Source organism: Peptoniphilus equinus, assembly GCF_027921445.1.
GTDB classification, from domain to species: Bacteria; Bacillota; Clostridia; order Tissierellales; family Peptoniphilaceae; genus Peptoniphilus; species Peptoniphilus equinus.
This window is the reverse complement of sequence record NZ_CP115667.1, coordinates 346,029-403,699: the sequence shown is the minus strand read 5'-3', so window position 1 is coordinate 403,699 and position 57,671 is coordinate 346,029. Positions and strand designations below refer to the sequence as shown.

Genomic DNA, 57,671 nt, shown 5'->3' with positions numbered 1-57,671 from the left:
CTTCTTTTTATACATGACAAAGTACAGGAAGAGAAAGATGCCGATGTCCACCACAGATTCATAGAGGAAGGTCGGGTGGACACTCACGCCGTCCACGGTAATGGCCCATGGCACGTCGGTGGGTGTGCCGTAAGCTTCCTGATTGATAAAGTTGCCCCATCGCCCTATCCCCTGTGCCAGAGCGAGGCCGGGAACGATGGTGTCGGCGAGGCGCAGCGGTGAGATGCCCTTGTGTTTTGCGAAGAACAAAAGATACAGCGCCCCGGCAATGATGCCGCCGTAGATGGCAAGGCCGCCGTTTCGAATGGCGAGGATCTCCGTCGGATGGGCGGCATAGTACTCCCACTCGAATAGCACATAGTAGGTCCGGGCCCCGACCACGCCCACGAGGAGCGCCACGGTGGCATAGTTGAAGACGGTGTCTTTTTCAAAGCCTTCCACATCACCCAGTCGATTGCCGAAGTAGATGGCGAGGCCTGCCCCCAGCGCAATGAGGATGCCATACCACATCACATCCACGCCGAAGAGACTAAATGCGACACGGCTCATTCTGCTTGTCCTTCTTTGACGATGGCAACTCCGGCGCTACAGCCGAGTCGATCGGCACCGGCCTCAATCATAGCAAGGGCGGTTTTCAGATCTCGAATGCCCCCTGAAGCTTTGACTTTCAGATGCGTCACCGACGCTTTCATCAGTTTTACATCTTCGACGGTTGCGCCGCCCCGGTTAAATCCTGTGGAAGTTTTGACGAAATCGGCACCGGCCTCTTCTGCCAACTCGCACGCCCGTCGGATTTGTTCCGAGGTGAGCAGACAGGTCTCTAAGATGACTTTGACTATCGCATCGCCGCTGGCATCCACCACGGCTTTGATGTCGTCTCTCACAGCATCCTCCTCGCCGCTTAAGAACCGTCCGACGTTGAGAACCATGTCCACTTCATCAGCGCCGTTCGCCACAGCTTCTTTCGCTTCAAAGGCCTTGGCTGCGGATGTGGTAGCTCCCAGGTCGAAACCGATGACGGTGCAGACGTTCACGTCCGTATCTTTGAGTGCTTCATGAGCCATGGCCACCCAGGTGGGATTGATACACACGGAGGCAAAATGGTATGCCTTGGCTTCATCGATGAGCTGTTGTACCTGAGCCTTGGTGGCTTCGGGTTTTAGAAGGGTGTGGTCAATATATCGGTTTATAGTCATAGATTCCATCTCCTGTCACACGATACGTGCCGGGTTTGCACCGGGTCTGTATCATCTCTTTATACTTATCGCTGTCTCGAACGGCTTCGTCGTCGGTGTTTGCCACTTCAAAGGTGTAGTTGGTCTTGAAACTCGACACTTTAAAATAGTGATTTAACACCGCTTCCGTGCCAACAAATTGATTGACTTCCTTCTCGGCGCCGCCGCAGATGATGGCCACTCCAATTCTTGGCGCAATGGGTTCAAGCTTGAGGATAAACTTCCGAGACCAGTAGACTTGCAGACGATCCACAAACAGCTTGGCTACGCCGGCTATAGAATTGAAATAGATCGGCGCGGCAAAGATGACCAGATCCGCTGCCTCAAACTTGGGATATAACGCTGTCATATCGTCCTGTACCACGCACCGTGGTGCTTTTTGACAGCCGTTACAGGACAGACAATCCACAATATTCAAGTCCTTTAAGATGACTTTTTCCACCTCATCGCCTCGGCAATGGGTCTCAAGAAAAATATCCAAGGCGTCTTCGGTGTTGTGATGACGCCGCATGGCTCCCATTAGCGCAAGAACTTTCATAGTGCCCCCTATTCGTCGTCCTCAGGCTGATTCCAATTGTGGTAGACTTCTTGAACGTCGTCGTTATCTTCCAACATATCAATGAGCTTTTGCATATTCTTAATGTCATCGGCGTCAGTGAGGGTGGTGTAGTTTTGAGGGATGTTGGTGATGTCGGACTGAACGAAAGTATAGCCTTGCGCATCTAAAGCCTGACGAACGGCGTGGTAATCTTCCGGCGCCGTAGTAATTTCAAAGACTTCGCCTTCGTCTGAGACGTCTTCCGCCCCGGCATCCAGTGCGGTGAGCATGAGCTCGTCCCCGTCCACGCCTTCCGCTTCGATGACCATCAGACCTTTTTTGTCAAACATAAACGATACGGAACCCGGCGTGCCCATATTGCCGCCGAACTTGTCAAAGGCATGACGCACATCCGGCGCGGTGCGGTTGCGGTTATCGGTTAAACACTCCACCATCACGGCAATGCCGCTCGGACCGTAACCTTCATAGACCACTTCTTCATAGTTGGCACCGCTGTCGGCACCTGCTCCCTTTTTAATGGCCCGTTCGATGTTATCATTGGGCATGTTTTCAGCTTTGGCCTTATCGATGGCCACTTTTAAGCTGGGATTGTACTCCGGATCGGCGCCGCCTTCTTTGACAGCTACCATAATATATTTCGCAATCTTCGTGAACATCCGTCCACGCTTAGCGTCTTCTTTGCCTTTTTTCTGTTTGATGTTATGCCACTTTGAATGTCCTGACATAAGTACCTCCTTCAGTTCTATTGTCTTATTTTATCACAGTTCAAACATTAAAAAAACTTCCCCTCAGGGAAGCTTTGTTCGTCAGTTTCAGTCAACGGCGACAACTTCTTTTCCGTTGTAGTATCCACAGCTAGGGCACACTCTATGTGGTTGCATAGCTTCGTGACAGTTTGGACACTCGATAACCGTAGTCTTATTTAATCTATAAGAAGATGCTCTTCTCTTGTTCTTTCTTTGTTTGGATGTTTTGCGTTTAGGTACTGCCATTATTACACCTCCTCATCGTTAAATAAATTTTTGAGCTTTTCAAATCGTAAATCGATAACCGCTTCGTGATCACATCCACAGGGACCTAAATTTAAGTCCGCACCACATTGTGGACACAATCCCTGACACGTGTCACTGCACACCGTCTTCAAAGGCTGGGAGGTTATCACCAGCGCCATGACTTGATCGTCCACATCAATGGTCTCATCCTCTATCTCAAAGGTATCCAAGTCACTGTCTTCAAAGGCGTCATCGAAACGCGAGTCCAGCGCATAGGCTTCCATATGCCCTTGGACGTCAGTGGTCATCGGTTTCAGGCAGAGGTCACAGTGCGTCGCTAAAGAGTAACGGACATCCAAGTCCAGCTTCAGTGAGTTGCCGAGCTTGGTCAGCACGCCATCGTAGTGCACAGGATAGACTATTTCCAGTCCCCGGGTGTCATATTGTGTCGTGTTTGCCTCCAACTGCCCTTCAAAGTGTAAATTTTGATCGGGAGCAGCCAGAAATTCTTTAATCGTAAGCCTCATAACCACCTCAAAATTTCATACACGTTATTATATCTTAAAAATGCCTTGATTTCAAGGAAATTTTACTGAGAAACCCCTTTTATCAAGAGTTTTTTACACAGCTCGCTTAGTATATCACGTTTCGGCTGAAAATTCAAATTAGTGGGCGTTCTGCAGATTTGTCGCCTGATCACTTTCGATCAGCGCGTCGATAATCTCATCCAGCTCACCGTCGACAATGGTATCAATTTTATGGAGTGTCAGACCGATTCTGTGATCAGTGACTCGCCCCTGAGGATAATTGTACGTACGAATCCGCTCTGAGCGGTCTCCGGATCCAATTTGGGAACTGCGTGCTTCCGAAAGCTCACCCTGCTGTTCCTGGAGCTTCAGGTCGTAAAGTTTAGACTTTAAGACCTTGAGTGCCTTTTCCTTATTTTTAAGCTGAGATTTTTCATCCTGGCAACTGATGACAATGCCTGTGGGAATATGCGTCAGCCGGACGGCGGAGTCCGTCGTGTTGACGCTTTGTCCGCCGTTGCCTGACGAGCGGAACACATCAAACTTGCAGTCGTTTAAGTCAATTTCAACTTCTACATCTTCGGCTTCAGGCAATACTGCCACAGTGGCTGTGGAGGTATGAATGCGGCCTCCGGATTCCGTCTCCGGCACACGTTGGACACGGTGCACCCCCGACTCATATTTCAGTCGTGAGTAGGCGCCTTTTCCCAGAATCATAAAGATAACTTCCTTGTAGCCGCCGATACCGATTTCGTTGGTGTTCATAATGTCCACACGCCAACCATGACGCTCCGCATAGCGTACATACTGCCGGAAAAGCACCCCTGCAAACAGCGCCGCCTCGTCACCGCCTGCGCCGGCACGAATTTCCACAATGACGTTTTTGTTATCGTTAGGGTCTTTGGGAATCAGCAGAACTTTGAGTTCGTTATCCACGCCGTCGAGACGGTTCTCCGCCTCTTTCAAATCTTCTTTAATCAGCTCTTTCAACTCATCGTCGGCATCTTTGAGCAGACTTTTGTTTTCTTCAATCCGTGCAGTCAGCTCTTTATACTCTCTATATTTCATGACAATAGGCTCAATCTCGGCGTGTTCGATAGCCGTCTCCTGATACTTTTTCGAGTCGTTAATGACTTCCACATCACAGAGGGCATCGGTAAGAGCCTGATACTTATCTTCAAACACACTTAAATTTTCATACATGAGTTTCACCTCTTTTCCCCAAAATCACCCGAGGGCGATCTTCCATATCTAAAAACACGCTCGTCGTATACCCCTGAGCCGCCAAAATATCGGATACCGCCTCAGCCTGCCCCGACCCGATTTCAAAGATGAGCACGCCGTCAGAAACAAGATAGGGCGCTGCATCAGCGGCAATACGCCGATAAAAATCCAAGCCGTCAGCACCGCCGTCTAAAGCCAGCGCCGGCTCGTGCTTCACTTCGTCCTGTAAGGCGGCCATGTCCTTTGTGGGAATATACGGCGGATTGGAATAAATCACATCAAAAGTGCCTGTCACGCCACAAAATAAATCGCTTCGAATGACCGTCACGTCTGCCCCTAACCGTGTAGCGTTACGCTTGGTCATCTCCAGCGCCGCCTCAGATATGTCCGCCGCCGCAACGTTGGCCCCGGTTTCCAGCTGAACTGTCACTGCCACGGCGCCGCTGCCGCATCCCAACTCCAAAAACCGAGCTGTACTCTTAAGATTGCGAAGGATGACCTCCACGCTTTTTTCAGTGTCAAATCGGGGAATAAGCACTTCCGGCCCGACAAGAAAATCTCTGCCGTAGAAGTTTTGAACGCCTAAGATATATTGAAGCGGCTCGCGGTTCAGACGCCGACGCACCATAGCCATGACAGTTTGTACCTGCGCCTCAGTCAACTCCACCCGATTTAACAAAATATCCGTGCGACTATAACCAAAACACGTCATGAGCATACGTTCCAGTTCACTTTGTGCCGTGGTATACTCCAGCTCCTCGTAGAAAGGTTTGAGCTTCAGCAGCAGTTTACTTACTTCCATGTGTCGCTCTCTCCTGCCTCCGGCAGCACGGCATTAAGACTTGCAATGGCCACTTCAATCATATCGTCGGAAGGTTCCCGAACTGTGGCAAAACGTTGAATCAACAAACCAGGTTTGCGCACGACCCTGGCAATCCAACTGTCGGATTTACCCATCCATCGATTCACTTCATAAGCCAGTCCTGCAATCAACGGCATGGCTACGATGCGAGACAGCACCCGGATAATAAAGTTGGGCCATCCGAAAAGAGAAAGCACCAGGATGCTTATGATCATCACCATAAAGAGAAAACTGGTTCCGCAACGCGGGTGCTCAATGGGATACTTCTTGACATTCGCCACGGTGAGTTCCTCACGGGCTTCATAACAGGCAATGGATTTATGCTCACTCCCGTGGTATTGAAACACACGCTTAATGTCTTCCATTTTGGAAATGGCCATGAGATAGATGAAAAAGATGATAAGACGCAGTCCGCCCTCCAACAAGTTCAACCCTACATGATTTAAACGGCTTTTAAAAAAACCGGCCACGACAGAAGGCAGAACCATAAACATAAGGATGGCAAGAAGCATGGAAATGGCCACTGTCACTCCGGCTCCCGCAGTGTCTTCTTCGTCATCGTAAAAGGACGCGGAGTACATCAGGGCATCGACGCCTTTTAACATGGAGTCAATGAGTTTGTACGCGCCGCGGATAATGGGCCACGTCAGGACAGGATACTTGCCCGAAAGATCGTCGTCCGAATGAATTTGTACTTCAATATTGCCGTCAGGTTTTCTCACAGCATAAGCAATCTTCGAGGGCCCCCGCATCATCACACCTTCGATCAGAGCTTGGCCGCCGATGGTTGTCTTAAATTTTTCCTTCGCCATAGTCACTCCATAGTAAAAATGGTTAGCTTATGCTAACCACTTTCTTACTTGTCTCTATTATACTTTCTGTTAAACTTGTCAATACGTCCGCCACGGTCATTGGTCTTTTGTTTACCGGTGAAGAACGGATGGCAAGCTGAGCAAATTTCAACTTTGAGATCTTCTTTAACAGAACCGGTTTTGAATGTGTTGCCACATGCACAGGTTACTGTTGCTTCTTTATATTCGGGTTGAATGGATTTTTGCATAGTTCCTCCTCCATTATTTCTTTTTCTTTTTCAATATATAATCTTTAATGTCGATTTCTTCTTTGTCCGCTGTGATAACTTTAAAGTCATAGTCCGCCACCAAACCGACGCCCATACCGATTAAGGTTGCAACAGGTGCCAGGATAATCCCCACAGACGCTGCTGTCAAAGGCAAATTGAACACGACGTTTCCGGCTTTAGTGACGACCACTTTCGTGGCATTGGTGGATTTCCAAATATCGTGCAGTGCAGATTTGATCTCATCAAAGGTGATGTCATCAAAATTCAGACCGCCAAAATCAAAATCCCCAAAACTGCGTCCCTGTCCCGTTGTATTCTTGCTTTCAGTGAACGGTGTGACGGAAGATCGAATGGTATCAATTGCCGCTTCGACATCACCATCGTTGTCCAGTAAAGCATTTCTGACAACGGCATACTCCGCGCCGGTCACATTCATCACATAATCTATCTTTTCCATTGAAATCATAAGCAACCTCCTCAAACTTCTTCAATCGACTTTACATCCTTATCCTTACCCACAATGATTAAAACATCATCAGCTTCAAGAATGCGGTCCGGACGGGGGTTAACTTCCACGTCGCCATCCCGTTCAATAGCAAGAATATTGACCTGGAACTTTTTGCGCAGCTCGAGAAATTCAATTGTTTGATTTTCCCACTGAGGCAACACTTTAATTTCAGCAATGGAAATCTCTTGAGATATCTGAATGTAGTCCAAGAGATTGTTGGATGTTAAGTTATAGGCCACACGAAGTCCCATATCCCGTTCGGGATAGACTACTTCGTCCAAACCCAGACGCTTTAGAATGGACCCTTGCCGCAAAGTTTTGGCCTTGCCGATAATAAGGGGAATGCCGGCTTCCTTGGCCACAATAGTACTCATGACAGCCGCTTCAAAGTTCTCACCGATGGCAATGACTGCGCCGTCAAAGTTACTCAGACCCAGAGCGTTGATGGCGTTCTCATCCATCATGTCCACTTGAAGTGCCGTCGTCACCTGATCCGCTACACTTTGTACCCGTTCATAATTGTTATCCACGGCAAGAACGTCGTAGTGCAGTTCAGACAGCTTCGTCGCCACAGTTGAACCGAAGCGACCCAATCCAAAAACTACAAATGATTTCATTTATCCTACCATAATATCGCCACTGGCATAGCGAATGGCAGCCGTTTTGCGGCGACGCATGAAGGCTACAGCCAATGTCGTGGGACCGATACGCCCCAAATACATACTGATTGCAATAATAAGCTTCGACGGATCACTGAGCGCTGAGGTAATCCCTCGGCTCATCCCTACAGTGCCGAAGCCTGAGACTGTCTCAAAGAGCACATCTAAAAGAGAAAAGCGATCCACTTCGATGATGGTGATCAACAGCACCGCAACCATGACCGCAACCATGTAAATCATGGTGATAGCCACAGCCTTAAGTACCACATCTCTGGGAATAGCCCGACGAAAGAAAACAACATCACGTTCCCCTTTGATGACGGAAATCATCGTGGCCAAAATCACGCCGAAGGTGGTAGTCTTAAGACCGCCTGCCGTCGATGCCGGCGACCCTCCGATAAACATGAGCACAATCATAACGACGGCTGAAGCGAAGTGAACCTCGCCGATGGGAATACTGTTGAACCCTGCTGTACGTGTAATGGTGGACTGAAACAGTGCCGCAAGAAGCTTGCCCGGTGCACTGAGGCCTTTTAAGGTGTTGGCGTACTCCATAATGTAGATGAGCACCGTGCCCGCCGCTAAAAGCAGGGCCGACATCCACAACACCATTTTTGAATGTAGGGACAGTTTTTTTAAAGAGCGTTTTTTATAGATGTCGCTATAGACCCCAAATCCTAATCCGCCTAAGATGACCAGAATAATGATGGTGCCGTTTAAAATAAGGTCTTCCGGATAGGGTTCAAGGGACGAACCCAAGATGTCGAATCCGGCGTTGCAAAATGCCGAGATGGAATGAAAGACGCTGTATGCGAGCCCCCGCATCATTCCGAACTCGGGCACAAACCGAAGTGCCAGCACGACAGCGCCGATGCCTTCTATCACCAGTGTGGTCACCAAGACATTCTTGGTGAGTTTCACAAGACCTGTCAAAGTATCTTGATTGAGCTGTTCTTTGATGAGAAGTCGCTCTTTTAATCCCATTTTCACGTTAAACAACATGGCAATAAGTGAAAACATGACCATGGTGCCCACGCCGCCTATTTGAATCAAGGTGAGAATCACTGTCTTGCCGAAAGCACTGAAGTACTCTGCGGTATTCACCACAATCAAGCCCGTAACACACGTGGCGGAAGTGGAGGTGAAGAGTGCATTGACAAAGCCTAACGATTTGCCCTCTGCACTGCTGATGGGTAAATTCAAAAGGGCCGCTCCAATAAAGATCACCAACAAAAAGCTCACGCCAACCACCATGGGTGGATTGACAAAAAACTGATTCAGGCCGTTTTTCAGTTGATCTTTAAACCCTTTCACAATCTATTTAGTTTCCTTTAGCTACAGAAACTAATTCTGCAAATCCCTTTGGATCGTTGATTGCCATTTCTGAAAGCATTTTTCTGTTCACTTCGATGCCGGATTTTTTCAAGCCTGAGATGAACTTGGAGTAGCTCATGCCGTTCATACGTGCCGCAGCATTGATACGCGCGATCCAAAGCTTTCTGAAATCTCTTTTTCTTTGCTTTCTTCCGAAGTAAGCGTAGCTTAAAGACTTCATAACAGCTTGGTTAGCCGTTCTGAAAAGTTTGGACTTAGCTCCGAAATAACCTTTTGCTTGTTTTAAAACTTTCTTGTGTTTTTTCTTTGCATTAACTGCTCTTTTAATTCTAGCCATTGTTGCCCTCCTTACGGAATCATACGATCGATACGACGTTGATCGCCTTTAGATACCATTTGTGATTGTCTTAAATTACGAATACGCTTTGCGCTCTTCTTACCGGTTAAATGGCCTTTGAAAGCAGTAAATCTCTTAATTTTACCTGAACCTGTTCTCTTAAAGCGCTTTGCTGATGCTCTATGCGTTTTCATTTTTCCCATAGTCGTTCCTCCTTAATTTTCTTCGGCGTCTTTGAGAGGCGCTAGAAACATAACCATGCTGCGTCCTTCCATTTTAGGACGTTTATCAACGGTTCCGAACTCTGAAATCATCTCGGTGAATGTATCCAACACTTCGCGGCCGATATTGGTATGTCCCATTTCCCGTCCTCTAAAACGGACAGAGACTTTGACACGGTCGCCATTTTGTAAGAATTTCTTGGCGTGTTTCGCCTTGGTTTCCAAGTCGTGGATTTCAATACTTGGTGAAAGACGAACTTCCTTGATATTGATGACCCGTTGTTTCTTCTTAGAATCTTTTTCTTTTTTGATCAGTTCATAGCGATACTTGCCATAATCCATGATCCGACAAACAGGGGGTTTAGCTTGCGGTGCAATCTTGACCAGGTCAAGTTTCTTCTCAAAAGCTAAATCCAATGCATGATTGAGAGCTACGACGCCGATTTGGTTGCCCTGGTCGTCAATAAGCCGTACCTCTTTGTCTCTGATTGCTTCATTGATTTGAAGTTCCTTAATAATAGCACCTCCGGTTTAAGCCCACAAAAAAATGCGGGCACACAAAAGCCCGCACTAAAGAATTATAATTCTCAAGTAACCTTACAAGATCCTCGCAAGGTGAGAAGCGGACTTCTACTTAACAATGAAGCTATTTTACATGTTATGACAAACTTTGTCAACTATTCAGCGACAAAGTTCTGGATTTTTAGACCCAACAAATCAATAGCCACTTGATTATATCCGCCTTCAGGAATAATAAGGTCGGCATAGCGTTTGGACGGTTCGATAAACTGCAGATGCGCCGGACGTACTGTCTCCATATACTGGACGATGACTGAATCTAATGAGCGTCCCCGCTCTTTTAAGTCTCTGAGAATACGACGGATAATACGCACGTCGGAATCCGTGTCTACAAAGACTTTAATATCCAACAAGTCACGAATTTCTTCGTCGTAAAGAATGAGGATACCCTCCAGGATAATGACATCTGAAGGCTCAACGTGCTCCGTCTCGGCACGTCGATTGTGAATCTCATAGTTGTAGAGAGGTTTCTCCACGGCCTGTCCTGATTTTAAAGCCTTTAAGTGCGCCTTGAGCAAATCGTGATCAAAGGCAAAAGGATGGTCATAGTTTGTTTTAATTCGCTCTTCAAAAGGCACGTCGCTTTGGTCTTTGTAATAACTGTCCTCTTGAATGACGGTGACTTTCTGCGTGTCGATACTCTTTACAAGCTCTGCGGTTACAGTACTCTTTCCGGAGCCGGATCCGCCGGCAATACCTATAATAATGCGATCAGTCATGGCGTTCTTTCCTCAGATAAAATCCCGGCCGTACCGGTTGGTCCACGGCCATAGTGAAAACTTGCTTGGCTTTATTGGCCACCTCAATAGGCTCTCCTTTGTCATCCTGCATCTCTCGAACGACTTGGTTGAAAAAGGGTACGCCGGGTCCGAAGATTTCTACCGTCTCCCCTTCAAAAATTCGATTGCGCTGTTCAATGGTGGCTCGCTTGAGCTTCTCATCATAATCCAGCACCACGCCGATAAAATCATAGCCTCGAATATAGGAGTTGTCCGTATAGACCTGTGCATCTTCTGTGGCCTGACCGTAAAAGAAGCCTGTGGTGAAGTCTCTGTGACTCACTTTTTTGATCTCTTCAAGCAGACTCGGATCGTAGCGGTAATGTGCCGGATCGGCGTAGTACATGTCGATAGCTCGACGATAAGCCCCGATAACCGTTGCGAGGTAGTAATCACTCTTGACCCGGCCCTCGATTTTAAGCGAGCTGATCCCCGCTTCAATCATCTCGTCCAAATGCTCAATCATACAAAGATCTTTAGAGTTTAAAATAAATGAGCCTTCATCATGTTCTTCAATAGGAAAGTACTCTCCGGGACGTTTTTCTTCCACCAGATAGTACTTATATCGGCAAGCCTGAGCACAGTCCCCCATGTTGGCATCTCTTCCGGTCATGTAGTTGGAAAGCAGACACCGTCCGGAATAGGACATACACATGGCGCCGTGGGCGAAGGTTTCAATTTCAATGCCTTCCACCTGTTCCACAATGCGTTGAATGTCAGCCAGCGATACTTCCCGGGCCATTACGCATCGTGTTGCGCCGAGCTCTTTCCAAAAATTCACCGTAGCGGCATTAGTCACCGAACCTTGTGTGGAAATGTGAATGTCGACGTCGGTCACCTTTTTAACACGGCTGAACATCCCCGGATCGGAGATAATAAAGGCGTCCACACCAGCCGCTTCTAAGGCTTTGGCATAGTCTTCAATCCCTTCAATATCTTTCTCATGAGGGATGATATTCAGTGTGACGTGGACTTTTTTGCCCCGGGCATGAGCATAGGCCACGCCCTTTTTAATATTCTCAATGGTGAAGTTCTTCGAGGCCTTGCGAAGGCCGAAACTCTCACCGCCAAGGTAGACCGCATCGGCGCCGTAGTCAATGGCGGTGTACAGTTTATCCAAATCCCCTGCCGGGGCCAAAAGTTCAATTTTTTTCATGTTGTCTCCTAACTAATAACACGCCGTCACCGATGGGAATGAGCGTGGCAACCACCGTGTCGTCGTGAAGGACGGCATCCAAAAAGCGCCGCAGACGCTGCACCATAGTCTTAGTGCGCTTGAGCATCAACGCGTCATTTGTCACCTGTCCTCTAAAGAGTACATTGTCGCAGATCAGCACGCCCTCAGGCTTTAACAGGGGCATGGCAAGGTCATAGTACTTTTGATACTGTCCTTTCGCCGCATCCATAAAAATCACATCAAAGGTTTCGTCGATGTCTTGTAGTGTGTCAAGCGCGTCCCCCTGTCGGACTTCAATGACCGCCTCGAGGCCGTAGCTCGCAATATTTTGTCTTGCAATGTGTGTATAGTCGTCTCGCAGTTCCAGCGTGAGCAGACGCTTTAATGAAGCTTCCCTTGCAAAGCTTATAGCGGAATACCCGATGGCGGTGCCGATTTCCAAAAGGGATTCGGCTTTGAGTGTCGCCAGGAGAAAGTGAATCATCCGTTCCGTCTCGTACTCCACAATAGGCACAGCTTGTGCGGCCGCATAATCTTTTAAGTCGGCCAACCGCGCAGGGTCGTCAAAGGACTCCAAGTACGCGACGACATGGTCGTAATTTATCTGTCGATCGTCTCGCATAGTTCCTCACAAAAAAGGGAATCTTTCGATTCCCCTGTCTCTTTATATTTCCATAATAATTGGAAGAATCATCGGATTGCGCTTAGTCTGATCAAACAAGAAGCGCTTTAAGTCGTCACGAATGGCCGACTTTAAGGTCACCCAATCGCCCAGCTTTTGATTTTCCATACGGCTCAATGTCTTCTTGACCACATCTCTGGCATCGTCCATCAAGTCTCCGGACTCCCGTACATAGACAAAGCCGCGGGAAATGATATCCGGTCCAGAAATAACCCTGCCTTCCTTCTTGGAAAGAGTGAGGACGACGGCAATCAGCCCGTCTTCAGACAGATGCTTGCGATCTCTCAAGACAATATTGCCCACATCACCGATCCCCAAACCGTCGACAAAGATGTCTCCGGATGGCACATCCGCTACAAGCTTGGCACCACTTTGAGAAATTTCAAGGACATTGCCGTTTTCCATAATATAGATATTTTCACGAGGTGTCCCCATGCTCTCCGCAATTTCCGCATGATGGAGCAAATGGCGATATTCACCGTGATTCGGCACAAAGTACTTTGGACGAACCAGTGCATGAAGGAGCTTGTGTTCTTCTTCACAGGCGTGTCCGGATACGTGAATTTCTCCCAAGGACTCATAAATAACTTTTGCCCCAGACTCCAGAAGTTTATTGATGACGCTGGAAACCGCCTTTTCATTGCCGGGAATTGGATGGGCCGAGAGAATGACTAAATCATTCGGCGTCAACTGAATCTTGCGATGCTCGTTGTATGCAATACGAGTGAGGGCACTCATCGGTTCGCCCTGAGATCCTGTGGTGATAAGGACCAGATCACCGTCATCATACTTATTCATGTCCTTGACATCGATGATGGTGTCTTTTTTTACCTTCATGTAGCCCAGCTTCATTGCCGTCTCGGTGACGTTAAGCATGGAGCGCCCTGAAAGAACGACTTTTCGATTGTATTTTTCCGCCGCATTAATAATTTGCTGTACACGGTGTACGTTGGAGGCAAAGGTTGCAATGATAATACGCTGCTCTCCGGCTTGGGCAAAGATGCGGTTGAAGGTTTCGCCCACTTTGCTTTCACTCATGGTGAAGCCTTCGCGGATAATATTGGTGGATTCGCTGATCATACACAGCACTCCGGCATTGCCAATTTCCGCAATGCGATTTAAGTCAATGACTTCACCGCTGATTGGCGTGTAGTCCACCTTGAAGTCCCCGGAGTGGAAAATATACCCCAGAGGCGTCTTTACAGCAAGGCAACAGGCGCCCGGAATAGAGTGGTTGACATGAATCCATTCCACTTCCATCTTGCCCAGCTTCACATTGTCGCCGGCTTGCACGTCGTGTAAATCCACCTTGCCGACATTGTGTTCTTTGAGTTTGTTCTTCAAAAGCCCAATGGTCAGCGGCGTGCCGTAAATCGGCATTTTAATACGTTTCAACACATAAGGGATGGCCCCGATGTGGTCCTCGTGACCGTGGGTCAGCACCATGGCACGAATGCGATCTTTGTTCTGAATTAAATACGTGATATCCGGAATGACTGAGTCGATCCCCAAAAGTTCGTGATCGGGAAAAGTCATACCGCAGTCTACAATGATGATATCATCCTTGTATTCTATGAGAGTGAGGTTCTTTCCGATTTCCAGCATCCCGCCTAAAGGGATAATTCTCACTCTTTGATTATTTTTCATCTAGTCTCCTTGTTCTATGTCGTGATAGCAGTCTTTACAATATCCATAGAATTTAAGGCTGTGGTCGGTGATTTTAAAATCTTCCTCTTCTTCTATTTCTCGTTCTAAATTTTCCAGTAAATCCAATTTAAATTCCGTGACATGGCCGCACTGGATGCAGATTAAGTGATGATGGCGATGGGCCTCAGCATCTTTAAGTTCATAGCGCACAATGCCGTCATCAAATGTTATGGTGTTTAATATCCCCAGCTGTTCAAAGAGCTGCGTGGTACGATAGATGGTGGCAATACCCACGGAGCGATCCATTTTATGAACAATCCGGAAGGCTTCTTCCGTGGTCAAATGCTCCCCTTGGTGCTTGGCAAAGGCGCGATATACCAATTCCCGCTGTTTGGTAAGCTTGTAGCCGCCATCTTTTAAAAGTCGTATAAGGTCTTGTTTCTCAATAATAATATCACCTCAATTGAGGAATTCATCGCGATGTTTCAGATAGGCCAGATAGGCACGGTGGAGCTCGTCGGATTCCAAAAAACTGAGAGTCCGCTGACCATAGTCATCCTGATCGAGTTTTAATATGGTCGGAAAAGCTTTGGGATCTTGTGCTTCCACAAGGGCGACAAAGTGCTCTCCGTCTATGCTGAACCGTGCTGAGACATCATAGGCAACGACAGTATTGAATTCGTCCATAAAGAGTTGCCTCATATGTCCCTCCTTTGATCTAAGTGAGTTTGCAAAATATAAGTAGCTGCTATCTTATCTACGTATTTTTTGCGATCTTCACGTCGCACATCGCCTTCGATTAACACTCTTTCAGCAGATATCGTGGTCATTCGCTCGTCGATATAGGTAATCTCGACGCGAAATTTATTTTTTAACTTCTCAGCGAAAACCATCACTTTTTCTGCCTGAGGACCCAGAGTGTTGTTCATGTTTTTCGGCAGTCCCACCACAATGTTATGGATGTCGTATTCATGAATCAGGTGTTCAATGTCCTCATATGCTTTTTTGTTGGAAGTCCTTTCAATGGTTGTAAGGGGTTGGGCCGTTAAGTTCAATCCGTCACTGACGGCAACGCCAATCCACTTGTCTCCCACATCCAGTCCTAAAATCCTATTCATAACCACAACCTCAAAAGCACATATCGTCCCGTCGGGACTTTATGTAGAGGCCTAAGCCTCTTATTTTAAATAATTGCGCAGAAGTTCCCCCAACAGCTCGTCCCGTTCCACTTCCTGAATGATGGCACGAGCATTTTTAAAGCTTGTGATATACGTGGGATCCCCTGACAGGATATAGCCGATGATCTGATCTACGGGATTATACCCCTTTTCCTCCAATGCATCGTATACCGTCTTTAAAATATTTTGAAAGATTTCACTTTCCAAGGCTTCTTTTTCAAAAACTTGAGTTTGATGCTTATCAGTCATGACTCCTCCTCTTATGTGTTAAATCAATGCTTCGACATGAGCTAACGCCGCGTCCACTTTGCTGATATCTTTGCCGCCGGCGGTTGCCATGTCCGGACGACCGCCACCACCGCCACCGGTAACAGCTGCAACTTCTTTTATTATCTTACCCGCTTGATAGCCTTTTTCCGTCAGATCTTTGGAAACTGCCGTGACAAAATTTAATTTATCCTCATTGACTGTAGCAAAGACCACAATGACAGAGCCTACTTTCTCCCGAACGTCGTCAGCCATGTTTCTTAAGGTGTTCACATCCACGCCGCTAAATTTATAGGTCACGAAGTTCACACCGTCTTTGGATTGTACTTGGTTTATTATATCAGAAATTTCGTCTTTCGCCGATTTTAGTTTCATAGCTTCCATCGCCTTCTCCGTAGCGCGCACCTGTTCGGCGAGAGCTTGGACACGAGAGACAATGTCTTTAGGCTGTGTCTTTAAAGCTTCCGCCACAGCACCTTGTAAGTCAAGGGCGTTATTTAGATAACTATAGACGGCAGGGCCTGTGATGGATTCAATGCGTCGAACCCCTGAGGCAACGCCGCTTTCGGACAGAATTTTAAACATGCCGATTTCCGATGTGTTGGCCACATGGGTGCCGCCGCAAAGTTCCATGGAATAGTCTCCCATCGACAGTACACGGACGTCATCGGAATATTTTTCTTCAAAGAGACCGATGGCTCCCATCTTGTACGCACCTTCAGGATCGGTAAGCGTGGTGATAACCGGCAGATGGGCGAAGATTTTGTCATTCACAATCGTCTCAACACGGCTGAGGTCTTCCTTAGAAATGGCTTCAAAATGTGTAAAGTCAAATCGCATACCTCGATCGGTGACTTCCGACCCGGCTTGAGATACATGATCGCCCAGAACATCTTTTAATGCCTGATGCAGAAGATGGGTCACAGAGTGATTGCGGCGAATGTTGTCTCTGCGTGAGGTGTCAATCGCCCCATGAATCGACTCCGCCTTGGCAAGTCCTTCTCTGACTTTGACATGGTGGAGGTGCAGACCCGTCTTGGTTTTTTTCGTATCCAAAACGTCCAGGACAAAGCCTTCCCCTTCCATCGTTCCGGTATCCCCGATTTGTCCTCCGGACATGCCGTAAAACGGTGTGCATTCCAGCACGACAATACCTTCATCGCCTTCGTGAAGTGACGTAACCTTCGCACCATCTTTAAAAAGCGCCATGATGCGGCTGTCGGCTTCAGTCTGATCATAACCTACAAAAGTGTTCGTCAGTCCGTCAAAGACGTGCTCGCTTTCTTCCGTATTCCAACCCATTTCATCGGTATCACGAGCGGCACGGGCACGGTTCTTTTGCGCTTCCATGTGCGCATTAAACCCTTCAATGTCACACTTGAATCCAGCATCTTTGAGGATGTCTTCCGTAAGATCCACAGGAAAACCATAAGTGTCATACAGTTTGAAGGCATCGGCGCCGTCCAAAGTATCTTTGCCCGCCGCTTTCAGCTCTTCAATTTTTCTCATCAAAAGTTCATTGCCTTTGTCGATGGTCTCGGCAAACTTTTCTTCTTCCCGTCGGATGGTATCTACAATAGCATCCCGATTGGCAGTGAGGTCTTGGTAGTGCGCCCCCCAGGACTTGATGACTTCATCGGTGAGTTCATAGAGAAAAGATCCGCTCAACCCCAAATTTTTGCCATGTTTTGCCGCACGGCGAATCAGACGTCGCAGCACATAGCCTCGACCTTCGTTGGAAGGACGGATAGAGTCGGAGATCATAAACGTCATGGCACGAATGTGATCGGTAATAACGCGAATGGACTCGTCAAATTTCGGGTCATCGCCATAATGAATGCCCGCTTTTTTTGCCAAAGCTTGAATAATATTTTGCAGTGCGTCCACTTCGAAGATATTATCAGTCCCCTGAAGTACTGTCGCAATCCGCTCCAGCCCCATCCCGGTATCAATATTTGGGTGAGAGAGGGGATGATAGACTCCGGACTCATCTTTGTCAAATTGGGTGAAAACTAAATTCCACACCTCAATAAATCGGTCGCAGTCACAACCCGGTTTACAGTCCGGATCGCCACAGCCGTACGCTTCCCCGCGATCCACATAAATTTCAGAGCAAGGACCTGACGGACCCACTTCCAGTTCCCAGAAGTTGTCATCTTTTCCCAGACGAACAATCCGCTCTTCCGCAATACCTATCTCGTCACGCCAAATGTCGTGAGCTTCGTCATCATCTAAAAAGACCGTAACCCACAATTTTTCCGGTTCAATCTCAAGACGTGTCGTCAAGAACTCCCACGCCCAGCTGATGGCTTCTTTTTTAAAGTAATCGCCGAAAGAGAAGTTGCCCAACATTTCAAAGAAGGTGGCGTGGCGATCCGTTTTGCCTACATTTTCAATATCTCCGGTACGGATGCATTTTTGACAGGTTGTCACACGGCTGCTCGGCGGCGTGAGTTCCTTGGTGAAATACTTTTTCATCGGTGCCATCCCCGCGCCAATGAGAAGCAGGGATTTGTCCCCTTTTGGAATCAGAGAAAAACTGTCCAACACCAAGTGATTTTTACTTTCGAAAAAAGATAGAAATTCGCTGCGAATATCTTGAAGGTTTAAATGCTTCAAATCGTTACACCTCATTTAAAATCCTCCCGAAAGGGGAGGTTTATAATACTTTGCTATTCATTTCATTGTACTTGATTTTGAAGTAGTCAACAAGTATAAGAATCACGGCCAGAACCGGTACGGACAAAATCATCCCCATAACACCGAAGACGCCGCCGCCGATTAAAATGGCAATGAGAACCAGAATCGGACTGAGCCCCGTCTTGTCTCCAATGAGCTTCGGTGCGAGGAGGTTGTTTTCCGCCCATTGTACCAGCACAAAGAGAATAGCCACCCACATTGCTTTGAACGGCGACTCCATCAGTGCGAAAAGCACCGCCGGCAAAAAGCCCATAAACGGTCCAATATATGGGATGATGTCCGCAATCATGGTGATAAAACCGATGACGACGGCAAAATCCACTTGCAGTACCAGCAGATACAGCATAGTTAAAAACCCGACAAAGACAGCAAGAAGCAGACGCCCTTTGACAAAATTCAACAGCGCCTGGTTGATATGAGTTGCCAAATAGAGCGCATCGTCTTTGTAATGCTCCGGCAACCCGGCTACGAAGCGTCGTTTAAATTTATTCTTATCTACAGTGAAGTAGAAAGAAAAAATGAACATGAGGACGATGCGAAGCAGCTTCGAGAAAACCACCCCTACACCGCTGCCTACATTTTTTAGGGAATCGATAAGGGAATCCTGAATCTCTAAGACACTTTGAGATATAGCGTTGTTCGCCTGACGGATGATCTGATTTAAATCCAAGCCCAAATTGTTATTTTGAGCGACCTGCCCGATGAGCTTGTTAAACCAGACGTTGGAACTCTCCAAAAGACTTGGAAGGGTCATAAGTAAATTTGTCAGTTCATTGATGGTCTTCGGTATGACAATGACAAGTAAGATACCTAAGATCAATGCCATACTCACATAGACGATCACCACCCCCCAGTTTCGGGGAATAGAGTTGGTCTCTAAGTAAGTGACTACCGGATTGATGACAAAGGAAAGAATCACTCCGAAAAAGATGGCCCACAAGGTGTCCGCCACCACGGAATATTTTCCAAGAATCAAACGGAACACATAGAGTACCACCAGGGCGATAAAAACCTTCATGACCGCTTTTAAATCCACACGAATGCGCTTATCCGCCGCAATGAACCCATTGCCGATATTGATCAGATAATAAATTGACAAAAAAAGCAAAATGGAAACCAGCGCCGCCGTCCCTACTACGAAGAACTCCGGCGTGAGATTGCCCACATTAATTTGATCCAATTTCAGTTGTTCCACAGCCTTCACCTCAGTTCTTTGATACTCTCTATGATTATATCAGAAGCTTGCTGAATTTGCTGTGGCGTATTCATGTGATTGATGGAAATTCTCAAGGAATTTTTGGCAAGCTCATCACTGAGGCCGATAGCTTTTAACACATGAGACGGATAAATGGAACCGGAGGTACAGGCAGACCCTGAAGAGGCCCATACGCCTTTCATGTCCAGCTTCATCAGAAGCATCGTACTGTCCACGCCCTCAATGGATACATTGATAATTCCCGGCAGGTGATGAGATACACTGCCATTGAAATGCACGCCAGGTATCTTCAACAGACGCGTGAGCATCATCTCCCGCATAGCCGCCACCTTCTTGACATTGTCTTCCATATGAGCTCGCGCCTCATCAAAAGCCTTGGCAAAACCTACAATAGACGCCACATTTTCCGTGCCTGCACGGCGTTCTCTCTCCTGCTGTCCTCCGTGAATGAGGGGATTTATGCCCACCCCGTCACGAATGAAGAGGGCGCCGATCCCCTTCGGACCGTGAATTTTGTGAGCAGAAAAACTCATCATGTCCACCGGAAGCTTCGACAGGTCAATTACCATACTTCCAAGAGCCTGCACGGCGTCCACATGAAAGTAACAATCCCGGTCTTTAAGTATCGTGCCGATGGCTTCGATCGGCTCCACAGTGCCGAGTTCATTGTTGGCATACATCACACTCACAAGTGCCGTGTCGTCCCGAAGCTTTGCCTTGAAGTCTTCCACATCCACAACGCCGTCGCCATCCACACGGATGACGTCCACTTCCACACCCTGCATGCGGAGAAATTCCGCTGTCTTGAGCACCGCTTCGTGCTCAATCGGTGTGGTCAGGACGTGACGCCGCGTCCCGGTGAGGACGGACTTCAGTGCCCAGTTGTCCGCTTCCGACCCGCCGGAAGTGAAATAAATTTCATGGCTTTTGACACCCAGATGACCTGCAATGGTATCTCTTGCTCTTGTAATGGCCGCCTTAGCCGCTTTCGCTCCGCTGTACACTGACGAAGGATTAAAAAAATTCTCCGTGAGATACGGCATCATCGCTTCCAAAACCGTTGGTGAAAGAGCGGTCGTTGCAGCATTATCTAAATAAATTCCCATAGCTACTCCATGTCTGCCAACGTCACCGAGTCCAATACGCCGTCAAGCTTCGCTTGGAGATTGTCCAAAATGGATTTGGTCGCACAGCTGCCCATACAGTCCTCACCGCGGCATTCACTGCTTTTGCTAGAACAACTCAGCGCAATGTCTCCTTCCAGTGCATTTAAAATACTGCCGATTTTAATTTCTTCCGGGGATTTAGTCAGCGTGTATCCACCTTTTGCCCCGCGAATACTGGTCACCAATTTGGCTTTTTTAAGAAGGGAAAAGAGCTGTTCCAAATAGGCTTCCGAGAGGTTTTCGTCTCGTGCAATCTCCCGAACGGCTAAAGGCCCTTTCCCATAATTCTGTGCCAAGCGGTGCATGGCCATAAGTCCATAACGACCTTTGGTGGAAAGTTTCATACGATCACCTAACTTTCAAAACTTTGCGTGCTGATATCTTTCTCGATCATTTCCTTCAAGGTGTACCATGGCAGCACGGCGCATTTCACTCGAGCAGGCAGATTTTTGATAGACTCAAAAGCCACGGCATCGTCCAATTCGTCCAATTCATCAGGGTCGTCAATCTCACCCTTGACCATGGCAATAAACTTCACCGCCAATTCGTGAGCTTTATCTGCATCCAGGCCTTTAATCGTGTCAATCATAATGGATGTGGACGCCTGAGAAATGGCACAGCCTACGCCGGTATACGACGCGTCGACAATATTCTGTGCATCGACTTTCACCTCCAGGGTGATTTCATCGCCGCAGGACGGATTATGCCCCAGCTCGACAAAATCCGGATTGTCTAAATGGCGACGATTGCGTTTGTTTCGGCTCTGTTCCAAGATGAGCTCGGTATAGATGTCATTGAGATTCAAGACCTAACAGCCTCCTTACTTCCTGTAACTTATCTACGAAATAGTCCACTTCTTCAAAGGTATTATAAAACGCTAAGCTGGCACGACAGGAGAAGTTGTTTCCCAATGCCCGATGCAGAGGTTGTGTGCAGTGATGTCCGCTTCGTACGGCGATGTGGTAACTGTCCAGAATGCTTGCCACATCGTGGGGATGAGCCCCTTTGATATTAAAGCTGAGAACCGGACTGCGCCGCGCATTGTCCGTAGTATAAACCTCCACGTAGTCCAGAGCTTTGAGCTTATCATACGCATAGGTTGTCAGTGCACTTTCGTATTCGAAAATCTCCTCCATGCCAATGGCATTCAGATAGTCAATAGCCTTAGCCAGCGAGACTGCGCCGCCGACATTGACTGTACCGGCTTCAAAACGCTGTGGCGACGGCGCAAACGTCGCGTGATCTTCATAGACATATTCGATCATTTCTCCGCCGTACATAAAAGGCTTCATAGTATTTAACAGTTCGAGTTTGCCATAAAGCACACCAATACCCATAGCTGATACCATCTTGTGGCCTGAGAACACAAAGAAGTCACAGCCTATATCCTGCACATCCACTGCGTGGTGCGGCACGTACTGAGCGCCGTCCACAATGCAAACCGCGCCGCAGACTCTCTTGACCTTTTCAATCATAGCCTTGACATCGGGCATGGTCCCCACCACGTTGGACGCGGCAGTAATAGAAAAGAGTTTGGTGTTCGGTGTAAGTTTGGACGCCAACTCCTCATCGGTGATTTGCATATGCTCATCAAGACGCAGAATTTTTAAGACAGCGCCGGTTTTTTCCGCAACATATTGCCATGTGACAAAGTTGGAATGATGTTCCATAATGCTGATGAGAATTTCGTCGCCCTCAGTGAGATGCTCAAGGGCCCAACTGTAGGCAATAAGGTTCAAGCCTTCCGTGGCATTGCGCACAAAGACGCAGCTTTCCGCCTCCGGTGCATTTAAAAATTCGGCCACCCGCGCTCTTGCCCCTTCATAGGCATCGGTGGCGGCGATGGCAAAGTGATGCGCTCCGCGGTGAGGGTTGCCGTTACTGTGCTGATAGTAGTCGGCAATACTGTCGATCACGGCTTCAGGCTTTTGCGTCGTAGCGCCGTTGTCAAAGTAGACATACGACGTAGCAGCTAAATACGGAAAGTCCTTACGAATGGTTTCGATTTGTGTTTTTGTTAACATGACATCCTCACAATTCCTTGTACTGTGGCCATCAACTCATCGCGAAGCGCCTCATCTTCCACAGCGTCAATGGCGCTTTGAAATTTGGAGAGGACGATGAGGGACCGTGCCTGAGCTTCGTCCAAACCGCGGCTCATCAGATAAAATAACAGCTCGCCGTCAATTTTCCCGGCACTGGCGGCATGGTTGCCTTCCACGTCATCCTCATGGGTGAGCAACACCGGCACGGACAGACACCGCACGGCGTCATCCAAAAGAATGGCATACTCTTCTTCCGAACCTTTGGAACCGGCGGAACCTTCAATAAAGTCCAAGGTGGACTTGAGATTTTTGTACGCCCGATCCTTTAGCGCACCGTGAATTTGCACATCGGAGACGCTTGCTTTCCCTTCGTGACGGACATCATAGAGCATATTGAGACTGTGATCGCCAAAACCGAAATATATGCTGTCCACCTTCAGCTGTGCCGCTTCGCCTCGGAGCGCCACCTTCAAGTTGGCGTAGAGATCCACAGAACCCACTTCATATTGGTAGATGTTTAACTGTCCGCATTCCTCCACCTCTCCGCCAATGCTTTCGATGACGGTACTGTCCGCTTCCAATTGCACCACATAGAGATTGAGCGTTGCTCCCTTGCCCACGTGGACACGCACAAAGGTGTTGCGATAGTCGGATTTGCCCCGATAGTTGAGAATCACACTGACAGACTCGCCGTCTTTTGCCACGATGTCTATGAGCTCTGCACCTTGTGCGCCGTCTCGATCCAGACGAGTACCGGCTTCAATTTTTGTATAGCTGCTGTACTGAGTCTCGGCTTGATTGACCGCAACCTCAGAAAAACCGAATCCGGACCCGATAGGGCTCGGCATTCTTTCTTTTATGTGTTCTGTCAGTTCCGGCACGTCCAGTGTGATCCCGTTCACATTGGACGATGCAAAGGTGGGAAAAGACAGTTTATTTCCATAATCCTTCATAGCGCTCCTATCCAATACTTCCTTCCAGCTCCAAGCTGATTAAGTTGTTCATTTCCACAGCGTATTCCATCGGCAGTTCTTTGGCAATCGGCTCGGCAAAACCTCGAACGACCATGGCCTTCGCTTCATTTTCCGAAATACCTCGGCTCATTAAATAGAAGATAACTTCGTCGGAAATGCGGCCGATCTTCGCCTCGTGCCCCAAATCCACATCCCGGTTGTGAATGTCAATCACAGGAATGGTATCGGATCGCGACTCAGCATCCAACATCAATGACTCGCAGGAGACGGCACTCTTCACATGCTTAGCCTGAGGTGCCACACTCACCAGTCCCCGATAGACGGCAATACCGCCGCTCTTTGAAATGGACTTGGAATTGACAGTGGAGGTGGTGTGAGATGCCGTATGAATAGCCTGAGCACCGGTGTCGATGTACTGTCCCGCGCCAGCAAAAGAGATGCCGGTATACTCGCTGTTGGCATATTCCCCTTTGAGCACCGACGTAGGGTAGAGCATGGACACTTTGGAGCCGAATGACCCGGATACCCATTCAATCTTGCCTCGCTCATCCACAATGGCCCGCTTGGTATTTAAGTTGTACATATTTCGGGACCAGTTTTCAATGGTGGAATAGCGAAGGGTGGCATTTTTACCCACAAAGAGCTCCACCGCTCCGGCGTGAAGATTCAACACGTTATACTTCGGCGCTGAACAGCCCTCAATAAAATGGCAGTAAGCATTGTCTTCAATAATAATAAGCGTGTGTTCAAACTGTCCCGCCCCCGGCGCGTTGAGTCGAAAATAGGACTGGAGCGGCACGTCCACTTTCACCCCTTCCGGCACGTAGACAAAAGACCCGCCGCTCCACACCGCATAGTGGAGTGCGGCATACTTATGCAGGTTCGGCGTGATACACTTTTGGAAATATTTTTTCACAACCTCAGGATACTCCCGAAGTCCGGTTTCAAAGTCGGTGTAGACCACCCCCTGATCCAGAAGGTACCTTTGAATGTTGTGATAGACGACTTCCGAATCGTACTGAGCGCCGACTCCGGAGAGCATAAATTCTTTTTCCGCTTCGGGAATTCCCAGCGCATCAAAGGTGCTTCGAATATCCTCGGGAACATTCTTCCAGTCGTCAGTCAACTCGGCATCGGGACGAATGTAAGTGGTGACTTTTTCAATATCCACTTCACTGAGATCTGGACCCCAAGAAGGATTGTCTTTTTTGTTGAAGATCTCCAGCGCTTTTAAACGAAGCTCAAGCATCCACTCCGGCTCGCCTTTTTCTTCGGAGATTTGTCGAATAATACTTTCCGAAAGTCCTTTTTCCGTCTTGGAACGATACTTCACCGCGTTCTTAAGGTCATAGATGCCCCGATCCATTTCCTCAACGTGAGTGCGTTGCTTTGCCATTATTTCACCTCTTCTCGAATCCAGTTAAATCCTTTGGTTTCGATAGCATCAACAAGACTTGCGTCGCCTTCTTTGACAAACTCGCCATCGATAATGACATGGACAAAATCCGGTACAACGCTGCGAATAAGCTCTTTGTGGTGGGTGATAATGACAACAGCATTGTCATCAGATTTATAGCGGCCAATACCTTCAGAGACCACCCTCGTGGCATCGACATCCAGACCGGAGTCCGTCTCATCTAAAATGGCCAGCTTCGGATTGAGTACCAACATTTGTAAAATTTCATTCTTCTTCATCTCGCCGCCGGAGAAGCCTTGATTTAAATAACGGCCGGCATAGGATTCATCAAAATCCAATCGATCCATTTCCTTCTTCAGTTCCTTTTTAAACTTCAAAATCGAAATGTTCTTATCTTCAATGGTGGACTTGGCAGTGCGAATAAAGTTTTCCACCGTAATGCCACTCACTTCCATCGGGGTCTGGAAGGACATAAACATACCTTTTCGTGCCCTTTTGTCCGTTGAAAGATTCGTGATGTCCTCCCCATCTAAAAAGATGTGTCCCTCGGTCACGTCATACTCCGGATTGTTCATCAAGACGTTGGCGAGGGTGGATTTCCCGGACCCGTTAGGTCCCATAATCACATGGACCTCACCATAATTAATTGTCAAATTTATATTTTTAAGAATGGTCTTATCTTCCACACCGGCAGATAAACTCTCAATTCTTAACAATTCCCGCTTCATAATGCCTCCTCTAATTAATTCATAGCAAACCACTACGATTTTTACACCGCTCATTATAACACACTCATCTGTAATTTCATAGTAAATCACTAGGTAAAAGCTCGACGCACCACAAACTTCAGGGGCTGAGCTTTACATGCCCCAATGATGGACGTATAATCATGGTGAGGTGTTCTATGATTCACTATATTTTTTTAATTTTCGCCCTGATCTTTTTATTTTTTTCCTATTTATGCTCTCTTATTGAGGGCGCTTTTCAAACCTTGACGACATTCAAAATCAAAGACTTGGAAAACGAAGGATTGCCCAACATCGATATTATCAGAAGTCTGAGCGGTGAAGTGTCCACTTACAGCGCCCTTCGCATATTGGACTTCCTCGCCAACATCTGTACCTCGACGTGTCTTGCACTCTTCTTTTACTTGCGCTTTCGGTGGGCAGGTTTTTTTGCCACTCTAATCCTCTATCCCATCATCATTATTGTCGTAGGGGAATCGTGGCCGAAAGCTATGGGAACACAAAACTATAAAAAAATCGTGGCTGCCCACGGAAAGACCCTCAAAGCTATAGTCACCGTTACCACACCGCTTCGAGCCATGAACCATGCGCTGGCGGAAGGTCTCATACGCCTTGCAGGCGGGGACAAAAATTTCGAAGAACCCCGCATCACAGAAGACGAGATTTTTGATGCCTTGAGTCTTGGCTACGAAGAAGGCATTTTAGATAAAAGCGAATCCCGAATCATCGAAAACGTCATGGATTTTCGCGGCACCTTAGTTAAAGATATTATGACACCGCGCACGGACATTGTCGGGGTGGATGTGGATATGACCTACGATGAGATTGTGCGTCTGGTTCAAGAGGAATCTTTCTCACGCATGCCGGTATACGATGAGGATCTGGATACCATCTACGGCATCTTGCACGTCAAAGACATCTTAAAATTCAATTCATCTTTTGTCCTGAAAGACCATTTGGATATTTTACGTCCACCGTTTTTCACTTACGAATTCAAAAACATCGCGCCGCTCTTTAACGAGATGCGCAGTAAACGCGTTTCCGTCGCCATTATTACCGATGAGTACGGCGGTACGGAAGGCATGATTACCATTGAAGACTTGATCGAACGCATCGTCGGTGCCATCTCCGATGAATTCGACACCACTGAAGATGAAGAGTTTCGCAAAGTGGGCCCTAAAGAGTACCTCATCGACGGAGCCATGAACCTCTCCGACATCAACCGCCGTCTCGACCTTGAGCTCCACAGCGACGAAACCGACTCCATCGCCGGATTTCTCATTGAAAAGCTGGACCGCTTCCCGACACAGGGTGAAGTGATTGAGGAAGGCTCTCTGAAGTTCGTCATTCACAAAAGCACCAAGAACCGCATCGAACGTGTGTTACTGAAATTTAACAGCTGATGCGACCTCGCCACTATGATAACCTGTCACGAAAGCCTTCGGGCTTTCTTTTTTTGACTTCCATCAATCCTCTTATTTTTCCTACTGCTCAGAGAACGAGTCCGCTTTAGACGAATAACAGACGTTTTTGTCAACTTTAAGATTTATTTGCTATTTTCCAGCTCTAAAGCAACGGCTTTTAGCCTTTTCCCACCGCTTCAGCCTTCCAGCTTTTCCGTCCGGGTCAAAAGATGACAGTATGGAATCTTTTTCCTCATTTTTGAACCGTATTAAATCTTTTTTCTACAGTAATAAATAGACTGAAATTAGGCTGAGAAGGTATAAACTTACCCCATAGAAATTCGGAGTACAGATGAAAACGTGTTCATACTTTACAACTTCACCTGAGTTATGTGCTCTCTGTCCCGAAAATTAAAAAGAAAGGATGAATTTCACTATGAATGAAACTCACAAAACTGTTAGACTGCCTAACGTGATTGAGGCCCTTATTCCTATCCTCGTCATGGTTGCACTCATGCTCTACGTATTTGGCGGCGACTCCGGATATGACGGTGCTCACATGCCGCTGATTATCGGTATCACGGTTGCCTGTCTCATCGGTCGCCTTTGCGGTCATACCTTCTCCGATATGCTCGCCGGTATGCTCGATCGTCTGAATGCTTCAATGGAAGCGATTCTCATCTTACTTACTGTAGGTCTTTTGGTCTCCAGTTTCATGATTTCTGGCACCATTCCGGCTCTTATTTATTACGGACTTAACTTACTTACTCCACAACTGTTTTTACCTGTAGGTGCCATCCTCGTCGGTATCGTCGGACTTGCCTGCGGCTCCTCCTGGACAGCTACCGCAACTATCGGTATCGCATTTATGACTATCGGTGCCGGCCTCGGTATCAGCCCTGCACTCACAGCAGGTATGGTTATCTCCGGTGCTTATGTCGGTGATAAATTCTCTCCTCTTTCCGATACCACCAACCTTGCTGCAGCCGTTTCCGGAACCGGTCTTTTTGACCACGTTACCGCCATGGTTTCCACCACCGGCCCGGTATTTATTATCGCGCTTATTCTTTATGCCATCCTCGGTATGAATATCAATGTATCCAACTACGATCCTACCATTGCTGCCGGCATCCAAGAATCTCTTGCAGCAAACTTTAACTTAACACCGTTGGTACTTCTCCCAATTTTGGTTATCATCATCGTTTGCGTTATGCGTGTGCCTGGTCTGCCAGGCGTTATGATCTCCGTACTTACCGGTGTCGTATTCGCTCTGATTTTCCAAAACAAAGGCTACACACTTGGCGATATGTTTAATATCCTTCACTACGGTCCTGAACTTCAAACCGGCAATGCTTTTGTCGACGAAGCTCTGGCTAAAGGTGGTATGGATCACCAAATGTGGACTATCAACCTTATTCTCCTCGCCGTTTCTTTCGGTGGTGCTCTGGAACGCTGCGGTTCTGTCGATCGTCTCTTCGGCGGCATCAAAAACCGCATCAACTCTGTCGGCAGCTTAGTTGCTACAACAATGCTGACTTCCATTTTCTGCGATGCTGCAATGTGTGACCAATTCCTCGGTATTGGTGTACCTGCTCCACTTTACGCTGATAAATACGACGAACTCGGTTTAGCACGTAATATGCTCTCCAGAACCCTTGAAGACGCCGGTACCCTTTGGGCTGTAATGTTCCCATGGACCGCCTGCGGTGCTTATCAAATGAATACCCTCGGCATCAGTCCGTTCGCATACTTCCCATTTGCCTTTGTCAACCTGCTCAACCCAATCTTTGCAGCAGCTATGGCATTTATGGGTCGCAACATCTTCTGGGCTGACGGTTCTTACACTAACATCTTCGGCAAGACTGTTATGAAAAAAGCTGCCGAAGCACCTGAAGAAGCTCACCGCATCGCTATGAAAGCACTTGAAGAAGGTCGTGCAGCCGGTAAGATTCCTCAACTTAGCAAATAATGTAGCATGAGTAACTTACCTTGGACCAACGTAAACGGAGCCAAATATTTGAGCTCCGGCAAGACAGAACATAGTGAATGGAGTGTGCGAGGCGGTTGGATGATGGCTGTGGTACTCATTGCCGCAGGTCTGTTTACACCCTATCGCTTTACAAGCATCTTCGGCATTCTCTTTGTCCTGGCCCTACTGATGAAAAAAATCGTAGCGGTGACGGAACGGGGTTTGGAGATTTTCCATGAGATGTACATCACCACCAGCTACGAATTGTGGCCTTGGGATGTCATCGATGCACTGACCTATGAACCCGATCCGAAAAACGGCGACAAGGTGTTGCTCTACTTTACCAAAGATGTTCGCACAAAAAAGTTATCGTTTCCGAAGGCCTATCGCGATCCCATCGTTCAGATGGCAAAACGCCAAAACAAATCGATTAAAATTTATGACGGCGTCAAGGAACGACAACTGATGAAAGGTTAACACAAAACCCGGCTTCGTATAATTAAGCCGGGTTTTATTATGGGATATTATTTTATTTGATAGCCGTCATAGAGACGCACCATCACCAGAAGAGCTTCCTGCACGCTGACAGTGCCTTTCGGATTAAAGACGCTGCCGCTTTCGCTCATCAAACCTGCGCTGACCACTTTGCCGATGGCATCTTTCGCATAGGGACTGGCAAGATTACTATCGCCGACTACAGCCGAACCCTGAAGTTTGTCACCTAAAAGACGTGCCGTACTCACAGCCATATCTTCTCTGGTTAACGGTGACGCAGCAGCAAAGTATTGCGGTCCGTAACCAGTCATAATCCCAAGAGCCTGAGCTTGAGACGGATAGTCCGTCGCCGCATCAGTATAGAGGCTATCATGACCGTGAGCTCTTCCCAAACCGGCAATCTCTGCCGTTTTAACCAACATCTCCGCCAACTCTTCACGGGTCACGCTTCGGGTCATATCATTCAGTGCCGTTTGAGGAATGATATGCAGATCCTGAGCCACATAAAGGGCTTCCCGCGCCCACGGACTGGCATTTTTAAAGGACGGAAAACTGCCGATGCTCACTTCCGATGAGAATGCACTCTCCTGCCCCGAAAAGTCATAGCGAACTCGAAACTTGTAGCCGGTAGCTTCGTCATCTGCAAAGCCTTTTAATTCATCTTGCGGTATCGTAATACTTATAGTCTCTGCAGTGTCATAAGGCTTGGTCAAGACTTTGCCCCGGCCGGAAGACCACAAACTGCAATTACTCATGACATCCACTTCAAAAGCGGCTTGTGTCACATTTTTAAACGATCGCTCTGTATTGTCGAATTTGAGCACATAGCTGTCCTCTGCCGTGGTAACGGTCAAGTGAGCCGGCGTTTTGATCGACGCACCATACACCGAGCCGGTGAGGGACAGACATAGAGCCAAAATTCCAAATAATTTCTTTTTCATGTTTCACCTCGAGAGTGTAGTGTATCATGTTGCGGCAGTTTTTTCCATATTGATATCAATTTGTCATTGATTTGTAATTTTTGAACAGTTCCCGATCTTCTCAATGGGATTGAATAGGTTGGCAACTACGAGTTTCTCCCATATCTTCTAAAAGAGTAAAATCAATTTGTTCCGACGACCATTTGGAGTTTAAGCTTATCATGTATTTTATTCTTTATCGCATCAGTAGATTTAGTCTTTCTTCCCCTAAATGATGGTTCATATCTAGTGTCTTTATCTGCTTCTATAGCTTTGTAAGTTCTTTTGCATCTCTGAAGTTCTGTAACAATTGTAAAGTGATGAAAATTTAAAATTTTCGCTATTCCTCTAGAAGAATAGCCTTTATAACTTAATACCTCTATCTTATTTCTATCGTTTAGCGTAGGATATCTCTGACTTATATTGACTTCAGTGTGTGATTTCTATTTATTACTATTTACACGAAGTTAGTATGAGTTTTTACTTATCAAAAGTATCGCATTTTACAACCTAACAAAAACCAATGTTACTGATATACTTAGGTAGGTTTATCTTATGAAATATTTTAGGACTCTACGTAATAATTTGAATTACTATGATAAAATTATGGTGATTTAATAAGAGGAGGCTATTAAAATGGATTTTTCACCCAAAAATTTAGTAAAAATTGTTTACTTAGCAGTTTCATCTTAATTTTTTTTAAATAGATTATATTATGGCTCGATTAGGCGTTGGATCAAATAGTTTAAATTTAATCTCATATAGTATATATTACCTTTATTTTTTTCATAGGCTACGACATTATTAAGAACTGGTGAAAGTATTAAATACATCTCTTAATTAAAATAATACATTGGCGAAAATAAAAATATCTAGCAATTATGCTAGATATTTTTATTTTAATAGGAATCATGCAATAAGTATACTCCGTCACAGTAATTTCCAACTTGTATTGGTTGTTTAACTTCAACTTGTCTTCGTCCTACTACAGTTCCATCAAAATAATCTACAAATTCTCTATAAATAATTTTATAGGATGGTGTAAATTCAATATGTTGAACTTTTCCTTCCGGCACGTCAAAACTTGCTGAAAAACTACTATTGCTAGAAGTTGACCAAGCTCCACCAATTTATACTTTATCATCCCATGATAAATTTATATTTGCTGTATATGAAAAATTTGCTGAATATCCTATTGAAATAGTGCCAGGTCCTTTTATGTCTGGAGATACTGATTTAGTAAGTTCCCACATAAATTCTCTTGGCTTGTCACCTGTTTTATTAAAAACTGCCCATGAGCCTGCATTTCTCATCATAACTGCACTATCTTTGTCAGGTGTAATCTCTGTGCCATTTCGCATGATCTCGCCGACTGAACAAGTTGCCCTACGAGATTTTTTCATATAAAAAACTGCCGGCTTCTGCGGCAGTTTTAACTCATTCTATTACTTCACACACAAAACTAAGTCATCATCCTTCGCATCTACAACGACAACCGAACCGTCAGTGACGTCGCCTCGGATAATGGCACGGGAAAGCTTGGTCTCCAACGTGCTTTGAATATACCGTTTCACAGGTCGTGCGCCGTACTGCGGCGAGTAAGCTCGCTGCAGAATATGCTTTTTCGCCGCCTCTGTAATGGTTAAGGTGATCCCTCGATCTGCCAGACGCCTTTCGATGCCTGCGACGGTCTGTCCGATGATTTCAAATATTTGATCCCGCTGCAGCGGCTTAAAGAGTACGATATCATCCACACGGTTCAAAAATTCCGGTCTGAAGTGACGTCGCATCTCTTGATCTACCGCATCACGAGCTTTCTGAGAAATCTCACCGTCAGCATCAATGCCTTCGAGCAAATAGCTCGAGCCAATATTGGAGGTCATGATGATGACGGTATTTTTAAAGTCCACGGTACGACCCTGGTTATCCGTAAGACGTCCATCATCCAAAACTTGAAGAAGAATGTTGAACACATCCGGATGAGCCTTTTCAATTTCATCAAAAAGGACGACGGCATAAGGCATACGACGTACGGCTTCTGTGAGCTGGCCGCCTTCATCATAACCGACATAGCCGGGAGGTGAACCCACCAGTCGGGACACAGCATGTTTTTCCATATACTCGCTCATATCGATGCGAATCATATTCTTTTCCGAATCGAAGAGATTTTCCGTCAAAGCTTTTGCCGTTTCCGTCTTGCCCACCCCGGTAGGCCCGAGGAAAATAAAGGAGCCGATTGGCCGATTTTCCGACTTCAGTCCGGCTCGTTGACGAAGCACGGCATCAGCAATGGCATCCACCGCTTCATCTTGACCGATGACCCGCTTGTGGAGGATGTCCGACAGATTCAGAAGCTTATCCCGCTCCGACTGTGCCAATTTTTCCACAGGAATCCCCGTCCATCGGGATACGACACCGGCGATTTCATCTTCGGTCACCACTTCTTTGACCATGGTGATGTCATTGCTTTTGGCTTCCATGGCCCTGAGCTCTTCTTGCAGTTTAGGAAGTTCACCGTACTTCAATACCGAGAGCTGTTCCAAGTCATAGTTACGCTCCGCCTGTTCAATGGCGGTCTTTGTAGCATCAATTTTTTCTTTAAGCACCTTCAAATTGTCAATGGCATTTTTCTCACTTTCCCATTTGGCTTTCAGTTCATCAAAAGTGACCTTTTCTTCAGCCAATTCCTTTTCCAATTCGTCCAAACGCTTTGCGGAAATGTCATCCGTTTCTTTTTTCAATGCTTCTCTTTCAATTTCCAACTGCAAAATGCGTCGGCGCACATCGTCAATTTCTGTCGGCATGGATTCAATCTCCGTACGAAGCATCGCACAGGATTCATCCATTAAGTCAATGGCTTTATCCGGTAAAAATCTGTCGGAAATATACCGATCCGATAAGATGGCCGCCGCAATAACCGCAGCATCACTGATTCGAATGCCGTGATAGATTTCATACTTTGCTTTTAATCCCCGAAGAATGGAGATGGTGTCTTCCACTGTCGGTTCCTGAACCATAACTTTTTGGAAACGACGCTCCAATGCCGGATCTTTTTCGATATACTTGCGGTACTCATCCAAGGTGGTCGCACCAATGGCATGTAACTCGCCGCGCGCCAACATGGGTTTGAGCAGATTGGAGGCATCCATAGCACCTTCCGTCTTGCCGGCGCCTACAATGTTGTGTATTTCATCAATAAAGAGGAGTGTATCGCCGTCGGATTCTTCCACTTCTTTTAACACCGCCTTTAAACGCTCTTCAAACTCGCCTCGGTATTTGGCCCCTGCCACCAACGCCCCCATATCCAGCGAGAAGATGGTCTTCTGCTTTAATCCCTCAGGGACGTCCTGATTCACAATACGCTGAGCCAAACCTTCTACAATGGCGGTTTTCCCCACGCCGGGCTCTCCTATAAGAACGGGATTGTTCTTCGTGCGTCGTGAGAGAATGCGGATGACATTACGAACTTCCTCATCTCTTCCTATGACCGGATCCATTTTGCCCGAGCGGGCTTCTTCCGTTAAATTGCGTCCATACTTGGACAGCGCGTCATAGGTGCCTTCCGGATTATCGGTCGTCACATGCTGATTGCCTCGAATCTTTTGGAGCTTCGAAAGGAAATCATCTTTAGTGATGCCGTATTGAGCAAAGAGCGCACCTCGATCCTCTTTACTTTCAAGCAGCGCAATATACATATGTTCCACGCTTAGATAGGAGTCCTTAAACTGTGTCATCACCGATTCAGCTCGATCGAGCACTTTGAGAAAAGACGGTGCCTGATACACAGACCCGGACTGTTTCGGCAGCCGTTCCAGTTGCGTCTTAAGGTCGCCTCTGAGGCTTTGAACCTCCACATTCATGGTTTGCAATACCCTTGGAATCAGTCCGTCCCCATCCTCTAAAAGTGCGGCGTGAAGATGAATAGGTTCCACCTGAGGATTGCCATATTCACGAGCAAGATCTCCTGCCGTCTTTACCGCTTCAAGAGACTTTTGCGTAAATTTTTCTAAATTCATGCGTTACTTCCCTCCAATTCTTTCAACGCGCGGTAGTGCGCTAACTGTGCTTCCGTTAAATGCTGGGGATTCATCATACGAAATTGGATGTAGAGATCCCCCTCATTGCCTTTCATATCACGAAATCCCTTGTGCGGAATACGCATTTTATTCTTAGGCTGATACCCTTCCGGAATCTTAACCTTGATCTTCCCTTCAAGAGTTTGGACCATCACCGTGTCGGACAACGCCGCCTGCCACGGATAGATGTCCACTTCCTTCACGATGTTCAACCCGTCCAGCTCCTCTTGAGTTCCTGTCTGGATATCAATCTTAAAGAGAATGTCGCCATGGACACCATACTTGTCCCCTTTGATTTTAATCTTCTTGCCCGGGGTAATGCCCCGAGGCACCTTCACCGCAATCTCAACAGGGCGTCCTCCCACATCCAACGTGACATTTTTTGTGGTACCTCGGTACGCTTCGTCCAAAGTGATATTTAAACTCGTATCGTATTTTTGTCGAAATGTCTCCCGTCCGCGACTGGCCCCCCCGGAGAAAATATCCTGAAAATTGAAGCCGCGTCCACGATGGGCGTCAGACCCGAAAAAAGTTTCAAAAAAATCGGAAAAGTCGCCGGTGCCGGATGTGGTGTAAGAATAGCCATACTGAGACGGATCAAAGTTCGTGCCGTTTTGAAAATCATAGTTGGATCCGAAGGTGTCATATTTTTGCTTCTTGTCCGGATCAGAAAGCACTTCATAGGCCTCTGTCACTTCTTTAAACTTCTCTTGTGCCGCAGCATCGCCGCCATTGACATCCGGGTGATATTTTTTTGCCAACTTTCTGTAGGCGCGCTTAATGGCTTTCTCATCAGCATGCTTATCCACCCCTAATATTTCATAGTAATCTCTATATTTCATCGTGCCTCCTAATATTTGACCTTCTTTGACCTTGATTACATTATACTCAGTTCTTCTCTGTTTTGCAAGAGTTATCCACAATTTCTTTCATGTCATAACACTTTTTTCGCCAATAAAAAAAGCGGCCAGAGCCGCTGTCGATTGAAACTACACGGTAAGAAATGTGCCCACCGCAAGAATCAGACCGTCATAAAGCAGATGTGCCACATAAGAGACAGTGAGATTCCCATAGCGAATGTAGGCTGCGGAAAGTCCCAGACGCACAAAACCGACACCCACCACAGCCTGCACCCAATTATAATCGTAAGTGCTCAGATGCAAAAGGCCGAAAAGGAGCGACGAGCCAACCCATGCCAACATCAAACGTGTCGGCGCTTTAAAAGGCAGCTTATGGTAGAGACATAAAAACCAAAGGACAAAAAAGAGTTCTTCCGCAATAAGCTGCACCGCCAACACGCCAAGGATAATCCAAAAGCTGTCCGGACTCAATACTTCCATCACAGAATGTTCCACAGCGCCAAATCGGGAAACAATAACGGCCGACACAATGGCACAGATAAAGGTGAGGAGCGTATACTTTAAAATGCCAAGCAATGCCTTTGGTCTCGGCCACTTAAAGAGCTCTTTATAGGCAAAAAGATCCAAAGGCAGCACACTGAAAAAGCCTACCGCCGTGATGCCGATACTCAGCATCGGATGCATCGTCCCCACCGCACCGGTAATGACATAGGGCAGTGTGATAAGACAGAGTGCAATGATGTAGCGTGTAAGTGCTACATCGCCGAAAGGAAAAAATCCATAGGTTGACACATCTGACAACGGTGCCTTGTCTTCTTCACACAGATTCTGCGCCGTATCAGTTGAATTGATTGTCTCATCAGACACTGCCATGTTCTTATCTTTTTTCATAACTGCCTCGCTTTAAAGTAGTTTACCTCCTTTCCCCGATAAATGCAAGACTGAGGCCGTAGCTGATGACCGTGTTGATGACAAAAGCAATAATGAGTGTCGGAACAATCCCTATAGCAGAAAATACCGAGACATCCGGCATCCCAAACAGTTGTACGAAAAGCCATCCAAGACCGACAAGCGCAACGACAACCGCTACAATGATCGGACCTATAAGTATCACAAACTTTTGAAGGGGCAATTTAAATGCCAGGCTCAAAATCCACGCATAAGCCATCATAATTCCTGCGGCAAATCCCAAAACAAAATCCGCATCAAAATCCAAGTGAAAACCAAATTCTGCCGCACCGATAAAAAGCCCGAGATTGATAAGAGCCAAAGCACAACAGATGAGATACATGGCAAAGTAACTCCCTACAATTTCACCTCGTGTGAGCGGCGTCGCCTTAAAATAATCCAAACTGTTGCTTTTTTCCTCTTCACTAAACACCTTGGGGAACACCGCCATCATACCTGAAATGACCATGGTCGTGGCGATTTCCAAATTTTGCGAAAAATAGACTACCACAAGTCCCAACAGTAAAAGAAGCAACTCCGATTTCAACACACTGTAACCAAGATATACTTTTAAGCGATATATTAAAGCGCCCATGTCGTCTCCCTTGTTTTTGTAAACTTCATCAATAATCCGTTGGAAACTAACGTCGCCAGTAATAACAATCCCGCCAGAATAAAATTATTATGGTTAGTGACAAAGGCGGTAAGCTGCGGTGCAAAAGAAATTTGTATCAGAATCATGCCGACATACAACACAATATAACCGTAATACACCCATTTGCTTCCAAAGATCACTACCGCAATCGTATATAGACTCCCCAGAAGGAGAACCCCCATCCCCACGGCAATAAAGTTGCTCAAACTGTTCACATTGTGGAGCAGGATAAATTGTATGACACCAAACACTGCTATCATCCCGATGACCAACAGGTAGAAGCCTCCCAGCACCCCTTTACAATAGTCCGTCAAATTGAGGGGTGACGCCTGAAGATACTGTACAAAGCCACTTCCTCTGTCTTGCACCACAATTTGCACGGCAATACTGCTGACAAAAAAGAGAGTCATGGTGCTGATGAGAATCACTATCTCGGAAGTGACGCCGACTTTCCAGACCGCACTGATACTGTTCATTTGCGCCATCACAGTGAAGAACAGGATATAGAAAAGATTCTGCCTCACATAGATAAAAAAGCGTATCAATATGCCTTGCATCATCGTTCACCTCGCGAAAGAAAAATCATAAGCTCATCCAGCTCAACAGTATCCACATCAATTTGAGGATGCATCGCCTTAAACGCCGGCACGTCACTGATCAGCACATCGATCGAATAGTGATTTTTGATGTAGCCTTGTACATACTTCTTATCCAAGGCTTCAAACTCATCGGTTGTCAAGCGGAGAATACCGTATTTTTGATACAGTTCATACTTTTCTTCAGATAAGATAATGGCACCATCTTGAATAAAGGTAATATAATCCGCAATCTTCTCCAGATCGGAATTAATATGGCTGGAAATCAGAACGGAATGGTTCTCATCTTCCACAAAACCCAAAAGAATATCCAAAATTTCTGAACGGGCGACCGGGTCGAGTCCACTGGTAGGCTCATCTAATATGAGAAGTTCCGGACGAATAGCCAAAGCTTGAGCGAGAAGCATTTTGATCTTCATACCTTTTGACAGGGCTGCATACTTTTTGTTGCGAGGCAACTCAAATGTCTCCAAAAGCTCAAAGTAATAGGACGAGTCCCAATGGTGATAGACTCTCGATAAAATTTTATCCGCATCGGCACCGGTGACAAAATTGCCCAAGTGGACATCATCCAATACAAAACCTATCCGCTGTTTCGCTTCCAAAGTCAACGGCTGATCGTTCATGAGAATGGTGCCATTATAATCCACCATGCCTAATATCGCTTTTATCGTAGTGGTCTTTCCGGCACCGTTGCTGCCGATAAAGCCCATAATTGTTCCCTTCTCAATGACAAAGCTCACATCTTTGAGCGCAAAATCTTTATACTGTTTACTGACGTGATTCACCTGGAGTACATTCATAATACACCTCTTCAAGTAATTCTTCTAAATCAGCTTGTGTGAGTTGATGCTGCAACGCAAATTCCACACAAGTTCGGAGTAGTTGTCGTGCTTCGGACCGTATGCGTCCTTTCTGTTCTTCCCTCGATGTCTCGGATACAAAGCTACCGCGACCGGCTAAGGTATAAATAAATCCCTCCTGCTCCAAGTCGTTAAACGCACGCTTGGTGGTGATGACCGAAACGCCGAGATCTTTAGCCAGCGACCGCATCCCAGGAAGCGGATCATGACTGCTCAGCTCTCCCGAAGCGATGAGCCCTTTGATCTCCTGCTCAATTTGTTCATAAATGGGAAGTGGGCTGGATTTTTTAATAATAATATTCAAGTTTCACCTACCGTATATACTGTATATATACACTATAACCTTTTATAATGACACTGTCAACACCGGAAATAAAAAAATCCGTCAAGCCTGCCGCTCAACGGATTAAATGCATTTTTAAAGTTAGCCTAAAATCATCGTCCCGACAACCCCACCAATGATGAGGAAAATATCATAGGCAATAAAGGTCGGTACACACGTATCCCAAATGTGATTGTGTTGACCGTCTGCATTCAAACCGGACGTCGGTCCCAGTGTGGAATCCGATGCCGGAGAACCTGCATCCCCAAGTGCGGCAGCAAGACCGATCAGCAAAATGATAGTCGGTACTGAAAGACCAATTTGAAGTCCCAAAGGCACATAGATCGAGGTGATAATCGGAATGGTTCCAAAAGATGTCCCGATACCCATGGTGATCAACAGTCCGACCAAAAGCATAATGAATGCTGCAACAGGTTTCGAACCGGACATATAGGTCGCCGCCGTGGTAACAAGTTCTTCAACAGCGCCGCTGGTTCTAAGGACATTGGCATATCCCGAAGCCACCAACATCACGAAGGCGATAAAACCCATCATGCGGATACCGCCGTCCATAACGTCATCCAAGTTTTTCAGCTTCACACATCCGGTCAGAAGCATGGTAATCAGTCCGCCCAGTGCGCCTAATGGAAGGGATTCCGTCACTGCAGAGATGACCGCCGTAACGATACATCCGATAAGAGCGCCCCATGATTCACGGGTCATAGTCACTTCGCCCTCAGCATCATCGGCCCCCATGACAGGCAAATCTTGATAGTCACGATCTTTTCTGTATAAGAACAGCACCACGACGATTAACCCGACCAACATCGCGAGACCGCCAATCCACATGACGCTGCGCGTATCCGCTACAGTGACAGGCAGACCGGCTTCAGTGATATTATCGACAAGCGTTTGGTGAAAAATCAGACCAAAGCCCAGGGGAATGGAAATATACGGCGCCTTCAAACCAAAGGTCAGCGCACACGCAATCGCACGGCGGTCAATCTTAAGCTTGTTAAAGACCGTAAGCAGCGGTGGAATGAGAATCGGAATAAATGCAATGTGAACCGGAACTAAATTTTGAGAAAAGCAGGCAATAAATGCCAAGGCAAAAATCAAAAACATTTTCTTTCCGGACAACACGCCGGCAATCTTTCGGGCAAGAATGGTCCCCAGACCACTTTGTGCCAGACCCACGGCAAAAGCTCCCAACAAAATATAACTTAGCGCCGTATTGGAGTTGCCGCCCATGCCGCCGACAAGTAAGTTGATAATGGAATCGTCGCCTTCGATGAGCGGCATACCTGCGCTAAATCCTGCCACAAGGGTCGATACAATGATCGCTAAGAGCACATTGAATTTCATCAAGCACAGAATGCACATGACAATAACTGAAATGACAACGGGATTAAATAAGATCATATACTTTCTCCTTCTTTGGTATTTTAATTATGGTATAAGTATAATTGATACTCATCAATAACGTGTCCACAGATGAAAACGCTGACTTATCTTAAATGATTCTAAATTGAGATAGTACGTTATAACATTATAATGTGATGGACGTATTTTGATAAATTATACTTTTTCATTTGCCGTTTCGTCCAATGTTCGTCCACAAACACAGATGTGTTCGATGCCCTCCACTGATTAAAAACGATTCACCGCAAAATTTTTATTCGCCGCGTCGTCGTGACAACTTCCGCGGATCAGTTTGCCCTAAGTAAAACAGGCCCTATAAAAAACCCTCCTAAGACTTAGGAGGGTTTTGTGTTATTTAGTCAATGGCTTGTAACAGCGCCAAGGTGAATTGGAACACGCGCTCGGTGGAGCTGATGCTCAGCTTTTCTTTCGGACTGTGGACATCAAACATATTTGGACCGAAGGAAATCATCTCGGTATCAGGGAGCACTTTTTTCAGCACACCGCATTCCAACCCGGCATGTACCGCTTCAAATTTCGCATCGCCGTAAAGTTCCGACCAGGTAGCTTTGACGATCTCTTCTATCTTGCTGCCCGGTTCATATTCCCAACCCGGATACGCATTTTCAATGTCAAACTTGCCGCCGAACACCTCGTCGAGGGTTTCAATCGTACCAAGTACTTCGTCCAGTCGAGACTCAGAAGATGAGCGTACTGAAATAACAAAGGTGATGGTGTCCTCTTCAGTGGTGATGACGGCATTGTTAAGGGATGATTCCACCAAGCCGTCAATATCTTGAGACATACTGTACACGCCATTAGGTACCAGACGAAGGAAATGAATGAAGTTCGCCGAAGTAGTGGCATCAAAGACAGTATCCACGTCAGCGTCGCTAACTTCTACTGCACCGCGAGGATCGGTGGCGTGCACTTCGTGAAGCAGTTGTGCCCCGAGAGCTTCAACCACAGCCTTGGCCTTGTCGGCATCACTGACTGTGAGAACCGCTTCGCCGTGACTTGCAATAGCGTTGTGTTTGGTACCGCCGTTTATGGTAGACAGTCGCGGATTGAAATCTTTAAGGGCTGCGAGAAGACGTCCCATAAAGACATTGGCGTTGCCACGGCCTTTATTGATTTCCATCCCGGAGTGACCGCCTTCAAGATCCTTGACTGTAATTTTAATACCTTGTTCTACAGCTGCTTCTCGCGTGCCTTTAAAGACGTTGTAGGTTTCTGCACCGCCCGCACTGCTGACGAGAAAAATGCCTTCTTCTTCGGAATCGATATTGAACAGATAATCGCCGGTGACATCGCCTGATTTGATGGCGTTGGCGCCGTTCATAGTCGTTTCTTCTTCGGTCGTGATCAATACGGTCAGCTCCGGATGCGGATAGTCGCCGTCGAGAATAGCCATGGCAAAGGCGACAGCAATCCCGTCGTCGCCGCCAAGGGTGGTACCTTTGGCCTTAAGGAAATCGCCGTCCACTTCCATATCAATAGGATCGGTGTCAAAGTTGTGGTTCACGCCGGGATCTTTGACACAAACCATGTCCATGTGTCCTTGGATGATGACAGACTTGCGATTTTCATAACCTGCTGTTGCCGGTACTTTGATAATGACATTATTCGCATCATCACGACGCACTTCAAAGCCGCGTTCTTTGGCAAAGTTTTCCAAGAATTTGGAGACAGCTTCTTCCTGTCCGGAGCAGCGTGGTACTTGGTTCAACTCATGAAACCAGTGAAAAACATCTTTCGGTTCTAAATTCATACGAATCCTCCTAACATTAAAATACTAACAGTTCTTCTGTGTCATACTGCGGCGCCTTTGGCGTCTCAGGTACAGCCGGTTGCGTGTCTTCAAAGATCAATTGCTCCACGCCCCAGCTTTTCAGCTCAGCATCGGTCCCGATCCATACAGGCATCCCTACTTTGGCTTGCGGAAAGATAAAGGTTTCGATGTCGTAGTTGAACATACGAATGCAGCCGTTGGACGAATAGGTCCCGATTTGATGGGGCTTGATGTTCCCGTGAATGCCGTAACCGCTCATTCCCGGAATGTTAAGACCCATCCAACGTTCCCCGAGAGGATTGTTGGGATCATCGGCGGCGGCAGGCGTATACTTACCTCCCATACCGCCCCAAGCCGGATTCTTGTGCTTATTCACAATTGTGGCCTTGGCAGAGGGCGTCGGTGTTTCAGATGTGCCCAGGGTCACCGGAAACTTATACAGCGGCTTGTCGCCACGGTAATAAGTCAAAATCTTCTTGGATTTATTGATGACAATCCAGTCTCCCGTGGTCGGCTTCGCAGTGATGACATCGGCAGCCACCATATTGGGACCGTAGAGAACTTTTTGGGTAAAAGGTCCCACCACGCCGTCCACATCAATGTTATTTAAAGCCTGGAAGCGCTTCACTTCCTCCACTTTGCGATAGCCCGTTTTATCCATAAAGGTGTTGGGGCGAACGTAGGCGGCAAAGACACTGCCTGTGCTCACTAACACCAAAGCCACAGCTAAAATTAATTTTTTCATCTTGACTCCTTTAGTACTTTTTTCAAAAACTGCCCCGTGTAAGATGCCGGATTGGATGCAATCTGTTCAGGGCGTCCGGTGGCAATGACCGTACCGCCGCCATCGCCGCCTTCAGGACCCAGATCAATAATATGATCTGCGGTCTTAATGACATCCAGGTTGTGTTCAATGACAACGACAGTATTGCCCCGATCCACCAACTCTTGGAGCACGCCGATAAGCTTGCGCACATCTTCCGAGTGAAGACCTGTGGTCGGCTCATCCAAGATATACATGGTTCGTCCTGTCGCCACTTTGGACAGTTCCGTCGCCAACTTAATCCGTTGCGCTTCCCCGCCGGAGAGCTGCGTGGACGGTTGGCCGAGCTTAATATAGGAGAGGCCCACGTTCTTTAGCGTCTCCAATCGACGAAGAATACGAGGGTGGACGGCAAAGAAGTCAATGGCTTCTTCTACCGTCATATTCAGCACATCAGAAATATTCTTGCCCTTGTATGTCACTTGCAGCGTCTCACGATTGTAGCGCTTGCCCTTACACACTTCACAAGGCACGTAGACATCCGGTAAAAAGTGCATTTCAACTTTGATAATGCCGTCCCCTTTACAGGCCTCACATCGCCCCCCTTTGACATTAAAGGAGAAGCGGCCTTTTTTATAGCCTCGAAGTTTCGACTCGTTGGTATTTGCAAAAATATCCCGAATAATATCAAAGGTGCCGGTATAGGTGACCGGATTAGAGCGTGGCGTGCGTCCAATGGGACTTTGATCAATGTCGACCACCTTATCAATGGCGTCCAAGCCTTCAATGCTGTCGTGCTGACCGGCCTTGATACGGGATCCGTTCAACTTGCCTGCCAGAGCTTTAAAGAGAATCTCGTTGACCAGAGAGCTCTTGCCACTGCCGGACACGCCGGTGACAGCGACAAATTGTCCCAGAGGAAAACTCACATCAATGTGTTTCAGGTTGTTCTCTGCCGCACCTTTTATCGTGATTTCCGATCCGGTGTAGGGACGACGCTGTGTCGGCACTTCGATGCGTTGGCGACCGGACAGATAGGCCCCTGTGATGGAATCTTCACAAGCCGCTACTTCGTTTGGCGTACCTTGAGCCACGATTTCGCCGCCATGACGCCCCGCTCCCGGGCCAATGTCCACGATTTGATCGGCAACACGCATGGTATCCTCATCGTGTTCGACGACGATAAGGGTGTTGCCTGCATCGGTGAGCTCCCGCAGTGCGCCTAAGAGTTTGTCGTTGTCCCGCTGATGCAGTCCGATGCTCGGTTCATCCAACACATAAATGACTCCCACCAGCTTAGAGCCGATTTGCGTGGCAAGGCGAATCCGCTGAGACTCACCGCCGGAGAGTGTCCCGCTCATGCGGGCCAAGGTAATATAGTCCAGCCCTACCGTATTTAAAAAGCTCAGGCGGGCTTTAATTTCTTTTAAAATCTCCGCGGCAATCAGCGTCTCTTTTTCTGTAAGTTCCAAATGATCAAAGAAATCCATCGCTTTGACAATGGAAAGTTGGGTGGCTTCATAGATATTCAGCCCCCCTACCCGTACCATAAGGGACGACGCCTTCAACCGTGCGCCGTGACAGGTCGGGCACGGCGTGTCGGAGAGAAACTGTTCAATCCGACCTAACTGGGCATCAGAAGTTGTTTCAATATAACGGCGCTTTAAGTTCGCCTTGATCCCTTCAAACGTTCCGGTATAGGATTTATGCCCGGAAAAGTGGGAATTAAATGTGAATTTTAATTTGACGTCAGAGCCGTTAAACAAGTCATCTAAAAAAGCTTTCGGTGCATTTTGAATAGGTTCGTCCATACTGAACCCATGATGATCGGCCAGCGCTTTAATCATCTGACTGTAATACGTCCCCTCCATCGTCGAATAACAGGCGACGGCCCCTTGGTTGAGGGACAACTCCTTGTTGGGAATGACGAGATCTTCGTCGACTTCTTTGCTGTAGCCGATACCGTGACAGGTGTCACACGCCCCGATCGGGGTGTTAAACGAAAAGGAACGCGGCGTCAATTCTTCAATGATAATGCCGCAGTCGGGACAGGCCAGCTTAGAGGAAAAAGTGAGCCGCTCCCCGTCGATGATATCCACATAGATCAGACCGTCCGAAAGTCGAAGCGCCTGTTCAATGGAATCGGTGAGCCGTGACTCAATGCCATCTCTGACAATGAGACGATCGACCACCACATCAATGTCGTGGACTTTGTTCTTATCCAACTCAATCTCATCATCCAGGTGGTACAGTGCACCGTCGATCATGACTCTGAGATAGCCGTCTTTTTTTATCTGCTCCAAATTGCGCTTGTGCGTGCCTTTGCGTCGCTTGACGAAGGGCGCCACAATCATGATACGTGTCCCTTCATCCAGTTCCATCACCGAATCCACCATCTGGTCGGGAGAATACGACGTAATCTCCTTGCCGCACTTTGCGCAGTAGGGCCTGCCGATACGGGCATAGAGGAGCCGCAAGTAGTCATAAATCTCCGTGACGGTACCCACCGTCGAGCGGGGATTCTTCGATGTGGTCTTTTGATCGATGGATATGGCCGGGCTCATCCCTTCAATATAATCCACTTCCGGCTTGTCCATCTGTCCTAAAAATTGACGGGCATAACTGGAGAGGGACTCAACATAGCGGCGTTGTCCCTCGGCATAGATCGTATCAAAGGCAAGAGAGGACTTCCCTGACCCGGAAAGTCCTGTAAAGACCACGAATTTATTTCTAGGAATCTCTAAGTCCACATTTTTTAAATTGTGGACTCGAGCTCCTTTTATCACAATGTTTGAGTTCATACCAACCTCAATTATCTTTCATCTTCTCCATTTGTATCTTCAGTTCTTTAATTTTATCCCGAATCTCCGCAGCCTTTTCAAAGTCCAGAGCTTCGGCAGCTTTGTACATTTCCGGTTTGAGCGCATCAATCATGCCACGAATTTCATCGTTGGAGAACGTGTCGATGGCATCATAGTCCACCGTCTTCTCTGCCGCCATCGTCGCCTCGATAACTTCCCGTACGCTCTTAGATACCGACTTAGGCGTAATGCCGTGAGCCTTGTTATAGGCGTCCTGAATATCCCGCCGGCGCTCCGTTTCGTCAACAGTCCGCTGCATGGAGCCGGTCACCGTGTCTGCATACATTATAACACGTCCGTTCGCATTTCGGGCGGCGCGTCCTGCCGTCTGAATAAGCGACGTATCCGATCGCAAGAACCCTTCCTTGTCCGCATCTAAAATGACCACCAGAGACACTTCAGGAATATCAAGCCCCTCACGCAAAAGATTGATACCGATCAGCACATTGTAAATACCCAATCGAAGATCGCGAATGATTTCCATCCGTTCAATGGTGTCCACATCACTGTGCATATACGTCGACTTGATCCCCAGCTCTTTAAAATGCTGTGCCAAGTCCTCCGCCATTTTTTTAGTGAGGGTGGTGACAAGCACCCGTTCGCGGCGTTCGACACATCCGTTGATCTCTTCAATGAGGTCGTCAATCTGATGGGTGGTCGGACGAATGTCAATCTTCGGATCCAACAGACCTGTCGGACGAATAATCTGCTCCGCCCGGTTCTGTTCGTGAGCTTCTTCGTAAGGGCCCGGTGTGGCAGAGACGTAGATACATTGGTTCATCAAGCTTTCAAATTCAGGAAATTTCAATGGTCGGTTGTCCAGCGCCGACGGCAGTCGAAAACCGTACTCCACTAGAGTCTCCTTGCGCGCCCTATCCCCATTGTACATCCCTCGAATTTGAGGAAGGGTGGCGTGAGACTCGTCAATAATTGTAAGAAAATCCTTGGGGAAATAGTCGATCAAGGTATAGGGCCGAGAGCCTGCCGGACGGGCGGAAAGATGGCGTGAATAGTTTTCAATCCCGGAACAAAATCCCATTTCTTCAAGCATTTCCAAATCGTAGTTGGTTCGCTGTTCAAGACGCTGAGCTTCCAGGAGCTTCTCCTGGTCTCGAAGTTCTTCCAAGCGCGCCTTCAGCTCGACTTCAATAGTGCCGATGGCACGCTTCACCTTCTCTTCCCCGGTGGCAAAGTGGGACGCAGGATAAATGGCGGCGTGGTTTCGATAGCCCACCACTTCCCCGGTCAGTGCATTCACTTCCGTAATGCGATCAATCTCGTCGCCGAAAAATTCCACTCGCAGTGAATGCTCAGACGACGCCGCAGGGAATATTTCCAAGACGTCGCCCCGCACACGAAACGTACCCCGCACAAAGTTCACGTCGTTACGGACGTACTGAATGTCGATAAGCTTTCGCATGATATCGTTACGGTCCTTGATCATGCCGGGACGAAGGGATACCACCAGATTTTCATAGTCGATGGGATCCCCTAAGCCATAGATGCAGGACACCGACGCCACAATAATCACATCTCGACGCTCGAACAGCGCCATAGTGGCGGAGTGACGCAGCTTGTCAATCTCATCGTTGATGGAGGAATCCTTCTCGATAAATGTATCACTCATCGGTACATAAGCTTCCGGCTGGTAATAATCGTAATACGAGACAAAGTATTCCACGGCATTGTCCGGGAAGAATTCTCGAAACTCACTGGCCAGTTGATAGGCCAAGGTCTTGTTGTGTGCGATGACAAGGGTGGGACGTTGTACTCTTTCAATAATATTGGCCATGGTAAACGTCTTACCTGAGCCTGTGACCCCGAGCAAGGTTTGATGTTTTAAGTTGCGATGTAACCCTTGAACCAACCTCTCAACCGCTTCCGGCTGGTCCCCCATAGGTTTAAAGTCCGAATGAATTTTAAATTCCATAAAATCACCTTCTTTCATTATACCCCAAGTGACAACAGTTAACGGACGCTTACGTGGGTATAAGATATCGAGGAGGTAACTATGATTCTAAATAACAACCACACTTTTGACCCCATCGGCCTGGGGGTTTATACCATCACTGATCGAGACGCCTTGGCAGAACTTCTTCCGGCGGCAAAAGAAGCCGGGTACAACTACATCGACACCGCTTACTACTATGACAATGAAGGCCTGATCGGCGAGGTCTTTAAGAGTCTCGGCTTTACGATGGATGTGGCGACCAAAGTTTGGCCAAAAGATTACGGCGAAGAGGCCACGAAACGAAGCATTGACCGCTCTCTCAAAGCGCTCGGTGTGGATCGTCTCAAAGTTATGTATCTTCACTGGCCGGGTCCGCAGTCCAATGCATCTTGGAAAGTCTTGGAAGACTACTACTCACAAGGTGTCTTTGAAAACATCGGTGTGTGCAACTTTTATGACACCCACCTGGACGAATTGAAGACGACCGCCACGATCATGCCTCAACTCAACCAAATCGAAACCCATCCGCTCTTAGGTCTCTTCGACTTTGTGGCGCGGCTGAAAGCTGACGGGATCACACCGGTAGCATGGAGTCCTCTGGCACGAGGCGAAGCCTTTCTCTTTAACCATCCCACCATTCAATCCCTTGCCGCTTCCCATCATGCGACGCCGGGACAAATTATTCTCGCCTACAATCTCCACCGAGGCGTTGCCGTCATTCCTCGCACGACTAATGTCACACGCTTAAAAGAAAACATGGCGGCTAACACCGTGACCCTCAGTGATGAAGATTTTAAAGCACTGGAAAAGTTGGATCGCAACCATCACGTGTCCAAAAGTCCACTGGATACCGCTTGGCTAAATGACATTGCAAAAAAATAAGACGTCCTTTCACAGGACGCCTTTTTTATTGGCGTGATCCGCTCACTTAGCGGCTTCAGATTTGGCAATATTGCGCTCAATGGCCACTTCGACAGCTCGAAGAATATTTTCATATCCGGTACAACGACAGAGGTGACCGGCTAAGAGACGTCGGAGTTCATCGCGGCTGTAGCGTTGTTTGCGATCCACAATCTCCGATGCGGTGATGATAAAGCCCGGCGTACAAAACCCGCATTGCACAGCCGCTTCATCCACAAAAGCCTGTTGGATAATCGAGAGGTTACCGTCGCCGTCCAAAAGCCCTTCCACAGTCCAAATATCTTTGTCTTCCGCCCAAATGGCAAGATAGATGCAGGCATTAAAACTCTTTCCGTCAATTTTGACGGCACAGGCGCCGCATTCCCCGACTTCACAGCCCTTCTTCACACTGGTGAGGGAGAAGTCATTTCTCAAAAAATCCGCCAGGGACGCACGCATATCTGTCATTTTGGTCACCGGCTTGCCATTGATGCGGCATCGTACTAATTTGTATTGAGGCTCATGGCGCAAGATGGTCTCTTGCGGCTCATAGGGCCCATGCTCACAGGTGTGTTGTTTAATCATGGAGGCCTCCTTTGTCTCTGATGGCAACGAGATTGCGGCGTGTGATTTCTTTTAAGATGTGTGTGCGAAGTGCTTTGGAGGCACGCCAGGAATCTCGAGGACTGAGTTCGTCCATCACCTTTTCTGCAAAGGCGTCAATGGTCTCATCCGTGAGCTCTTTACCTCTAAAGGCGGCTTCTGCATCCATAACCCGCTTCGGAATCGGTGCGGCAACTCCATAGGCGGCACGGATGTCGTCTATCACCTTACCGTTCAGCTTGACATTGATAGAACAAGTACTGGTCGCAATATCCATGGCCTCTCTCATGGCATACTTAAAATAGTTACCATAATAGCCGTCAAAGGATGTCTGTTTAATTTTCAACCCGGTGACAATTTCTGTCGGACGAATATCTACTTGACCGGTCTTAATGTAAAACTCGGTGATCGGGCACTCCCTTATGCCATCTTTGCCTTCGAGCATCACGATGGCGTCGTAGGCAAGCAGTGTGGTGGCAGAGTCCGCAGACGGCACACCGTTGGAAATGTTGCCGCCAATGGAGGCGATGTTTCTCAGCTGAGGACCGCCTACCGTGAGGACGGCATCGGCTAAGGTCGGAATGTGCTCCAAAATAATAGGGTCTTCAGCAATGTCCGTAAAGGATGTGAGTGCGCCGATAAGGATGTCGCCATCTTCCATGCGTACGCCTTTGAGGTCCTCGATTAAATAGATGGAAATCACCACAGGATCGGTGTACTTGCCTTCCCGAAGGGCAACGAGTACATCACTGCCGCCGCCCAGAATGATGGCTTCAGGGTGCGCTTCTTTTAACGCTATGGCTTCTTTAACGGTATAGGCTTCGTAAATTTCTTTAATATCGTACATATCTACCTCACTTGATTAACCCGTGTTCAACAAAAAGCGGAAATAGGTTGTGTGGATTGAGCGGCAGGCGGTTGGCACCTACTCCGGTTGCGTTTAAAACGGCGTTGCGAATGGCAGGCGCCGGTGAGCAGGTTGGCGGTTCACCCAATGACTTGGTCCCGAACGGTGACGTCGGCTCCGGATTTTCAATGAAGTGAACTTCCATCTCCGGATGATCCATCGGCGTACCCAATTTGTAGTCCAAAAGGTTGTCATTTAAGGTTCGGCCGGTCTTCGGATCGAATTTCATCTCTTCAGTCAAGGCCAGACCGATGCCCATACTCATACCGCCGTGACACTGCGCCTCGGCAAGTTGCGGATTGATGAGCTTACCGCAGTCATGAACGTTGATCAATTTAGTCACTTTGGCTTTGGCAAGGGCAATATCCACTTCCACTTCGGCAAAACTACATCCAAAGGAGTAGGCGTTGTTTTTAATTTGATACGTTTCTTCCGCCGTGAGGTGCTCGGAGTATTCCATACTGTAGAGCGTATGGGTGGCAAGCTCTTCCAACGTACAGAGCACACGCCCATCTCCTTTGCGAACAATGTTGCCCTCAATCAGGTCGAGAGAATCCGGATTGTTCTTCGTGTAGCGATACGCCGCATCGAGAATTCGTTGTTTCAGTGCTTTCGCGGTTTTTGTGATGGAGAAACTTGCCATAAAGGTTTGGCGGGAGGCATAGGCCCCTGTCCCGAAAGGTGTGATGTCCGTGTCCTGTTGGCTGATGATATACACATCGTCAAACTTCACCCCGACGGCATCGGCGGTCATTTGCGCGTAAGCGGTGTCGCCGCCCTGCCCAATTTCCGTCTCAGCCAACTGCACCTGGATGGAACCGTCCTGGTTCACTATCATACGACAGCTGGACGACTCAAGGGAAATCGGATAGACACCGGTATTGTACCAGAATACCGCACAGCCTACGCCCTTGCGAATGTTGCCGGTTTGGTTCGCATAGGCTTTGAGTTTGTTGTCATAGTCCATGGCTTTGCGACCTACTTCAAGACACTCTCTAAACGAATCGTAATAGTTTTCGTTGTGAGAAAACGGATCGTGATACCCCTTCGGCATCACATTCTTCATTCTGAACTCATAGGAATCAAAACCCATTTGCCGACAGATATCTTCCGTGTGAGATTCCACGGCAAACATAGCCTGTGGAATCCCATACCCCCGCATCGCTCCGGCAGTCGGACGATTGGTATAGACCGTATAAGCTTCAGCCTTAACATTGTCACAAGGATACAGCTGATGAAAACAGCCCAGGCCTTTGGCGACGATGGAGTGGCCGTGAGACCCATAGGCGCCGTTGTTGCTGTAAGCTTCCAGCGCACGCGCCGCAAAAGTCCCGTCAGGACGCACATAACTGGTGATGTGGGAGGTGATTTGATGGCGAGTCCTGGTGGAGACAAACGTCTCTTCACGAGATGTGTCTAGCACGACGGGATGTCCACCCACCTGCGTCGTCAGATATGCCGCAAGAGGTTCATAGAGCGCGTCCTGTTTATTCCCAAAACCGCCGCCGATATACGGCTTAACCAGACGAATCTTCCCCCAAGGCACACCGAGAGCCTGAGCACAAACCCGTCGCACAATATGTGGAATTTGCGTCGAGGCCACGACCACAATCTTGCCCTGTTCTTCATAGGCATAACAGATACCGTTTTCAATGTGGACGTGTTGTACCACAGGGGTGTCGTACCAACCTTCAATTTTAGTCAGACCCGGCTCTTTAATCGCTGCTTCAAAATCCCCTCGGTTATTAAAGGTATGGCTGATAATATTATGTGGTGCGTCGTCATGAATGAGCGGCCCGTCACTCTTCATGGCTTCAAAGACATCAAAGACTGCCGGATAGTCTTCATATTCGACCTCAATGAGCTTCAGTGCTTTTTTAGCTTGAACATCATCCGTAGCAATGACAACTGCAATATCATCCCCATAAAACCGCACGTGTTCGTTAAGTAGTCTGCGATCAGCAATATCCTGATGAGCCGGATCCACAGACCAAGGGTGGCCGGCGGTGGCAAAAGTATGCTCCGGTACATCAAAGCAGGTGATAATCTTCACAACGCCGTCCACGGTGAGCGCCTTATCAATATTCATGGACACCACGCGCCCGTGTGGAATTGTCGCATGAAGCACCTTCGCGCGATAGGCGTTCGGATCTATTAAGTCTTCGGTATATTTAGCACGTCCTGAAACTTTACCATAGGCATCAACTCGATTTAAACTCTTTCCTACGTACATGCTTTCATTCCTTTCTAATGAGATACTTAAAGCTCTCGTACTTTTTACCATTATACCATGTTCACACGCATTTATTAAGCAGTCCCGAGACCGTGCTATAGCGATGCGTAGATATCAAAATAAATCATCTTATCGTATCTTGTTAGCTCAAAACAAAAAAGCCGCTCCGAAGAGCGACTTGATATCTTGCTTAATCCAATTTCGGTGCGATAGTCTTGAAGAAGACGCCGAGGATAACACCCATGACCACACCTTCGGCGAGAACCTTAACCACACGGCCGGGCATGACGATCATAAAGCCTTGACCGTAAAGCTGAGTCAGCCAAAAACTGTTCAGACACAGATGAACCAGTCCGTATACCACAACGATACTGAGCACGATATTTAACCAGGAGCCTTTGTCTTTTCTCGTCAACAGCACCACAAGTCCGGGCAATGCACCGGTCAGCACTGAAGAGAGTGTGAATCCTAAATGAAATGCACCTTGAGGATTGATCAGTACCCCGATGATATCGGCGACCAGTCCGGTGAGTCCACCCACAAGGGGTCCGAACATCATCCCTGAAATCATAATCGGCAAACTTCCGAATCCGATGCGCAAATTCTCTGTGAGCATAATGGATAAGAACCGCGTTAAAATAATGGATAATGCCGTTAAAATGGCGGCTCGTGTCAACACTTTTGTCGTGATGGTTTTATTTCTTTGCATAAAAAAACCTCCTTTCATAAAAATTCAAAGAGGTTCAGCGGATGCGATAAAGAATCGTAGTAAAAACTTTCGTTTAAGAACAACAACCCATTTCTTAACACTTGACGCTCTTCACCTACTCTGATAGGTTTAATTATAATGAAAAGTTTAATGACTTACAAGAGAGGAAACTATGAAAACATCAAAACGAACTACCTTTAACGACTACCTGGACTGGATGTATGATCGCGGATCCAGCGGTGAAAAACACACGCTTAACAACGTGAGAAAGCTCTTAGCTCACTTCGACAACCCTCAAGACAAGATTAAAGTGATTCACGTGGCCGGTACCAACGGCAAAGGCTCCACCTGTCATTATATGGCGGCGGCGCTCTCTCAAACCGCCCGAACGGGGATGTTCATCTCACCTTACATGGAAAGCATTTTGGAATCCATCTCCATCAACGGTGAGTGGATCGCAGAAAGCGAGTTCCGCCGCTATGTGGACGAACTTGCCCCTATCGTGGAGCAATTGGACGCCGAAGGGTACCACAACACCTACTTTGAAGTCTTAACCGCCATCATGTACCGCTACTTCTACGACCAAAAGGTGGACGTCGCGGTGGTGGAAGTGGGCATGGGCGGTCTTGTCGACTCAACGAATCTCATCAAATCCCCCCTCGCCTCGGTCATCTGCACCATTGCTCTGGACCATGTGGCCATTCTAGGCAACACCCTCGAAGCTGTCGCCAAGCAAAAAGGCGGCATCATCAAAGAAGGTCGTCCTGTCTACGTCTATCCCAACAAGCCGGAAGTTATGGCCACCCTTCGTGCTATTGCCGATGAAAAGCACGCACCGTTTCACACCTTCACCAAAGAGGACGTGGTAGTCAAGTCGTTGACTCCGACAGAAAACCACTTTGCCTTTCGGGATTACCCTGATGTGACCACACACTTGGTGGGCGTGCATCAACTTTACAACTGCGCCCTTGCCCTCACCGTCCTTCACGATTTTAAAGATCAGTTCGGTCTGGACGATGCCGCCATGTTACAAGCCATTGAAGGTACCAAAAATGAAGGCCGTCTGGAATTCATTCATCAAAATCCGACAGTACTCATTGACGGTTCTCACAATGCCGAAGCCATCGATGTGCTCCTGGAATCATTGAAGGCCTTTACGTATAATCGTCTCATTCTCGGATTCAGCATTTTAAAAGACAAGGACTACAACCACGTCATCGACGCCCTGGCGCCTCTTGCCGATGAGATTGTACTCACTACCATCGACAACCCTCGTGCCTTCACCTTAGATGAACTGAAAGAAGAAATGACCCGTCACGGCGCCAACTTTACCGCCATTGCCGATCGCATCGAAGCCTATGAATACTCCAAATCCTTAGCTGAAGAGGGCGATCTAGTCCTCTGGTGCGGATCCCTCTATCTCATTCGAGAATTCAGAAACTACGAGCTGTCCCATAATCATCATTAACAGAAAGGAGCCCCATGTTACACGCGATTCAAGACGCTTATGCCCGTATTAAAAGCGATCTCTACCCTACGCCTCTCATTCGCTCGTATCATCTCGAGCCTTACTTCGGCTGCGCGGTATACCTGAAGTTGGAAAATCTCCAACGCACCGGTGCATTTAAAATGCGCGGCGCTTTGAATAAATTCAGCGTGCTTAGCGACGATGCCATAAAAGGCGGCATGGTGGCTGCCTCTTCAGGAAACCACGGACGCGCCATTGCCTACGTATGTAAATCCAAAGGCGTGCCTTGCACCATCGTCATGCCACAGACTGCGCCGCCCATCAAAGTGGCAAATATTCTCGCCCTCGGTGCCGATGTGGTACAGTGCCCGACTGAAAACCGCTTTAAAGTCGCCGCACAGGTGGCGGAAGAAAGGGGCGCCATCGTCGTGCCGCCATTTGACGACAACGATGTGATGATCGGTCAGGGGACGATTGGACTGGAGCTGATGGAACAAGCCCCTGAGCTGACCCACATTCTCGTTCCCGTCGGAGGCGGTGGTCTCGTCGGCGGCATTGCCGCCGCAGTCAAAGGTCTCAGTGACCACACCAAAGTCTACGGCGTGGAGCCGGAAATACTGCCTCGCTATACCGAATCCCTGAAAGCCGGCAAGCCTGTCGCTGTACCTCAAAACCATTCTATCGCCGATGCCCTTGCCTCTCAGCAACCCGGTGATGTGAACTTCCCTGTCGTACAAAACTATGTGGACGGTATGCTCACCGTCTCGGAAACAGCCATTCAAAAAGCGCATAAACTCATGATCACTGAAGGTAAAATTTTCTGCGAAGCCTCGTCATCCATTGGACTCGGCGCTGTTCTGGAAGAAAAAATCACCTTTACTGCCACAGACCGGGTGTGCTTGGTCATCTCCGGCGGCAATTTGAGCCTGGATCAACTGAGCTCGTTGATAGACATTGAAATATAACATAAAAAAGCGGACCGCGCGGTCCACTTTTTTTATGCCTTTAGGCCATAATCTTTTCAATGTTTTCATTATATTTTTGCACCAGCTCGGCTTCGGTGATGCTGTTTGCCGCCACATCCAGTACAATTCGCCCTCGATCCAGCATGATAATGCGGTGAGAATAATCGATGGCATGCTTCAAATTGTGAGTGATCATGAGCGTGGTCATATGCTCCCGCTCAATGAGCTCCGCCGTCTTTTCCATGATAATCCGCGACGTCTTCGGATCCAGAGCCGCCGTGTGCTCGTCCAGAAGCAAAAGATTCGGCCGTTTTGTCGTCGCCATTAAGAGCGATAGGGACTGTCGCTGACCGCCGGAGAGAAATTTCACTTTGGTGTTGAGCTTATTTTCAAGCCCCAGATCCAACTCTTTTAGACGAGCCACCACAGCCGCTTCATCCGTATGCTTTAACAGATGTTTTAAGGTAAACGTCTCTGACTTGCGCCGTGCCAGCGCCATGTTCTCCAAAATATTCAACGATGGACTGACGCCCCGAGACGGATCTTGACTCACACGTCCGATGTAATTGGCTCGTTCCCGTTCGTCCATGGCGCTCATGTCCACATCATCGAGATAAAACGTACCCTCATCAGCAGGAATGGCACCGGTGATGAGATTAAAGAGCGTGCTCTTGCCGCAGCCGTTAGGTCCCAAAATGGTGGTGCATTTATTGGCTTCCACGTCCAAATGAAAGTGATCAAAGATTTGATTTTCTTCCGGCGTGTTGGGATAGAAAGTTTTGGTGAGATTACGTATTTTAAGCATTGTTGTGCCTCCATGCGCCGTGCGCCTTTGCGTTGCGTTGCCATAATCTTGCATAGTTAGACGCACCGTTGTTGTAGGCAATAAACACGACAACGATAAGCGCCGTAATCAGCTTCAAACTCTGCGGATCCAGACCTAGATGCAGGGCAAGACCTGCAATGATCCGATAGACCACCGCACCCAGGATAGCACGGGTGGTGACTTTAAGACCGGTATGATGTTTTAACACCGTATCACCGATAATGATGGATGCAAGACCAGTCACAATCATGGTCGCTCCCATGGCAGAGTCGGCAAATCCGCTATACTGAGCCATCAATGCACCGCTCAGCGCAATAATGCCGTTAGATAGCATCAGCCCCAACATCGTGTAGCGATCCGGATTTTGACCGAGCGCCTTGACGAGACTTTCATTGTCACCTGTGACATAGAGCAGATACCCTCGCTCCGTTTGTAAAAAAGCATCGAGAAGCAGTTTGACTACCAGAACCACCACGGCAAGAAGAACGATTTTCGGCACCATCTCAAAATTCGTGAACACACTTGGTGTGCTCATGAGTGGCACATTCGCCTGGCCAGTGACTTTTAAATTGATCGAATAGAGCATCGTCATGGTAAGAATCCCGGCAAGAAGCGCTTCAATGCGAAGTTTCTTATACAAGAGATACGTGACGAGTCCCCCAAGAAGACCGCCTGCAAAAGCGAGGACCATCCCGGCGTAGGGGTTCATCTGTGCTGTAGCTAGTTTCGCAAAGAGAAAAGCACCGAGGGGAAACGTGCCCTCAAGAGATAAGTCTGAAATTTTTAAAATCTTGTAGGTGATCACCACGCCGATGGAAAGCAGAGCGAAAATGAGCCCTGTTTCCACTGATGCGCCGAGAACCGGTAGTAAACTTTGCATAATGCCTCCTATTTGACGACAGTAGCGTTCTCCATCAGAGCCGCATTGCCATCAATGCCAAGTGCCTTGGCGGTCGTTTCGTTGACAGTCTTCGTGTTAACTTTATTGTATTGAACGCTCATACTTGCAGGA

61 protein-coding genes and 1 riboswitch (2 of these 62 cut by a window edge) are annotated in these 57,671 nt (G+C 47.6%); of the genes, 6 read left to right on the top strand and 55 right to left on the bottom strand.

Translation table 11 applies throughout. The features are described from left to right. From lgt to sufC, 33 genes are all read right to left on the bottom strand, one after another. A protein-coding gene (gene lgt, locus O6R05_RS02065) for a prolipoprotein diacylglyceryl transferase (RefSeq protein WP_271191880.1) crosses the window boundary here: on the bottom strand, window positions 1-549 show its 5' portion. 225 nt of this gene lie to the left of the window's left edge; only the first 549 of its 774 coding nucleotides appear in the window; the start codon lies at window positions 547-549; its stop codon lies off the left edge, out of view. After that, window positions 546-1,196 carry a deoxyribose-phosphate aldolase gene (gene deoC / locus O6R05_RS02060; protein WP_271191879.1) on the bottom strand — a complete coding sequence of 217 codons (651 nt, stop codon included), beginning with the start codon at window positions 1,194-1,196 and terminating at the stop codon, window positions 546-548. Before deoC ends, lgt begins: the two co-directional genes overlap by 4 nt. Beyond that, on the bottom strand, window positions 1,174-1,773 hold the full coding sequence (locus O6R05_RS02055) for a flavodoxin family protein (RefSeq protein ID WP_271191878.1): 600 nt from the start codon (window positions 1,771-1,773) through the stop codon (window positions 1,174-1,176). The genes deoC and O6R05_RS02055 overlap by 23 nt, the downstream gene beginning before the upstream one ends. A gap of 8 nt (window positions 1,774-1,781) precedes the next feature. Continuing rightward, window positions 1,782-2,519: a YebC/PmpR family DNA-binding transcriptional regulator gene (locus O6R05_RS02050; RefSeq protein ID WP_271191877.1), complete on the bottom strand. Its 738-nt coding sequence runs from the start codon at window positions 2,517-2,519 to the stop codon at window positions 1,782-1,784. An 87-nt stretch (window positions 2,520-2,606) separates the two neighbouring features. Further along, window positions 2,607-2,786, bottom strand: coding sequence for a 50S ribosomal protein L32 (gene rpmF, locus O6R05_RS02045; RefSeq protein WP_271191876.1), 180 nt, complete (start codon window positions 2,784-2,786; stop codon window positions 2,607-2,609). Between the two features lie 2 nt (window positions 2,787-2,788). Beyond that, entirely contained in the window at window positions 2,789-3,313 is a 525-nt protein-coding gene (locus tag O6R05_RS02040; RefSeq protein ID WP_271191875.1) for a YceD family protein, read from the bottom strand. A 138-nt stretch (window positions 3,314-3,451) separates the two neighbouring features. Continuing rightward, window positions 3,452-4,516, bottom strand: coding sequence for a peptide chain release factor 1 (prfA, locus tag O6R05_RS02035; protein ID WP_271191874.1), 1,065 nt, complete (start codon window positions 4,514-4,516; stop codon window positions 3,452-3,454). After that, on the bottom strand, window positions 4,509-5,339 hold the full coding sequence (gene prmC / locus O6R05_RS02030; protein WP_271191873.1) for a peptide chain release factor N(5)-glutamine methyltransferase: 831 nt from the start codon (window positions 5,337-5,339) through the stop codon (window positions 4,509-4,511). Before prmC ends, prfA begins: the two co-directional genes overlap by 8 nt. Beyond that, on the bottom strand, window positions 5,330-6,211 hold the full coding sequence (locus O6R05_RS02025) for a DUF1385 domain-containing protein (RefSeq protein WP_271191872.1): 882 nt from the start codon (window positions 6,209-6,211) through the stop codon (window positions 5,330-5,332). The genes prmC and O6R05_RS02025 overlap by 10 nt, the downstream gene beginning before the upstream one ends. A 44-nt stretch (window positions 6,212-6,255) precedes the next feature. Next, window positions 6,256-6,459 (bottom strand): 50S ribosomal protein L31, encoded by a 204-nt coding sequence (gene rpmE, locus O6R05_RS02020; protein ID WP_271191871.1) that lies wholly within the window; start codon window positions 6,457-6,459, stop codon window positions 6,256-6,258. Between the two features lie 13 nt (window positions 6,460-6,472). Beyond that, window positions 6,473-6,946: a DUF4342 domain-containing protein gene (locus tag O6R05_RS02015; RefSeq protein WP_271191870.1), complete on the bottom strand. Its 474-nt coding sequence runs from the start codon at window positions 6,944-6,946 to the stop codon at window positions 6,473-6,475. An 11-nt stretch (window positions 6,947-6,957) separates the two neighbouring features. Next, window positions 6,958-7,605, bottom strand: coding sequence for a potassium channel family protein (locus O6R05_RS02010; protein WP_271191869.1), 648 nt, complete (start codon window positions 7,603-7,605; stop codon window positions 6,958-6,960). Beyond that, entirely contained in the window at window positions 7,606-8,961 is a 1,356-nt protein-coding gene (locus O6R05_RS02005) for a TrkH family potassium uptake protein (protein ID WP_271191868.1), read from the bottom strand. Window positions 8,962-8,968: 7 nt separating this feature from the next. Then, entirely contained in the window at window positions 8,969-9,319 is a 351-nt protein-coding gene (gene rplT / locus O6R05_RS02000) for a 50S ribosomal protein L20 (RefSeq protein WP_271191867.1), read from the bottom strand. A gap of 11 nt (window positions 9,320-9,330) precedes the next feature. Further along, window positions 9,331-9,522, bottom strand: a complete 192-nt coding sequence (gene rpmI / locus O6R05_RS01995; protein WP_271191866.1) for a 50S ribosomal protein L35 — start codon at window positions 9,520-9,522, stop codon at window positions 9,331-9,333. 12 nt (window positions 9,523-9,534) lie between these two features. After that, a complete protein-coding gene (gene infC, locus O6R05_RS01990; protein WP_271192283.1) occupies window positions 9,535-10,059 on the bottom strand; it encodes a translation initiation factor IF-3 in 525 nt (174 codons plus the stop codon). Between the two features lie 158 nt (window positions 10,060-10,217). Beyond that, window positions 10,218-10,838, bottom strand: a complete 621-nt coding sequence (udk, locus tag O6R05_RS01985; protein WP_271191865.1) for a uridine kinase — start codon at window positions 10,836-10,838, stop codon at window positions 10,218-10,220. Then, window positions 10,831-12,054, bottom strand: coding sequence for a peptidase U32 family protein (locus O6R05_RS01980; RefSeq protein ID WP_271191864.1), 1,224 nt, complete (start codon window positions 12,052-12,054; stop codon window positions 10,831-10,833). The genes udk and O6R05_RS01980 overlap by 8 nt, the downstream gene beginning before the upstream one ends. Further along, the gene (locus tag O6R05_RS01975; RefSeq protein WP_271191863.1) at window positions 12,041-12,697 is read right to left on the bottom strand and encodes an O-methyltransferase; all 657 of its coding nucleotides are present in this window, start codon (window positions 12,695-12,697) and stop codon (window positions 12,041-12,043) included. Before O6R05_RS01975 ends, O6R05_RS01980 begins: the two co-directional genes overlap by 14 nt. Before the next feature lie 42 nt (window positions 12,698-12,739). After that, window positions 12,740-14,404, bottom strand: coding sequence for a ribonuclease J (locus O6R05_RS01970; protein WP_271191862.1), 1,665 nt, complete (start codon window positions 14,402-14,404; stop codon window positions 12,740-12,742). After that, window positions 14,405-14,785: a Fur family transcriptional regulator gene (locus tag O6R05_RS01965; protein WP_313791023.1), complete on the bottom strand. Its 381-nt coding sequence runs from the start codon at window positions 14,783-14,785 to the stop codon at window positions 14,405-14,407. A gap of 78 nt (window positions 14,786-14,863) precedes the next feature. Further along, window positions 14,864-15,106, bottom strand: a complete 243-nt coding sequence (locus O6R05_RS01960; RefSeq protein ID WP_271191861.1) for a hypothetical protein — start codon at window positions 15,104-15,106, stop codon at window positions 14,864-14,866. Next, window positions 15,103-15,522 carry a Holliday junction resolvase RuvX gene (ruvX, locus tag O6R05_RS01955; protein ID WP_271191860.1) on the bottom strand — a complete coding sequence of 140 codons (420 nt, stop codon included), beginning with the start codon at window positions 15,520-15,522 and terminating at the stop codon, window positions 15,103-15,105. Before ruvX ends, O6R05_RS01960 begins: the two co-directional genes overlap by 4 nt. Before the next feature lie 60 nt (window positions 15,523-15,582). After that, window positions 15,583-15,831, bottom strand: a complete 249-nt coding sequence (locus O6R05_RS01950; protein WP_271191859.1) for an IreB family regulatory phosphoprotein — start codon at window positions 15,829-15,831, stop codon at window positions 15,583-15,585. Between the two features lie 18 nt (window positions 15,832-15,849). Beyond that, the gene (alaS, locus tag O6R05_RS01945) at window positions 15,850-18,483 is read right to left on the bottom strand and encodes an alanine--tRNA ligase (RefSeq protein WP_271191858.1); all 2,634 of its coding nucleotides are present in this window, start codon (window positions 18,481-18,483) and stop codon (window positions 15,850-15,852) included. Between the two features lie 25 nt (window positions 18,484-18,508). Beyond that, entirely contained in the window at window positions 18,509-19,744 is a 1,236-nt protein-coding gene (locus tag O6R05_RS01940) for an AI-2E family transporter (RefSeq protein WP_271191857.1), read from the bottom strand. A gap of 5 nt (window positions 19,745-19,749) precedes the next feature. Then, window positions 19,750-20,871 carry a cysteine desulfurase family protein gene (locus tag O6R05_RS01935; protein ID WP_271191856.1) on the bottom strand — a complete coding sequence of 374 codons (1,122 nt, stop codon included), beginning with the start codon at window positions 20,869-20,871 and terminating at the stop codon, window positions 19,750-19,752. Window positions 20,872-20,873: 2 nt separating this feature from the next. Beyond that, window positions 20,874-21,275 (bottom strand): RrF2 family transcriptional regulator, encoded by a 402-nt coding sequence (locus tag O6R05_RS01930; protein WP_271191855.1) that lies wholly within the window; start codon window positions 21,273-21,275, stop codon window positions 20,874-20,876. Between the two features lie 8 nt (window positions 21,276-21,283). Beyond that, a complete protein-coding gene (gene sufU / locus O6R05_RS01925) occupies window positions 21,284-21,736 on the bottom strand; it encodes a Fe-S cluster assembly sulfur transfer protein SufU (RefSeq protein ID WP_271191854.1) in 453 nt (150 codons plus the stop codon). Next, window positions 21,723-22,955: an aminotransferase class V-fold PLP-dependent enzyme gene (locus O6R05_RS01920; RefSeq protein WP_271191853.1), complete on the bottom strand. Its 1,233-nt coding sequence runs from the start codon at window positions 22,953-22,955 to the stop codon at window positions 21,723-21,725. Before O6R05_RS01920 ends, sufU begins: the two co-directional genes overlap by 14 nt. Beyond that, a complete protein-coding gene (locus O6R05_RS01915; protein ID WP_271191852.1) occupies window positions 22,949-23,929 on the bottom strand; it encodes a SufB/SufD family protein in 981 nt (326 codons plus the stop codon). The genes O6R05_RS01920 and O6R05_RS01915 overlap by 7 nt, the downstream gene beginning before the upstream one ends. Before the next feature lie 7 nt (window positions 23,930-23,936). Beyond that, window positions 23,937-25,346, bottom strand: a complete 1,410-nt coding sequence (gene sufB / locus O6R05_RS01910; RefSeq protein WP_390904733.1) for a Fe-S cluster assembly protein SufB — start codon at window positions 25,344-25,346, stop codon at window positions 23,937-23,939. Then, window positions 25,346-26,095 (bottom strand): Fe-S cluster assembly ATPase SufC, encoded by a 750-nt coding sequence (sufC, locus tag O6R05_RS01905; protein ID WP_271191851.1) that lies wholly within the window; start codon window positions 26,093-26,095, stop codon window positions 25,346-25,348. The genes sufB and sufC overlap by 1 nt, the downstream gene beginning before the upstream one ends. Before the next feature lie 176 nt (window positions 26,096-26,271). Between sufC and O6R05_RS01900 the strand changes: the two genes are divergently transcribed. From O6R05_RS01900 to O6R05_RS01890, 3 genes are all read left to right on the top strand, one after another. Beyond that, window positions 26,272-27,516, top strand: coding sequence for a hemolysin family protein (locus O6R05_RS01900; protein WP_271191850.1), 1,245 nt, complete (start codon window positions 26,272-26,274; stop codon window positions 27,514-27,516). Window positions 27,517-27,952: 436 nt separating this feature from the next. After that, window positions 27,953-29,485, top strand: coding sequence for a Na+/H+ antiporter NhaC (nhaC, locus tag O6R05_RS01895; protein ID WP_271191849.1), 1,533 nt, complete (start codon window positions 27,953-27,955; stop codon window positions 29,483-29,485). 6 nt (window positions 29,486-29,491) lie between these two features. Further along, window positions 29,492-29,962, top strand: coding sequence for a hypothetical protein (locus O6R05_RS01890; protein ID WP_271191848.1), 471 nt, complete (start codon window positions 29,492-29,494; stop codon window positions 29,960-29,962). Window positions 29,963-30,009: 47 nt separating this feature from the next. On the opposite strand, the gene O6R05_RS01885 is transcribed toward O6R05_RS01890, so the two are convergent. The 15 genes from O6R05_RS01885 to uvrB form a co-directional block, all read right to left on the bottom strand. Beyond that, window positions 30,010-30,921, bottom strand: coding sequence for an S-layer homology domain-containing protein (locus tag O6R05_RS01885; RefSeq protein ID WP_271191847.1), 912 nt, complete (start codon window positions 30,919-30,921; stop codon window positions 30,010-30,012). 161 nt (window positions 30,922-31,082) lie between these two features. Continuing rightward, window positions 31,083-31,322, bottom strand: a complete 240-nt coding sequence (locus tag O6R05_RS08290) for a hypothetical protein (protein ID WP_390904744.1) — start codon at window positions 31,320-31,322, stop codon at window positions 31,083-31,085. A 747-nt stretch (window positions 31,323-32,069) separates the two neighbouring features. Then, entirely contained in the window at window positions 32,070-32,342 is a 273-nt protein-coding gene (locus O6R05_RS01880) for a hypothetical protein (protein WP_271191846.1), read from the bottom strand. Window positions 32,343-32,384: 42 nt separating this feature from the next. Further along, window positions 32,385-34,955 carry an ATP-dependent chaperone ClpB gene (clpB, locus tag O6R05_RS01875; protein WP_271191845.1) on the bottom strand — a complete coding sequence of 857 codons (2,571 nt, stop codon included), beginning with the start codon at window positions 34,953-34,955 and terminating at the stop codon, window positions 32,385-32,387. Continuing rightward, window positions 34,952-35,857, bottom strand: coding sequence for a J domain-containing protein (locus O6R05_RS01870; RefSeq protein WP_271191844.1), 906 nt, complete (start codon window positions 35,855-35,857; stop codon window positions 34,952-34,954). The genes clpB and O6R05_RS01870 overlap by 4 nt, the downstream gene beginning before the upstream one ends. A 147-nt stretch (window positions 35,858-36,004) precedes the next feature. After that, window positions 36,005-36,766 (bottom strand): CPBP family intramembrane glutamic endopeptidase, encoded by a 762-nt coding sequence (locus tag O6R05_RS01865; RefSeq protein WP_271191843.1) that lies wholly within the window; start codon window positions 36,764-36,766, stop codon window positions 36,005-36,007. A gap of 22 nt (window positions 36,767-36,788) precedes the next feature. Beyond that, the gene (locus O6R05_RS01860) at window positions 36,789-37,418 is read right to left on the bottom strand and encodes an ABC-2 transporter permease (RefSeq protein ID WP_271191842.1); all 630 of its coding nucleotides are present in this window, start codon (window positions 37,416-37,418) and stop codon (window positions 36,789-36,791) included. Then, window positions 37,406-38,002, bottom strand: coding sequence for a hypothetical protein (locus tag O6R05_RS01855; RefSeq protein ID WP_271191841.1), 597 nt, complete (start codon window positions 38,000-38,002; stop codon window positions 37,406-37,408). Before O6R05_RS01855 ends, O6R05_RS01860 begins: the two co-directional genes overlap by 13 nt. Before the next feature lie 32 nt (window positions 38,003-38,034). Next, window positions 38,035-38,877: an ABC transporter ATP-binding protein gene (locus tag O6R05_RS01850; protein WP_271191840.1), complete on the bottom strand. Its 843-nt coding sequence runs from the start codon at window positions 38,875-38,877 to the stop codon at window positions 38,035-38,037. Continuing rightward, window positions 38,846-39,241: a GntR family transcriptional regulator gene (locus O6R05_RS01845; RefSeq protein ID WP_271191839.1), complete on the bottom strand. Its 396-nt coding sequence runs from the start codon at window positions 39,239-39,241 to the stop codon at window positions 38,846-38,848. Before O6R05_RS01845 ends, O6R05_RS01850 begins: the two co-directional genes overlap by 32 nt. Before the next feature lie 120 nt (window positions 39,242-39,361). Next, window positions 39,362-40,681 (bottom strand): Na+/H+ antiporter family protein, encoded by a 1,320-nt coding sequence (locus O6R05_RS01840; RefSeq protein WP_271191838.1) that lies wholly within the window; start codon window positions 40,679-40,681, stop codon window positions 39,362-39,364. A 355-nt stretch (window positions 40,682-41,036) separates the two neighbouring features. Then, entirely contained in the window at window positions 41,037-42,452 is a 1,416-nt protein-coding gene (locus O6R05_RS01835) for an aminoacyl-histidine dipeptidase (protein WP_271191837.1), read from the bottom strand. A gap of 16 nt (window positions 42,453-42,468) precedes the next feature. Next, window positions 42,469-43,218: a L,D-transpeptidase family protein gene (locus O6R05_RS01830; RefSeq protein WP_271191836.1), complete on the bottom strand. Its 750-nt coding sequence runs from the start codon at window positions 43,216-43,218 to the stop codon at window positions 42,469-42,471. Further along, window positions 43,215-46,037: an excinuclease ABC subunit UvrA gene (uvrA, locus tag O6R05_RS01825; protein WP_271191835.1), complete on the bottom strand. Its 2,823-nt coding sequence runs from the start codon at window positions 46,035-46,037 to the stop codon at window positions 43,215-43,217. The genes O6R05_RS01830 and uvrA overlap by 4 nt, the downstream gene beginning before the upstream one ends. Before the next feature lie 7 nt (window positions 46,038-46,044). Beyond that, window positions 46,045-48,027: an excinuclease ABC subunit UvrB gene (gene uvrB, locus O6R05_RS01820; RefSeq protein ID WP_271191834.1), complete on the bottom strand. Its 1,983-nt coding sequence runs from the start codon at window positions 48,025-48,027 to the stop codon at window positions 46,045-46,047. 81 nt (window positions 48,028-48,108) lie between these two features. On the opposite strand from uvrB, the gene O6R05_RS01815 reads away from it, so the two are divergent. Then, window positions 48,109-48,930 carry an aldo/keto reductase gene (locus O6R05_RS01815; protein ID WP_271191833.1) on the top strand — a complete coding sequence of 274 codons (822 nt, stop codon included), beginning with the start codon at window positions 48,109-48,111 and terminating at the stop codon, window positions 48,928-48,930. A gap of 42 nt (window positions 48,931-48,972) precedes the next feature. On the opposite strand, the gene xdhC is transcribed toward O6R05_RS01815, so the two are convergent. From xdhC to O6R05_RS01795, 4 genes are all read right to left on the bottom strand, one after another. Next, window positions 48,973-49,533, bottom strand: a complete 561-nt coding sequence (gene xdhC, locus O6R05_RS01810; protein WP_271191832.1) for a xanthine dehydrogenase subunit XdhC — start codon at window positions 49,531-49,533, stop codon at window positions 48,973-48,975. Next, window positions 49,526-50,398: a xanthine dehydrogenase subunit XdhB gene (gene xdhB / locus O6R05_RS01805; RefSeq protein WP_271191831.1), complete on the bottom strand. Its 873-nt coding sequence runs from the start codon at window positions 50,396-50,398 to the stop codon at window positions 49,526-49,528. Before xdhB ends, xdhC begins: the two co-directional genes overlap by 8 nt. A 7-nt stretch (window positions 50,399-50,405) precedes the next feature. Then, window positions 50,406-52,691 carry a xanthine dehydrogenase subunit XdhA gene (gene xdhA, locus O6R05_RS01800; protein WP_271191830.1) on the bottom strand — a complete coding sequence of 762 codons (2,286 nt, stop codon included), beginning with the start codon at window positions 52,689-52,691 and terminating at the stop codon, window positions 50,406-50,408. A gap of 190 nt (window positions 52,692-52,881) precedes the next feature. Further along, entirely contained in the window at window positions 52,882-53,400 is a 519-nt protein-coding gene (locus O6R05_RS01795; RefSeq protein WP_271191829.1) for a folate family ECF transporter S component, read from the bottom strand. A 33-nt stretch (window positions 53,401-53,433) separates the two neighbouring features. Continuing rightward, window positions 53,434-53,525, bottom strand: a riboswitch (THF riboswitch). A gap of 47 nt (window positions 53,526-53,572) precedes the next feature. On the opposite strand from O6R05_RS01795, the gene O6R05_RS01790 reads away from it, so the two are divergent. Then, complete coding sequence (locus tag O6R05_RS01790; protein WP_271191828.1) at window positions 53,573-54,868, top strand: bifunctional folylpolyglutamate synthase/dihydrofolate synthase; 1,296 nt, start codon at window positions 53,573-53,575, stop codon at window positions 54,866-54,868. A gap of 14 nt (window positions 54,869-54,882) precedes the next feature. Beyond that, on the top strand, window positions 54,883-55,833 hold the full coding sequence (locus tag O6R05_RS01785) for a threonine ammonia-lyase (RefSeq protein ID WP_271191827.1): 951 nt from the start codon (window positions 54,883-54,885) through the stop codon (window positions 55,831-55,833). Between the two features lie 40 nt (window positions 55,834-55,873). Here the strand turns inward: O6R05_RS01785 and O6R05_RS01780 are convergent, their stop codons facing one another. The 3 genes in view from O6R05_RS01780 to O6R05_RS01770 are tightly spaced (at most 8 nt apart) and all read right to left on the bottom strand, a layout consistent with a single transcriptional unit that may run on beyond the window. Next, complete coding sequence (locus O6R05_RS01780) at window positions 55,874-56,638, bottom strand: ABC transporter ATP-binding protein (protein WP_271191826.1); 765 nt, start codon at window positions 56,636-56,638, stop codon at window positions 55,874-55,876. Further along, a complete protein-coding gene (locus tag O6R05_RS01775; protein ID WP_271191825.1) occupies window positions 56,631-57,539 on the bottom strand; it encodes an ABC transporter permease in 909 nt (302 codons plus the stop codon). Before O6R05_RS01775 ends, O6R05_RS01780 begins: the two co-directional genes overlap by 8 nt. 8 nt (window positions 57,540-57,547) lie before the next feature. Next, window positions 57,548-57,671, bottom strand: the 3' portion of a protein-coding gene (locus O6R05_RS01770; protein WP_271191824.1) for an ABC transporter substrate-binding protein. 875 nt of this gene lie beyond the right edge of the window; the window shows 124 of its 999 coding nt (coding positions 876-999); its start codon lies beyond the right edge, outside the window; its stop codon occupies window positions 57,548-57,550.

Excerpts from the sequence above, each read along its gene's own strand:
- deoC (WP_271191879.1), bottom strand. The coding sequence starts at position 1,196 with ATGACTATAAACCGATATATTGACCACACCCTTCTAAAACCCGAAGCC.
- O6R05_RS02055 (WP_271191878.1), bottom strand. The coding sequence starts at position 1,773 with ATGAAAGTTCTTGCGCTAATGGGAGCCATGCGGCGTCATCACAACACC.
- O6R05_RS02050 (WP_271191877.1), bottom strand. The coding sequence starts at position 2,519 with ATGTCAGGACATTCAAAGTGGCATAACATCAAACAGAAAAAAGGCAAA.
- rpmF (WP_271191876.1), bottom strand. The coding sequence starts at position 2,786 with ATGGCAGTACCTAAACGCAAAACATCCAAACAAAGAAAGAACAAGAGA.
- O6R05_RS02040 (WP_271191875.1), bottom strand. The coding sequence starts at position 3,313 with ATGAGGCTTACGATTAAAGAATTTCTGGCTGCTCCCGATCAAAATTTA.
- prfA (WP_271191874.1), bottom strand. The coding sequence starts at position 4,516 with ATGTATGAAAATTTAAGTGTGTTTGAAGATAAGTATCAGGCTCTTACC.
- prmC (WP_271191873.1), bottom strand. The coding sequence starts at position 5,339 with ATGGAAGTAAGTAAACTGCTGCTGAAGCTCAAACCTTTCTACGAGGAG.
- O6R05_RS02025 (WP_271191872.1), bottom strand. The coding sequence starts at position 6,211 with ATGGCGAAGGAAAAATTTAAGACAACCATCGGCGGCCAAGCTCTGATC.
- rpmE (WP_271191871.1), bottom strand. The coding sequence starts at position 6,459 with ATGCAAAAATCCATTCAACCCGAATATAAAGAAGCAACAGTAACCTGT.
- O6R05_RS02015 (WP_271191870.1), bottom strand. The coding sequence starts at position 6,946 with ATGATTTCAATGGAAAAGATAGATTATGTGATGAATGTGACCGGCGCG.
- O6R05_RS02010 (WP_271191869.1), bottom strand. The coding sequence starts at position 7,605 with ATGAAATCATTTGTAGTTTTTGGATTGGGTCGCTTCGGTTCAACTGTG.
- rplT (WP_271191867.1), bottom strand. The coding sequence starts at position 9,319 with ATGGCTAGAATTAAAAGAGCAGTTAATGCAAAGAAAAAACACAAGAAA.
- rpmI (WP_271191866.1), bottom strand. The coding sequence starts at position 9,522 with ATGGGAAAAATGAAAACGCATAGAGCATCAGCAAAGCGCTTTAAGAGA.
- udk (WP_271191865.1), bottom strand. The coding sequence starts at position 10,838 with ATGACTGATCGCATTATTATAGGTATTGCCGGCGGATCCGGCTCCGGA.
- O6R05_RS01980 (WP_271191864.1), bottom strand. The coding sequence starts at position 12,054 with ATGAAAAAAATTGAACTTTTGGCCCCGGCAGGGGATTTGGATAAACTG.
- O6R05_RS01975 (WP_271191863.1), bottom strand. The coding sequence starts at position 12,697 with ATGCGAGACGATCGACAGATAAATTACGACCATGTCGTCGCGTACTTG.
- O6R05_RS01970 (WP_271191862.1), bottom strand. The coding sequence starts at position 14,404 with ATGAAAAATAATCAAAGAGTGAGAATTATCCCTTTAGGCGGGATGCTG.
- O6R05_RS01960 (WP_271191861.1), bottom strand. The coding sequence starts at position 15,106 with ATGAGGCAACTCTTTATGGACGAATTCAATACTGTCGTTGCCTATGAT.
- ruvX (WP_271191860.1), bottom strand. The coding sequence starts at position 15,522 with ATGAATAGGATTTTAGGACTGGATGTGGGAGACAAGTGGATTGGCGTT.
- O6R05_RS01950 (WP_271191859.1), bottom strand. The coding sequence starts at position 15,831 with ATGACTGATAAGCATCAAACTCAAGTTTTTGAAAAAGAAGCCTTGGAA.
- alaS (WP_271191858.1), bottom strand. The coding sequence starts at position 18,483 with ATGAGGTGTAACGATTTGAAGCATTTAAACCTTCAAGATATTCGCAGC.
- O6R05_RS01935 (WP_271191856.1), bottom strand. The coding sequence starts at position 20,871 with ATGGGAATTTATTTAGATAATGCTGCAACGACCGCTCTTTCACCAACG.
- O6R05_RS01930 (WP_271191855.1), bottom strand. The coding sequence starts at position 21,275 with ATGAAACTTTCCACCAAAGGTCGTTATGGACTTATGGCCATGCACCGC.
- O6R05_RS01920 (WP_271191853.1), bottom strand. The coding sequence starts at position 22,955 with ATGTTAACAAAAACACAAATCGAAACCATTCGTAAGGACTTTCCGTAT.
- O6R05_RS01915 (WP_271191852.1), bottom strand. The coding sequence starts at position 23,929 with ATGAAGGATTATGGAAATAAACTGTCTTTTCCCACCTTTGCATCGTCC.
- sufB (WP_390904733.1), bottom strand. The coding sequence starts at position 25,346 with ATGGCAAAGCAACGCACTCACGTTGAGGAAATGGATCGGGGCATCTAT.
- sufC (WP_271191851.1), bottom strand. The coding sequence starts at position 26,095 with ATGAAGCGGGAATTGTTAAGAATTGAGAGTTTATCTGCCGGTGTGGAA.
- O6R05_RS01900 (WP_271191850.1), top strand. The coding sequence starts at position 26,272 with ATGATTCACTATATTTTTTTAATTTTCGCCCTGATCTTTTTATTTTTT.
- nhaC (WP_271191849.1), top strand. The coding sequence starts at position 27,953 with ATGAATGAAACTCACAAAACTGTTAGACTGCCTAACGTGATTGAGGCC.
- O6R05_RS01890 (WP_271191848.1), top strand. The coding sequence starts at position 29,492 with ATGAGTAACTTACCTTGGACCAACGTAAACGGAGCCAAATATTTGAGC.
- O6R05_RS01885 (WP_271191847.1), bottom strand. The coding sequence starts at position 30,921 with ATGAAAAAGAAATTATTTGGAATTTTGGCTCTATGTCTGTCCCTCACC.
- O6R05_RS01880 (WP_271191846.1), bottom strand. The coding sequence starts at position 32,342 with ATGAAAAAATCTCGTAGGGCAACTTGTTCAGTCGGCGAGATCATGCGA.
- clpB (WP_271191845.1), bottom strand. The coding sequence starts at position 34,955 with ATGAATTTAGAAAAATTTACGCAAAAGTCTCTTGAAGCGGTAAAGACG.
- O6R05_RS01870 (WP_271191844.1), bottom strand. The coding sequence starts at position 35,857 with ATGAAATATAGAGATTACTATGAAATATTAGGGGTGGATAAGCATGCT.
- O6R05_RS01865 (WP_271191843.1), bottom strand. The coding sequence starts at position 36,766 with ATGAAAAAAGATAAGAACATGGCAGTGTCTGATGAGACAATCAATTCA.
- O6R05_RS01860 (WP_271191842.1), bottom strand. The coding sequence starts at position 37,418 with ATGGGCGCTTTAATATATCGCTTAAAAGTATATCTTGGTTACAGTGTG.
- O6R05_RS01850 (WP_271191840.1), bottom strand. The coding sequence starts at position 38,877 with ATGAATGTACTCCAGGTGAATCACGTCAGTAAACAGTATAAAGATTTT.
- O6R05_RS01840 (WP_271191838.1), bottom strand. The coding sequence starts at position 40,681 with ATGATCTTATTTAATCCCGTTGTCATTTCAGTTATTGTCATGTGCATT.
- O6R05_RS01835 (WP_271191837.1), bottom strand. The coding sequence starts at position 42,452 with ATGAATTTAGAACCGAAAGATGTTTTTCACTGGTTTCATGAGTTGAAC.
- O6R05_RS01830 (WP_271191836.1), bottom strand. The coding sequence starts at position 43,218 with ATGAAAAAATTAATTTTAGCTGTGGCTTTGGTGTTAGTGAGCACAGGC.
- uvrA (WP_271191835.1), bottom strand. The coding sequence starts at position 46,037 with ATGAACTCAAACATTGTGATAAAAGGAGCTCGAGTCCACAATTTAAAA.
- uvrB (WP_271191834.1), bottom strand. The coding sequence starts at position 48,027 with ATGGAATTTAAAATTCATTCGGACTTTAAACCTATGGGGGACCAGCCG.
- O6R05_RS01815 (WP_271191833.1), top strand. The coding sequence starts at position 48,109 with ATGATTCTAAATAACAACCACACTTTTGACCCCATCGGCCTGGGGGTT.
- xdhC (WP_271191832.1), bottom strand. The coding sequence starts at position 49,533 with ATGATTAAACAACACACCTGTGAGCATGGGCCCTATGAGCCGCAAGAG.
- xdhB (WP_271191831.1), bottom strand. The coding sequence starts at position 50,398 with ATGTACGATATTAAAGAAATTTACGAAGCCTATACCGTTAAAGAAGCC.
- xdhA (WP_271191830.1), bottom strand. The coding sequence starts at position 52,691 with ATGTACGTAGGAAAGAGTTTAAATCGAGTTGATGCCTATGGTAAAGTT.
- O6R05_RS01795 (WP_271191829.1), bottom strand. The coding sequence starts at position 53,400 with ATGCAAAGAAATAAAACCATCACGACAAAAGTGTTGACACGAGCCGCC.
- O6R05_RS01790 (WP_271191828.1), top strand. The coding sequence starts at position 53,573 with ATGAAAACATCAAAACGAACTACCTTTAACGACTACCTGGACTGGATG.
- O6R05_RS01785 (WP_271191827.1), top strand. The coding sequence starts at position 54,883 with ATGTTACACGCGATTCAAGACGCTTATGCCCGTATTAAAAGCGATCTC.
- O6R05_RS01780 (WP_271191826.1), bottom strand. The coding sequence starts at position 56,638 with ATGCTTAAAATACGTAATCTCACCAAAACTTTCTATCCCAACACGCCG.
- O6R05_RS01775 (WP_271191825.1), bottom strand. The coding sequence starts at position 57,539 with ATGCAAAGTTTACTACCGGTTCTCGGCGCATCAGTGGAAACAGGGCTC.